Annotated in this window: 56 protein-coding genes and 6 tRNA genes (2 of these 62 cut by a window edge); 61 read left to right on the forward strand and 1 reads right to left on the reverse strand. The window is 55.1% G+C overall.

Going from position 1 to position 57,671, the window contains the following annotated elements; genetic code table 11:
- The 39 genes from thiT to ACTQY5_RS08730 all read left to right on the forward strand — a co-directional run.
- On the forward strand, positions 1-171 hold the 3' portion of the coding sequence (gene thiT, locus ACTQY5_RS08540) for an energy-coupled thiamine transporter ThiT (RefSeq protein WP_022488378.1). Its footprint begins 336 nt before the window's first position; only the last 171 of its 507 coding nucleotides appear in the window; its start codon lies off the left edge, out of view; the stop codon is at positions 169-171.
- Positions 172-333: 162 nt separating this feature from the next.
- Positions 334-867 carry a translation initiation factor IF-3 gene (infC, locus tag ACTQY5_RS08545; RefSeq protein WP_154487927.1) on the forward strand — a complete coding sequence of 178 codons (534 nt, stop codon included), beginning with the start codon at positions 334-336 and terminating at the stop codon, positions 865-867.
- An 18-nt stretch (positions 868-885) separates the two neighbouring features.
- Positions 886-1,083, forward strand: coding sequence for a 50S ribosomal protein L35 (gene rpmI, locus ACTQY5_RS08550; RefSeq protein ID WP_022488380.1), 198 nt, complete (start codon positions 886-888; stop codon positions 1,081-1,083).
- A gap of 46 nt (positions 1,084-1,129) precedes the next feature.
- Positions 1,130-1,483, forward strand: a complete 354-nt coding sequence (gene rplT / locus ACTQY5_RS08555; protein ID WP_022488381.1) for a 50S ribosomal protein L20 — start codon at positions 1,130-1,132, stop codon at positions 1,481-1,483.
- 183 nt (positions 1,484-1,666) lie between these two features.
- Positions 1,667-2,533, forward strand: coding sequence for a polysaccharide deacetylase family protein (locus ACTQY5_RS08560; RefSeq protein ID WP_288174959.1), 867 nt, complete (start codon positions 1,667-1,669; stop codon positions 2,531-2,533).
- Positions 2,530-3,366: a polysaccharide deacetylase family protein gene (locus ACTQY5_RS08565; protein ID WP_022488383.1), complete on the forward strand. Its 837-nt coding sequence runs from the start codon at positions 2,530-2,532 to the stop codon at positions 3,364-3,366. Before ACTQY5_RS08560 ends, ACTQY5_RS08565 begins: the two co-directional genes overlap by 4 nt.
- 19 nt (positions 3,367-3,385) lie before the next feature.
- The gene (locus ACTQY5_RS08570; RefSeq protein ID WP_022488384.1) at positions 3,386-4,231 is read left to right on the forward strand and encodes a substrate-binding periplasmic protein; all 846 of its coding nucleotides are present in this window, start codon (positions 3,386-3,388) and stop codon (positions 4,229-4,231) included.
- 27 nt (positions 4,232-4,258) lie between these two features.
- Positions 4,259-4,915, forward strand: a complete 657-nt coding sequence (locus ACTQY5_RS08575; RefSeq protein WP_022488385.1) for an amino acid ABC transporter permease — start codon at positions 4,259-4,261, stop codon at positions 4,913-4,915.
- A 4-nt stretch (positions 4,916-4,919) separates the two neighbouring features.
- On the forward strand, positions 4,920-5,645 hold the full coding sequence (locus ACTQY5_RS08580; RefSeq protein WP_369678691.1) for an amino acid ABC transporter ATP-binding protein: 726 nt from the start codon (positions 4,920-4,922) through the stop codon (positions 5,643-5,645).
- Positions 5,646-5,652: 7 nt separating this feature from the next.
- Positions 5,653-6,318: an aspartate/glutamate racemase family protein gene (locus ACTQY5_RS08585; RefSeq protein ID WP_022488387.1), complete on the forward strand. Its 666-nt coding sequence runs from the start codon at positions 5,653-5,655 to the stop codon at positions 6,316-6,318.
- A gap of 252 nt (positions 6,319-6,570) precedes the next feature.
- Entirely contained in the window at positions 6,571-6,822 is a 252-nt protein-coding gene (locus ACTQY5_RS08590; protein ID WP_303225773.1) for a type II toxin-antitoxin system HicA family toxin, read from the forward strand.
- Positions 6,809-7,156 (forward strand): toxin-antitoxin system HicB family antitoxin, encoded by a 348-nt coding sequence (locus tag ACTQY5_RS08595; RefSeq protein WP_022488389.1) that lies wholly within the window; start codon positions 6,809-6,811, stop codon positions 7,154-7,156. Before ACTQY5_RS08590 ends, ACTQY5_RS08595 begins: the two co-directional genes overlap by 14 nt.
- Positions 7,157-7,309: 153 nt before the next feature.
- A complete protein-coding gene (gene rpsO, locus ACTQY5_RS08600) occupies positions 7,310-7,576 on the forward strand; it encodes a 30S ribosomal protein S15 (protein WP_012938052.1) in 267 nt (88 codons plus the stop codon).
- 303 nt (positions 7,577-7,879) lie between these two features.
- Positions 7,880-7,956 (forward strand) — tRNA-Asp (locus ACTQY5_RS08605).
- Between the two features lie 4 nt (positions 7,957-7,960).
- Positions 7,961-8,036: transfer RNA gene (locus tag ACTQY5_RS08610), tRNA-Phe, on the forward strand.
- 8 nt (positions 8,037-8,044) lie between these two features.
- A tRNA-Gly gene (locus ACTQY5_RS08615) sits at positions 8,045-8,119 on the forward strand.
- Positions 8,120-8,128: 9 nt separating this feature from the next.
- Positions 8,129-8,202, forward strand: a tRNA-Cys gene (locus ACTQY5_RS08620).
- A 13-nt stretch (positions 8,203-8,215) separates the two neighbouring features.
- Positions 8,216-8,304: transfer RNA gene (locus tag ACTQY5_RS08625), tRNA-Leu, on the forward strand.
- Between the two features lie 187 nt (positions 8,305-8,491).
- On the forward strand, positions 8,492-9,760 hold the full coding sequence (gene uraA / locus ACTQY5_RS08630; protein WP_279128178.1) for a uracil permease: 1,269 nt from the start codon (positions 8,492-8,494) through the stop codon (positions 9,758-9,760).
- A gap of 78 nt (positions 9,761-9,838) precedes the next feature.
- Complete coding sequence (gene guaA, locus ACTQY5_RS08635; protein ID WP_022487072.1) at positions 9,839-11,383, forward strand: glutamine-hydrolyzing GMP synthase; 1,545 nt, start codon at positions 9,839-9,841, stop codon at positions 11,381-11,383.
- A 440-nt stretch (positions 11,384-11,823) separates the two neighbouring features.
- Positions 11,824-12,858, forward strand: coding sequence for a threonine aldolase family protein (locus tag ACTQY5_RS08640; protein ID WP_441369073.1), 1,035 nt, complete (start codon positions 11,824-11,826; stop codon positions 12,856-12,858).
- Positions 12,859-13,081: 223 nt separating this feature from the next.
- A complete protein-coding gene (locus ACTQY5_RS08645; protein ID WP_022487074.1) occupies positions 13,082-13,405 on the forward strand; it encodes an ArsR/SmtB family transcription factor in 324 nt (107 codons plus the stop codon).
- Positions 13,402-13,986 carry a chromate transporter gene (locus tag ACTQY5_RS08650; protein WP_441369074.1) on the forward strand — a complete coding sequence of 195 codons (585 nt, stop codon included), beginning with the start codon at positions 13,402-13,404 and terminating at the stop codon, positions 13,984-13,986. Before ACTQY5_RS08645 ends, ACTQY5_RS08650 begins: the two co-directional genes overlap by 4 nt.
- Positions 13,983-14,546: a chromate transporter gene (locus ACTQY5_RS08655; RefSeq protein WP_022487076.1), complete on the forward strand. Its 564-nt coding sequence runs from the start codon at positions 13,983-13,985 to the stop codon at positions 14,544-14,546. Before ACTQY5_RS08650 ends, ACTQY5_RS08655 begins: the two co-directional genes overlap by 4 nt.
- 417 nt (positions 14,547-14,963) lie before the next feature.
- Entirely contained in the window at positions 14,964-15,914 is a 951-nt protein-coding gene (locus ACTQY5_RS08660) for a DUF542 domain-containing protein (protein WP_441369075.1), read from the forward strand.
- 334 nt (positions 15,915-16,248) lie between these two features.
- A complete protein-coding gene (locus ACTQY5_RS08665; protein ID WP_022487078.1) occupies positions 16,249-18,762 on the forward strand; it encodes an excinuclease ABC subunit A in 2,514 nt (837 codons plus the stop codon).
- Positions 18,763-18,958: 196 nt separating this feature from the next.
- On the forward strand, positions 18,959-19,351 hold the full coding sequence (locus tag ACTQY5_RS08670) for a PAS domain S-box protein (RefSeq protein WP_154487914.1): 393 nt from the start codon (positions 18,959-18,961) through the stop codon (positions 19,349-19,351).
- A 5-nt stretch (positions 19,352-19,356) separates the two neighbouring features.
- A complete protein-coding gene (locus tag ACTQY5_RS08675; protein ID WP_441369076.1) occupies positions 19,357-21,801 on the forward strand; it encodes an EAL domain-containing protein in 2,445 nt (814 codons plus the stop codon).
- Positions 21,802-22,026: 225 nt separating this feature from the next.
- A complete protein-coding gene (locus ACTQY5_RS08680; RefSeq protein ID WP_441369077.1) occupies positions 22,027-24,471 on the forward strand; it encodes an EAL domain-containing protein in 2,445 nt (814 codons plus the stop codon).
- 141 nt (positions 24,472-24,612) lie between these two features.
- On the forward strand, positions 24,613-25,050 hold the full coding sequence (locus tag ACTQY5_RS08685) for an Rrf2 family transcriptional regulator (protein ID WP_154487911.1): 438 nt from the start codon (positions 24,613-24,615) through the stop codon (positions 25,048-25,050).
- A 63-nt stretch (positions 25,051-25,113) separates the two neighbouring features.
- Positions 25,114-25,188 (forward strand) — tRNA-Arg (locus ACTQY5_RS08690).
- 160 nt (positions 25,189-25,348) lie between these two features.
- Positions 25,349-25,771: an acyl-CoA thioesterase gene (locus ACTQY5_RS08695; RefSeq protein WP_022487082.1), complete on the forward strand. Its 423-nt coding sequence runs from the start codon at positions 25,349-25,351 to the stop codon at positions 25,769-25,771.
- The gene (locus ACTQY5_RS08700; protein ID WP_279128203.1) at positions 25,768-26,307 is read left to right on the forward strand and encodes a hypothetical protein; all 540 of its coding nucleotides are present in this window, start codon (positions 25,768-25,770) and stop codon (positions 26,305-26,307) included. Before ACTQY5_RS08695 ends, ACTQY5_RS08700 begins: the two co-directional genes overlap by 4 nt.
- Entirely contained in the window at positions 26,300-26,944 is a 645-nt protein-coding gene (locus tag ACTQY5_RS08705) for a coenzyme F420-0:L-glutamate ligase (protein ID WP_279128204.1), read from the forward strand. The genes ACTQY5_RS08700 and ACTQY5_RS08705 overlap by 8 nt, the downstream gene beginning before the upstream one ends.
- Positions 26,945-27,268: 324 nt before the next feature.
- Positions 27,269-27,862: an RdgB/HAM1 family non-canonical purine NTP pyrophosphatase gene (gene rdgB / locus ACTQY5_RS08710; RefSeq protein WP_022487085.1), complete on the forward strand. Its 594-nt coding sequence runs from the start codon at positions 27,269-27,271 to the stop codon at positions 27,860-27,862.
- The gene (locus ACTQY5_RS08715) at positions 27,841-28,341 is read left to right on the forward strand and encodes a metallophosphoesterase (protein WP_279128206.1); all 501 of its coding nucleotides are present in this window, start codon (positions 27,841-27,843) and stop codon (positions 28,339-28,341) included. The genes rdgB and ACTQY5_RS08715 overlap by 22 nt, the downstream gene beginning before the upstream one ends.
- Positions 28,342-28,358: 17 nt before the next feature.
- Positions 28,359-29,609, forward strand: a complete 1,251-nt coding sequence (locus ACTQY5_RS08720) for an NAD(P)-dependent malic enzyme (protein ID WP_279128207.1) — start codon at positions 28,359-28,361, stop codon at positions 29,607-29,609.
- 68 nt (positions 29,610-29,677) lie between these two features.
- Positions 29,678-30,499, forward strand: coding sequence for a MetQ/NlpA family ABC transporter substrate-binding protein (locus ACTQY5_RS08725; RefSeq protein WP_308664144.1), 822 nt, complete (start codon positions 29,678-29,680; stop codon positions 30,497-30,499).
- 74 nt (positions 30,500-30,573) lie between these two features.
- Positions 30,574-30,843, forward strand: coding sequence for a helix-turn-helix transcriptional regulator (locus ACTQY5_RS08730; RefSeq protein ID WP_022487089.1), 270 nt, complete (start codon positions 30,574-30,576; stop codon positions 30,841-30,843).
- A gap of 262 nt (positions 30,844-31,105) precedes the next feature.
- On the opposite strand, the gene ACTQY5_RS08735 is transcribed toward ACTQY5_RS08730, so the two are convergent.
- The gene (locus ACTQY5_RS08735; protein WP_308664105.1) at positions 31,106-31,966 is read right to left on the reverse strand and encodes a LysR family transcriptional regulator; all 861 of its coding nucleotides are present in this window, start codon (positions 31,964-31,966) and stop codon (positions 31,106-31,108) included.
- 165 nt (positions 31,967-32,131) lie between these two features.
- Between ACTQY5_RS08735 and ACTQY5_RS08740 the strand changes: the two genes are divergently transcribed.
- The 22 genes from ACTQY5_RS08740 to ACTQY5_RS08845 form a co-directional block, all read left to right on the forward strand.
- Positions 32,132-37,069, forward strand: a complete 4,938-nt coding sequence (locus ACTQY5_RS08740) for a phosphohydrolase (protein WP_441369078.1) — start codon at positions 32,132-32,134, stop codon at positions 37,067-37,069.
- Positions 37,070-37,097: 28 nt separating this feature from the next.
- Entirely contained in the window at positions 37,098-38,084 is a 987-nt protein-coding gene (locus tag ACTQY5_RS08745; protein WP_441369079.1) for a lactate dehydrogenase, read from the forward strand.
- A 27-nt stretch (positions 38,085-38,111) separates the two neighbouring features.
- Positions 38,112-39,197, forward strand: a complete 1,086-nt coding sequence (locus tag ACTQY5_RS08750) for a flavodoxin family protein (protein WP_022487531.1) — start codon at positions 38,112-38,114, stop codon at positions 39,195-39,197.
- Between the two features lie 124 nt (positions 39,198-39,321).
- Complete coding sequence (locus ACTQY5_RS08755) at positions 39,322-40,734, forward strand: anion permease (protein ID WP_441369080.1); 1,413 nt, start codon at positions 39,322-39,324, stop codon at positions 40,732-40,734.
- A 75-nt stretch (positions 40,735-40,809) separates the two neighbouring features.
- Positions 40,810-42,270, forward strand: coding sequence for a nicotinate phosphoribosyltransferase (locus ACTQY5_RS08760; protein WP_022487529.1), 1,461 nt, complete (start codon positions 40,810-40,812; stop codon positions 42,268-42,270).
- A 20-nt stretch (positions 42,271-42,290) separates the two neighbouring features.
- Entirely contained in the window at positions 42,291-43,424 is a 1,134-nt protein-coding gene (gene hemW / locus ACTQY5_RS08765; protein ID WP_022487528.1) for a radical SAM family heme chaperone HemW, read from the forward strand.
- A 109-nt stretch (positions 43,425-43,533) separates the two neighbouring features.
- The gene (hrcA, locus tag ACTQY5_RS08770; protein WP_012938084.1) at positions 43,534-44,574 is read left to right on the forward strand and encodes a heat-inducible transcriptional repressor HrcA; all 1,041 of its coding nucleotides are present in this window, start codon (positions 43,534-43,536) and stop codon (positions 44,572-44,574) included.
- A 10-nt stretch (positions 44,575-44,584) separates the two neighbouring features.
- Positions 44,585-45,202: a nucleotide exchange factor GrpE gene (grpE, locus tag ACTQY5_RS08775; protein ID WP_022487527.1), complete on the forward strand. Its 618-nt coding sequence runs from the start codon at positions 44,585-44,587 to the stop codon at positions 45,200-45,202.
- 52 nt (positions 45,203-45,254) lie between these two features.
- Positions 45,255-47,120 (forward strand): molecular chaperone DnaK, encoded by a 1,866-nt coding sequence (dnaK, locus tag ACTQY5_RS08780; RefSeq protein WP_441369081.1) that lies wholly within the window; start codon positions 45,255-45,257, stop codon positions 47,118-47,120.
- 22 nt (positions 47,121-47,142) lie between these two features.
- Positions 47,143-48,315 (forward strand): molecular chaperone DnaJ, encoded by a 1,173-nt coding sequence (dnaJ, locus tag ACTQY5_RS08785; protein ID WP_154487902.1) that lies wholly within the window; start codon positions 47,143-47,145, stop codon positions 48,313-48,315.
- A gap of 107 nt (positions 48,316-48,422) precedes the next feature.
- Entirely contained in the window at positions 48,423-48,893 is a 471-nt protein-coding gene (locus ACTQY5_RS08790; RefSeq protein WP_441369082.1) for a hypothetical protein, read from the forward strand.
- A gap of 425 nt (positions 48,894-49,318) precedes the next feature.
- Positions 49,319-50,260 carry a 50S ribosomal protein L11 methyltransferase gene (gene prmA / locus ACTQY5_RS08795; protein WP_441369083.1) on the forward strand — a complete coding sequence of 314 codons (942 nt, stop codon included), beginning with the start codon at positions 49,319-49,321 and terminating at the stop codon, positions 50,258-50,260.
- Position 50,261: 1 nt separating this feature from the next.
- A complete protein-coding gene (locus ACTQY5_RS08800) occupies positions 50,262-50,996 on the forward strand; it encodes a 16S rRNA (uracil(1498)-N(3))-methyltransferase (protein ID WP_022487447.1) in 735 nt (244 codons plus the stop codon).
- Between the two features lie 12 nt (positions 50,997-51,008).
- On the forward strand, positions 51,009-52,322 hold the full coding sequence (gene mtaB, locus ACTQY5_RS08805) for a tRNA (N(6)-L-threonylcarbamoyladenosine(37)-C(2))-methylthiotransferase MtaB (RefSeq protein ID WP_441369084.1): 1,314 nt from the start codon (positions 51,009-51,011) through the stop codon (positions 52,320-52,322).
- A 27-nt stretch (positions 52,323-52,349) separates the two neighbouring features.
- The gene (locus ACTQY5_RS08810) at positions 52,350-52,685 is read left to right on the forward strand and encodes a histidine triad nucleotide-binding protein (RefSeq protein WP_022487445.1); all 336 of its coding nucleotides are present in this window, start codon (positions 52,350-52,352) and stop codon (positions 52,683-52,685) included.
- 107 nt (positions 52,686-52,792) lie between these two features.
- Positions 52,793-52,969: a 30S ribosomal protein S21 gene (gene rpsU, locus ACTQY5_RS08815; RefSeq protein ID WP_012938095.1), complete on the forward strand. Its 177-nt coding sequence runs from the start codon at positions 52,793-52,795 to the stop codon at positions 52,967-52,969.
- 36 nt (positions 52,970-53,005) lie between these two features.
- On the forward strand, positions 53,006-53,455 hold the full coding sequence (locus ACTQY5_RS08820; protein ID WP_022487444.1) for a GatB/YqeY domain-containing protein: 450 nt from the start codon (positions 53,006-53,008) through the stop codon (positions 53,453-53,455).
- An 87-nt stretch (positions 53,456-53,542) separates the two neighbouring features.
- Entirely contained in the window at positions 53,543-54,727 is a 1,185-nt protein-coding gene (locus ACTQY5_RS08825) for a pyridoxal phosphate-dependent aminotransferase (protein ID WP_441369085.1), read from the forward strand.
- A gap of 156 nt (positions 54,728-54,883) precedes the next feature.
- Positions 54,884-55,753: a M48 family metalloprotease gene (locus ACTQY5_RS08830; RefSeq protein WP_441369086.1), complete on the forward strand. Its 870-nt coding sequence runs from the start codon at positions 54,884-54,886 to the stop codon at positions 55,751-55,753.
- Positions 55,754-55,771: 18 nt separating this feature from the next.
- Positions 55,772-55,954 (forward strand): hypothetical protein, encoded by a 183-nt coding sequence (locus ACTQY5_RS08835; RefSeq protein ID WP_441369087.1) that lies wholly within the window; start codon positions 55,772-55,774, stop codon positions 55,952-55,954.
- A gap of 408 nt (positions 55,955-56,362) precedes the next feature.
- Positions 56,363-56,842, forward strand: coding sequence for a CarD family transcriptional regulator (locus tag ACTQY5_RS08840; RefSeq protein ID WP_154487897.1), 480 nt, complete (start codon positions 56,363-56,365; stop codon positions 56,840-56,842).
- Positions 56,843-57,040: 198 nt separating this feature from the next.
- A protein-coding gene (locus tag ACTQY5_RS08845) for a PIN/TRAM domain-containing protein (protein ID WP_154487896.1) crosses the window boundary here: on the forward strand, positions 57,041-57,671 show its 5' portion. It continues 479 nt past the right edge of the window; 631 of the gene's 1,110 nt are visible here — the first part of the coding sequence; the start codon lies at positions 57,041-57,043; the stop codon falls past the right edge of the window.

Genomic DNA, 57,671 nt, shown 5'->3' on the forward strand with positions numbered 1-57,671 from the left:
CTGTTCCATTTCCTTTCCGGGGTGGTGTTCTTTGCCAGCTATGCGCCGGCCACCATGTCCCCGGCAGTTTATTCCCTGGTGGCCAACGGTTCCTATCTGCTGCCGGATCTGGTGATCTGCATGGTGCTCTACCGGCTGCTGCCCATTGAGAAATTCCGGCAGATGATGTAAAAAAGCTTGCAAAATAATATCCCTGTGGTATAATAATCAAGTAACCAAAGTAGAGGCCACCTGCTTCTCACCTTGCGGCAACGCTCGACAGGGTCAGTGATACGGATTTGCAACGGGTGGACTTTGGTTCGCCCGTTTTTATTTTATTGTCTGTCTAACCTATTGGAGGTGAACGTCATAGCAAAAGATGAACTGCGGATCAATGAAGCCATCCGCGCAAGAGAAGTTCGTGTAAATTCTGCGGACGGGGAACAGTTTGGAATCATGTCTCTCCATGATGCCCTGCACCTGGCCGAAGAAAAGCATCTGGACCTGGTGGAAATCGCTCCCAAGGCCAAACCCCCGGTCTGCCGGATCATGGATTACGGCAAGTATCTCTATGAACAGCAGAAGAGAGAAAAAGAGGCCCGGAAGCGCCAGAGAATCATCGATGTGAAGGAAGTCAAACTCCGGATCCGCATCGAAGACCACGATTTCGAAGTAAAGACCAAGAATGCCATCCGCTTCTTACAGGGCGGTGACAAGGTAAAAGTTACCATCATGTTCCGGGGCCGGGAAATGACCCATCCGGAACTGGGTGAACAATTACTGAATAGAATGGCTGACCAACTGCAGGAGATTGCCACTGTGGAAAGAAAGCCGAAGCTGGAAGGACGCAACATGATCATGATCGTTGCTCCCAAAAGTGCCAAATAACAAGGAGGATGTCCAATCATGCCGAAAATGAAAACCCGCAGATCTGCTGCTAAACGCTTCAAAGCCACCGCTACCGGTGAATTCAAACGTGGTAAAGCTTTCCGGAGCCACATCCTGGAACACAAATCTCCTACCCGTAAGAGAAACCTGCGTAAAGCGGGTCTGGTCCACAAGACCGACCACGAACGTGTAGCCAAGATGCTGCCGTACGCATAATTTCACTGTTTGAGAGATTTCAGAGATTCCAAGGAGGAAATAAACAATGGCAAGAATTAAAGTCGGCGTAACTGCCCATAGACGTCATAAACATATCCTGAAGCTGGCCAAAGGCTACAGAGGTTCCAAGAGCAAGCTGTTCAAAAAAGCCAATGAAACCGTCATGAAGGGCCTGATGTATGCCCGTCGTGACAGAAGAGCCAAGAAACGCGAATTCCGTCAGCTGTGGATCGCCCGGATCAACGCTGCTACCCGGGCCAACGGCCTGAGCTACAGCCGTTTCATCTGCGGCCTGACCAAAGCCGGCGTTGTGCTGGACCGGAAAGTCCTGGCCGACATGGCTGTAAACGATGCCGCTGCTTTCGCCAAACTGGTGGAAACTGCCAAGGCTGCTCTGTAAGAGAGAAATCAGGAAGCTGTCTGCGTAACAAGCAGGCAGCTTCTTTTTTTTTTGTAACAAATGATACATGAAATTATATGTATTCATAATCAGTGAAAAAATATGCACAACGTTATCTTATATGTGCTATAATAACCTTTATTCCAATCAGAATCCTATACTATGGCACGGAAGGTGAAATTATTGATTGCTTTGAAAAACGGGGATGGGATCCAGTGGCCGGGAGGCAAGCGGATCGCCGTCATGCTGACTTTTGATTTTGACGCGGAACTGTTGCGTCATTCCGTCATCGGGAAGAAAACCATCGGATTCTCTGACTTTTCCCGGGGCCAGTACGGCCCTCACGAAGGCCTGGACCGGTGCCTGGCTCTGCTGGACCGGCAGCATCTGCCTGCCACGTTCTTCATTCCCGGGAAGATCATCGAAGAATATCCGGATGCGGTGAAGAAAATTGCCGACAGAGGGTTGGAAATCGGATACCATGGGTATGAGCATGAGAGCACCCTTGGTCTGTCTGCTGATGAAGAACGGTCCAATATGGAAAAAAGTGAAGCCCTGATCGAAAAGCTGTGCGGTCACAAACCGGCAGGACACCGGGGGCCTTTGGATGTGCTTCAGGAATGCAGCATGGCACTTCTTCAGGAAAGAGGATATCTTTACGATTCCACATTAAAGGACTGCGACTGGCCTTACATTCCTCAGGAATGCGGCCCCCGGACTCCGGTCATCGAACTGCCTACAGAACCGGGAATTGACGACTTTTCTTATTATTACTTCTCCTATGCAGATGAGGCCACCATTACCTGCACTTATCCCAATGATTATGTTTACGGGATTTGGAAAGATTATTTTGATGAACTGGCCAGCGAGGGAGACAAAGTGATGGTCCTGAAACTCCATCCCCAGCTGATTGGCCGGAGCGGACGGATCCGGATGCTGGAACAGCTGGTCCTGTACATGGAGCAAAACGGAGCCTGGATTGCTTCCTGTCAGGAAGTGGCCCAATATGTAAGGGATTTTTATGAACAGAAAGAAGGTGCCTGCCAATGAAATGGCCTCATGGAAAACGGCTGGCCCTGTGCCTTTCCTTTGATATTGATGCGGAAACCCTCTGGCTGACCCGGAATCCTGTCAATGTGCATCACCCGGTTCATTTGTCCCGGGGACGCTATTCCGTCAAGCAGGGGATTCCCCGGATCCTCCGGCTGCTGGAAAGTGAAGGAGTGAAGGCCACTTTCTTCACTCCGGCCTGGACTGCCGAGCATCATCCTGATGTAATCCGTACTATTGCAGAACTGGGGCATGAAGTTTCCTATCATGGGTACCTTCATGAAGTTTGTGACACTTACGAAAAAGAAAATGCCCTGATGGAAAAAGCGGAAAACATCCTGAGGGAAATTACCGGCAGACGGCCTATGGGGAACCGGAGCCCGGATGGATACGTATATGACTTCCACCTGCAGCTGTGGCTGGACCGGGGGTATATCTATTCCTCCAACTGGCGGGACAATGACGGGCCTTTTCTTCACAAACTGAACGGAAAGACCATTCCCATTGTGGAACTGCCAAAAGATGGCATTGTGGATGATACCTCCTATGACATGTATACCCTTCAGCATCCGGAACATTATTTCCTGCGAAGCGGACGGGAAATGGTGGGAATCTGGATGGATGAACTGGACGGACTGGCGGAAGAAGGACGGATGATGAATTTTGTCATGCATCCTCAGTTCATTGGCCATCCCCAGTATGTCCGTGCGCTGCGGGAATTTATCCGGTATGCCAAAGATCATGGGGCCTGGATTGCTACCGATGAACAGGTGGCACGATACTATCTTTCCCAGAACGGATTTCCGGAATATGCCAAGGGAGAGAGTTTTTAAAAGAAAGGAAGTATGAATGATGATGACCAACAGACTGACCAAAAAGATTGCCTGTGTACTGGCGGGAGCCTTTTGCCTGCTGGCTCTTGCCGGATGCGGGGGAAATGATGCCAAGAAAGAGGCAGGAAAAACTGGGGGAGACGGCAAAAAGCTGGTGGTAGCCATTAATGCCACTTTTCCGCCTTTTGAAAGTGTTAAGGAAGGCACAAAGGACTATACCGGCATTGATATCGAAATTGCCCAGTATATCGGGAAAAAACTGGGGAAAACCGTGGAATTCCAGGATATGAAATTTGCTTCCCTGGTGCCTACTCTCCAAAGCGGCCGGGCGGACATGATCATTTCCGGGATTTCTCCCACGGCCCAACGGAAAGAAGTGGTTTCTTTCTCCAAACCTTATTATTTCCCCATGAAGGCACTGATTTTCAAGAAGGGGGCTGGCTACAAATCTCTGGCTGATCTGAAGGGAAAGAAAGCCGGGGCTTCCATGGGCACCACTTATGTAAAAGAACTGAAGGAAGCAGGGGGCATCGAAGTGACAGAACTGGACAATACTCCGCTGGTGGTCCAGGATATCAAGAACAGCCGTCTCGATGCCGGGCTCTTTGATTCTGCCCAGGCTTCTGTATTCGTCAAGGAAAATCCTGAACTGGAAATGGCCATCCTGGATCTGCCGGTAGTCAACGATGATACCTTTGCTATTGCTCTGCCCAAAGATTCCAAGGATATCGGCAAAATCAACGATATCCTGAAGGAAATGAAATCCAATGGAGAATTCCACAAAATCCTGGTGAAATACCTGGGTGAAGACGCTGCCAAACAATATGAAACGGCGGAAGCCAAACTGGATGTGGCTAAACAGTAATCTAATCTGAAAAGAGAAGCGAATCCTATGTTTAAATTTTCTGTTCTCATGCCCTACCTGCCACTACTGGAAAGCGCAGTGTGGGTTACGTTGAAATTCACGTTTTTCTCTACTTTCCTGGGATTTATCGGGGGCTTTATCCTGGCTCTCATTACCATCTCCCGGAACAGAGTATTTGCCCCTCTGGCACGGTTTTATATTTCAGTTTTTCGGGGAACACCGCTTCTGGTGCAGCTGATGTTGATTTATTTTGCCACGCCCCAGCTTACGGGATACAACATTACAGCACTTCAAGCCGGGGTGCTGTCCTTTGGGCTGAATTCCGCCGCATATATTTCTGAAGCCCTCCGGGGCGGGATCCTTTCGGTGGACAAGGGCCAGTGGGAAGCGGCCCTTTCCCTGGGGGTGCCCAAGCATCGGTTCATCCTGGATGTGATTTTACCCCAGGCCATCAAGAACACCTTCCCGGCGCTGATCAATGAGAGCATTGCGCTGTTGAAAGATTCCAGCCTGGTGTCCGTCATCGGGGTCGCTGATACCCTTCGTTGGGCGGATTTAATCCAGGCCAAGACGTTCCGGGCTTTTGAAGCCTTTATAGTAGCGGCTGCCGTATATTATGTGCTGGTCATGATCCTCACCTTTATCGGTGCCTATTTTGAAAAGAAGGTGCGTATCAGTGACTGACAACATTATCCAAGTAGAACATGTGGCCAAACATTTCGGCAGTCTGGAAGTCCTGAAGGACATCAGCCTGGAGGTGGAGCGGGGACAGGTGGTGACCATCATCGGTCCTTCCGGCAGTGGAAAATCCACCCTGCTCCGGTGTCTGAACCTGCTGGAAAAACCTGATGGGGGAAAGATCATCTTCGAAGGTCAGGACATTCTGGCACCGGGGATAAAGATTGCGGACATCCGGAAAAAAGAAGTGATGGTGTTCCAGCATTTCAACCTGTTCAAAAACATGACCGTACTCCGGAACGTGACCTATGCCCCCATGGTGGTCAATGGGAAAAGCCGGGAAGAAGCAGAAAAAGATGGCCGGGAACTCTTGGCCAAAGTTGGGCTGGCTGACAAGGCAGGAGAATATCCCAGCCGGCTTTCCGGGGGCCAGCAGCAGCGGGTGGCCATCGCCCGGGCCATGGCCATGCATCCGGATGTGCTGCTCCTGGATGAACCTACGTCCGCCCTGGATCCGGAAATGGTGAAAGAGGTGCTGGACGTGATCCGGGAACTGGCCCAGAGCGGCATTACCATGGTACTGGTGACCCACGAAATGGGCTTTGCCCGGGATGTATCCGACATGATCCATTTCATGGATGGGGGCTATCTGGTGGAAAGCGCCCCGCCGGCGGAATTCTTCGCTCATCCCAAATCGGAACGGGCCCAGAAATTCCTGTCCAAGATCCTGTCCTGAGGTGCCTATGAAAATCCGTATCATCAATCCGGATTATGGGGTGGGGGAAGAGGCCATGGCCCAGCGCTGCAGCATCCTCCAGCAGTTTGTGGGGCCCGATGTGGAACTGTCCATGGTCTGTCTCACCCAAACAAAAGTGGAAATCAACAGTGCGGCGGATGTGGTCCTGGCCGGTCCGGAAATCCTGGAACTGGCCAAACAGGCGGAACAGGATGGGTGTGACGCTGTGGTGCTGTACTGCTTTTCTGATCCGGCGGCTGAAGCCTGCCGGGAACGGCTCCGAATCCCAGTGGTGGGCGGAGCCCAGGCTTCGGTGCTCCAGGCGCCCCTGGTGGCCAGGCAGTCGGGAGTCATCCTCAGTGATCCCGCCCGGATCGGGGAAAAAGAACTGTTCCTGCCTACCTTGGGCATCGGTCCTGGACGGATCAAAGCCATCGGAGCCATCCATTTCCAGGGAAAATCCATCTGGGACAATCGGGAAGAAGCCTTTGCCCAGTTGGTGGAAGAGGGAAAAAGGCTGATCAGGGAACAAGGAGTCCAGTGTCTGATCCTGGGCTGCCTGTCCTTTTTGGGACTGGCCAGGCCCCTTAGTGAAAAACTGGGGGTCCCGGTAATCGACCCGGCCATTGCCGCCGTATGCACCGCAGAAAGCCTGGTGCGGCAGGGAATATAAGAAAAAGTCAAATGTGGCCTGAGGGCCTTGAGATGGCAGACGTCAGATTTGTTCGGTATGGAAAGCAGGGATCCTCTGCTGACTGCTAACAGGCTGACGTCTTTTTTAGCTTCACTATAAAAAGTTGAAATATTCTACAAATATAGTAAAATACATACTATGTAATATCAGGGAAAACGTTGGACAGTACACAACAGGAAACAAGATATTGACACCATATATGGTGTCAATTATACTAAAGGCAGGAACGATATGTCTAAATGGGAAAAATTGCTGAAAAAAATACTCACTTTATCAAAAGACATGAGGTTTGATGAACTAAGAAAAATATTGGAGAGTTATGGGTACGTAATGAGTGCACCCAGAGGCGGAAGCAGCCATTATACTTTCAGGAAACCTGGGAAAAACCCCATTACTATCCCCAAACATGAACCCATCAAAAAAGTATATGTCGAGATGGTCCGACAGGTGGTGGAGGAGGAAGCTGGAAATGAAAACGATTGAATATTATATGGCACTTCCTTATCGGCTGGAAATCGTTCCGGATCCGGATGAGGGGGGATATGTGGCCCGTTATCCGGATTTGCCGGGATGCATCACGGTCGGTGATTCCATGGAAGAGGCTGCCAAAAATGCTGAAGATGCGAAGAAGGAGTGGCTGGCCGCAGCCTTGGAAAGCGGAGTGGAGATTGCAGAACCGGTATCTGCCAATGGATATTCCGGACAGTTTAAGCTGCGGATCCCCAAAAGCCTGCACCGCCGTCTGGCCGAACACGCCAAAGAAGAAGGAGTCAGCATGAATCAGTACTGCGTGTATCTGCTGTCGCAAGGGTCCTGATGGCCCTTCCTTTTCCCTTGCACCAAACTGTAAAGTATGTTATAATGCCAACGTGCTGGAAGAGCACAATTCTTTGAACCTTGGCGCTGCTGCGCGACACTCCGACGCCAGCTGCAGCCACGGGCTTTTCTATGACTAAGGAGGAAAAGAACAATGTTAACGCCTGCAAGAAAGAAAGAACTCATCGAAACCTACCGCATCAACGAACAGGACACCGGGTCTCCTGAAGTACAGATCGCCATCCTGACCGAACGGATCAGCTATCTGACCGAACACCTGAAAGCCAACAAGAAGGACCATCATTCCCGTCGCGGCCTGCTGAAAATGGTTGGTCAGCGCCGTGGCCTGCTGAACTACCTGATGAAGAAAAACATCGAACGGTATAGAAGCATTGTAGAAAGACTGGGCCTGCGGAAATAATTCCAAAAGCGATGAAAAGACTGCTCCAGAAATGGGGCAGTCTTTTTTTGCATGTAATTGGTATCCCTAGTCTCAGCAAACAGCCTGATACCGTCGCTGTTTGTCCATGGGAGGATGCGTTCTCTATGGTTTTATCTGAATCGAAGGAATCCGCTGCCCGGGTTCCTTCCGAACGCCGTTGACTGATGACCGGCGACGGCAATGCGAAGTTTATTTCCCATTGCCTTAAATTATCCTTGACATTTTCCTTACTATACAGTATACTAATCAAGTCGGCAGCACCTGAGGGTGTTTCCTGACAACGGCCCAGTAGTTCAGTTGGTTAGAATGCCGCCCTGTCACGGCGGAGATCGTCGGTTCGAGTCCGTCCTGGGTCGCCAATTTGCCTCGGTAGCTCAGTTGGTAGAGCAAAGGACTGAAAATCCTTGTGTCCGCAGTTCGATTCTGCGCTGAGGCACCATTCTTTATGCGGAAGTAGCTCAGTGGTAGAGCATCACCTTGCCAAGGTGGGGGTCGCGAGTTCGAATCTCGTTTTCCGCTCCATTTTCATATGGCGACGTAGCCAAGCGGTAAGGCAGAGGTCTGCAAAACCTTTATCCCCAGTTCGATTCTGGGCGTCGCCTCCAATTTAACTTTTTCGCCGAGGTGGCGGAACTGGCAGACGCAAGGGACTTAAAATCCCTCGGAGAGTGATCTCCGTACCGGTTCGATTCCGGTCCCCGGCACCATTGAAATTTGAAGGACTGTTGCATAAGCAACAGTCCTTTTTTCAGCTTCCGGAGATTTCGGGAAACCCGTATGAACCCTGGAGGGCCGCAGGCCGGGCGGCCCCCAGAATGTACCAACATTCCTTCCTTCTTCCCTGCCGGATATGGTAAAATAAAAGAAATGAAAAGAAAAAAGGAGTCATGATCCATGGAAGAACGACGAATCATCCACGTGGAAGAAAAGCTTCCGGTCCTGGAAACCATCCCTCTGAGCCTGCAGCATCTGTTTGCCATGTTCGGTTCCACCGTACTGGTGCCTTTTCTCCTGCACGTGGACCCTGCCACCGCCCTGTTTATGAACGGGGTGGGCACCCTGCTGTATCTGACTATCTGCAAATGGAAGCTCCCGGCCTATCTGGGCTCCAGCTTCGCCTTCATTTCCCCTGTGCTGGCGGTGTGCGCCACCCCGGGGATGACCTATGGAGACGCCCAGGGAGGCTTCATTGCCTTCGGCCTCTGCTTCATCCTGATCGGCCTTATGGTGAAGAAAATCGGCACGGACTGGATCGATGTACTGTTCCCGCCCGCGGCCATGGGATCCATTGTGGCCATCATCGGTCTGGAACTGGCGCCCCTGGCTCTCAACATGAGCGGCTTCGTGGATCCGGTCCAGGGGATGACCAACGGTCAGGCCATGACCATTTCCATGTTCACCCTGATTGTGACCATCCTGGCCACCGTCCTGGGCCGGGGATTCATCGCCATCATCCCCATCCTTATCGGGGTGGTGTCCGGCTACGTCCTCAGCTGGTTCATGGGTGTGGTGAACTTCTCTGCGGTGGAAACCGCCGCCTGGTTCTCTTTCCCCACCTTCTACCAGCCCCGGTTCAATCTGTCCGCCATCATGATGATCCTGCCCGCCCTGTTTGTGGTGCTGGCGGAACATCTGGGGCATCTGTTCGTCACCAGCGACATTGTGGGACGTGACCTGATCAAGGATCCCGGGCTCCACCGGTCCCTTATGGCGGACGGTCTTTCCAACGTGCTCTCCGGGCTCCTGGGTTCCACTCCCAATACCACCTACGGGGAAAACATGGGGGTCATGGCCATTACCGGGGTGTACAGCACCTGGGTCATTGGCGGTGCAGCCATTTTCGCCATCCTGTTTTCCTTCATCGGGAAGATCGCTGCGGTGATCCACGGGATCCCCACCCCGGTGATGGGGGGCGTCTGCATCTTATTGTTCGGTTTTATTGCAGCGTCCGGCCTCCGGATGATGGTGGAACGGAAAGTGGACTTTACCCAGCCCAAGAACCTGATCCTCACAGCCGTGACCATGATCAGCGGTCTTTCCGGGGCAGCGGTCCACATCGGGCCCGTCCAGCTAAAAGGCATGGGCCTGGCAACGGTGGTGGCCATCCTGGCCAGCCTGGCCTTTCTGATTTTCGAAAAATTGGGCCTGTCCAACGAAAAATAATCGGATTTGGAATTGAAAGAAACGGCGATTTATAGTATACTGTTTTAAATATTACAAACTACCAAAGGGAGGCAGAGTATGGATAATTTACAGCATGAGGTTGTCCTGGTTGTTGACTTCGGCGCACAGTACAGCCAGCTGATTGCCAGACGAGTTCGTGAATGCGGTGTGTACTGCGAAATCATTCCTTACAATTATACCCTGGACAAGATCAAAGCCAAGAATCCCAAGGCCATCATCCTGTCCGGCGGTCCCAACAGTGTCTATGCAGAAAATACCCCCAGCGTGGATGAGGGCGTTTTCGAAATGGGCATCCCTGTCCTGGGCATCTGCTATGGGGATCAGTTCATGACCAAGGCGCTGGGCGGCAAAGTGGCCCATGCCGGCAGCGGGGAATACGGCAAGACCGCTGTATCCCTTGACAATGAAACCCGTCTCTTCTCCGGTCTGGAAAAGAACAATGTATGCTGGATGAGCCATCAGGACTATGCGGAAAAAGCCCCGGAAGGCTTTACGGTCATTGCTCAGACGGAAGAATGTCCCATCGCTGCCATGCAGAATGAGGACAAGAAACTCTACGGCGTCCAGTTCCATCCGGAAGTGATGCACACTCCCTTTGGGAAGCAGATGTTCTCCAACTTCCTGTTCAATATCTGCAACCTGTCCGGGGATTGGACCATGTCCTCCTTCGCCCAGAACAAGATCCGGGAAATCCGGGAAAAGGTAGGGGACAAGAACGTACTCTGCGCCATGAGCGGCGGTGTGGATTCCTCCGTGGCCGCCGTGCTGGTCCACAAGGCTGTGGGCAAGCAGCTCACCTGCGTGTTTGTGGATCACGGCCTCCTGCGGAAAGACGAAGGAGACCAGGTGGAACAGGTCTTCAAACGGGATTTTGATATGAACCTGATCCGGGTCAACGCCCAGGACCGTTTCCTCAGCAAACTGAAAGGTGTCAGCGACCCTGAAAAGAAACGGAAGATCATCGGGGAAGAATTCATCCGTGTCTTCGAAGAAGAATCCAAAAAGATCGGTCACGTGGACTTCCTGGTCCAGGGGACCATTTATCCTGACGTGGTGGAATCCGGAGGTACCGGCACCTCTGCCACCATCAAGAGCCACCACAATGTAGGCGGCCTGCCCAAAGACATGAAACTGGGCCTCATCGAACCCCTCCGGGAACTGTTCAAGGATGAAGTCCGTGCCGTAGGCGAAGAACTGGGCATTCCCTCTGAACTGGTATGGCGCCAACCCTTCCCGGGTCCTGGCCTGGCCATCCGTGTCCTGGGCGAAGTCACCGAAGAAAAGCTCCACATCGTCCGGGAAGCCGATGCTATTTTCCGGGAAGAAATCGCCAAAGCCGGTCTGGACCGGTCCATCTGGCAGTATTTCGCCTGTCTCCCCAACATTCGCAGTGTCGGTGTCATGGGTGACTTCCGGACCTACAGCAACACCATCGCCCTCCGTGCCGTCAACAGTACCGATGGCATGACCTCCGACTGGTCCCACATTCCCTACCACGTGCTGGACATCGTTTCCAGAAGAATCGTAAACGAAGTCCCCGGGGTAAACCGTGTGGTCTACGATATTACCAGCAAGCCGCCGGCGACTATCGAGTGGGAGTAAGCGGCTGACGCATAACCCAGGCGCGGGATATACACCCATCTACTTTGTCAGCGGGGAATTTGGTCCGCGGCATGTACGTCCATGTACTATGCCACGAACCAAATTCCCCGCTTTCGCGTATCTGGGTACATCTCTCGCACCTGGAAGAAAATCGGGCCCATCTGCTTTGTTGAATTCGCGCATCTGACCTACTCTGGTGCTCAGAGAAAAAATCGAGGGAGAAAAAAGACATCAGACACGGCCGGAGGCCTACAGAGTTCGGATGTCAGCTTGTTGGCTATGGACAGGCTGGAAACTTGCATCTGCATCGGACAAAGCTGACGTCTGCTTTCTGAGAGACCCGTGAGGGCCGGTTCCGACGTCTTTTAAGGGATTTAGGACAAAGGGCTGGATTTATGATAGAATCAAGGGGTAAATCATCTTTTCAGGGAGGACTTATCATGATCCGATTCAACAATGACTACAACCACGGGGCCCATCCCAACATCCTGGAAGCCCTGGTCCGTACCAACGATACCCAGTTCAGCGGTTATGGTACCGATGAATGGTGTGACAAGGCAGAAAAAATGATCCTGGACTTGTGCCAGTGTCCCCAGGGCAAAGTGTATTTCTTCCCAGGAGCCACCCAGGTGAACCTGGTGACCATCGCGGCCTTTCTGAGCTCCTGTGACAGTGTGGTCTGTGCTTCCACCGGTCACATCAATGGCCATGAATGTGCTTCTATCGAAAATACCGGCCACAAGATCCTGGCTTTGCCCCAGAAAGACGGGAAAATCACCGCCGCCCAGATTGAACAGGAAGTCCGGTCCTATTATGATGCCGGTGAACCGGAATGGCTCACTCGGCCTTCAATGGTCTATATTTCTTTCACCACTGAATACGGCACCCTGTATTCCAAAGCGGAACTTACCGCCATTTCAGAAGTCTGCCGGAAATATGGGATGGCTCTCTTTGTAGACGGAGCCCGGCTGGCCTATGGATTGGCTGCTCCGGACAATGACCTGACCCTGCCGGATATGGCCCAGCTTACGGACGCTTTTTACCTGGGCGGCACCAAATGCGGCGCCTTCTTTGGGGAAGCGCTGGTCCTTACTCATCCGGAAGCTGTCCGCCGGTTCAAGGCCCATATGAAACAGAGCGGAGCCGTCCTGGCTAAAGGCTGGCTTCTGGGCCTTCAGTTCTATACTCTGCTCCGGGATGGCCTGTATTTCAAACTGGCTGCCCGGGCGGATGCCTTTGCCCTTCGGATCCGGGAAGCCTTCCGGCAGAAGGGGATTGCTGAATACGTGGTCAGTCCCACTAACCAGCAGTTTGTGGTCCTCACTCCGGAACAGGCGGAAAAATTGGCCCAAAAATATGTTTTTGAAAAAGAAGGGAACCTGGAAGACGGCCGGTTGGTAGTCCGCTTCTGCACCTCCTGGAGTACGGAGGAGGGGGAGGTGGAGGCGCTTATCGCCGACATCGCCGACGCATAACCCAGGCACGGGATATGTACCCATCTACTTTGTCAGCAACGGATTTTGACTGTGGCATGTACGTCTTTGTACTATGCCACGAACCAAATCCCTGTTTTCGCGTATCTGGGCACATCTCCTGTACCTTACGGCCTTTCAGAGGGATTAAAAATTAATTCAGTATTTACTAAATTAAAATAATCTGTTATATTTAAGTAAATACTAAATCAAAGAAGGTGGAATTATGGAACTTGACCGTATATTGAAGGCACTGGGAGAACCCATGCGGCTGAAGATCTATCAGGCACTTTTGGAAAGGAAGCACTGCGTCCGGTCTCTTTCCAAAAAGTTCGGGATCTCGGAATCGGCCATTTCACAGCATTTGAAGATTATGAGGGAAGCAGGTTTGGTCTATGGAGAAAAGTACGGCTATCATATGCACTATCTGCCGGACCAAGAAGCCATCGACTTCCTGGCGGAGCAGGTGGAACAGATGCGGAGGGATTCTCTGCAGGTGGACCGTGAGCAAAAAGCCTGCCAATGTGAATATCGGGGGAAAAAAGCATGAACCAGAATCAGCTCAGGGATTTGTTTTTGACTTTTGCCCAAATCGGACTGTTTACCTTTGGGGGCGGGTATGCCATGATTTCCATGATCGAGCACAGCTGTGTGGAAGAAAAGAACTGGATCACCCATGAGGAACTGATGGATATTACCGTAATCGCAGAATCCACGCCCGGTCCCATCGCCATCAACTGTGCCACCTTTACCGGATATAAGCAGGCCGGATTGGCGGGAGCTTTTGCAGCTACTTTTGGCATCGTCGTCCCTCCTTTTCTGGTCATTTTGGCCGCTTCGCTGTTCCTGTATGATTTCTTTACGTGGAAACTGCTGGCTGCCGCATTCCAGGGAATCAAGATCGCTGTGGGGCTTTTGATTTTGGAGGCAGCCATGATGATGCTGAGAAAAGGCGCCAGGACGTGGCTGTCACGGGGCATCCTCCTGGGTTCCTGTTTGGCCATGCTCTGCAGCGATATCTATGGTCTACCAATTTCTTCCATCCGGCTGATGCTCCTGGCAGCAGGAATCAGTCTGGCATTTTCCAGGCTGCAGGCGCCATCCCATCAAGAAGGTGGTGGCGGAAAATGATCTATCTGGATTTATTTGCAGGATTTTTGAAAGTCGGATGTTTTGCCTTCGGAGGTGCATATGGTGCGATCCCTCTGATCCGGGACGTCGTCCTGTCCTACGGCTGGCTGAATGACGACATGCTGACCTATATGATTGCCGTCAGTGAAAGTACCCCGGGACCGATTATGGTCAATCTGGCGACTTATGTAGGAAGCAGCCAGGGAGGCTTTCTGGGAGCCATCACCGCGACAGCCGCCGTTGTCCTGCCTTCGTTCCTGATCATCATTCTGGTTACGGCAATACTCCATCACCTGCTGGACAACCGATATATCCAGAGTCTTTTGCGAGGGATGAAACCCTGCGTGACGGGTATCGTGCTGGCGACTGGCCTCTATATGACCTTCCAGCATTGCCTCGGCCAAGGGAAGCAGCCCCAACAGGCGTTCCAGGCACTTTTTGTGATTCTTGGCCTGATTTTGGGAAAAAGGGGTTACCAGCGGGCTATGAAAAAGAAGCTTTCACCCGTTGGGCTGATCTTGGCTTCCGCTGTTCTGGGCGTAATAGTCTATGGAGGGTAGAAAGGAGGCAAGACGCTGTCGGAACCGGACAGATCCCTTCCAGCTATTCATCTGATCGACGGATCCATTTTCTTTCCCTTCCACTTTCCTCGCCGATATTCCCAGCCAGAAAGCAGGAAATTGGCCAGCCAGCCCAGGGAGACGACGTACCAGACGAAGGGGAGGCCGAAGCGGGGGCCAGGGCCATGGCTAGGCTGACCCGAAGTCCTAAGTTGACCAAGTTGGCGATGGTGAACATCTGCATATCGCCGGCCCCTCGGAGGACCCCATCCACAGACATCTTCATGCCGATGAAGCAGAAGAAAAAGCACATGAATAAGTTACTCTATGCAGTTGTCATGGCAACGGAATTATTTCTACTAATCTACTATACTTAGACCATCAAACAAACACCAAACAAATTGGGAGGAATGTTCCATGATTACTGTGAAGAATACTTTGGCTGACGTTGTCCGGGATTATCCCCAGACCATTCCCTTTTTCAATGAACTCCACCTGGATTACTGCTGCGGCGGGGGAATCCCTCTGGAAGAAGCTGTGAAGAATACGGATCTGGATGCGGAAAAGGTGGTGGCGGACCTGAATGAATTCATTGCCGCCCACAGCGCTAAAACCGGCAGCCAGCAGGAATCCCTGGAACGGTTCAAGAACCTTTCCATCCCTGACATGCTCCAGGACCTGGAAGCCACTCACCATGTGGATGAACGGAAATACATGGCAGAAATCGAAACGGACCTGAACAAGATCCTCCTGGTCCATTTCGTCCACCACGGGGAACTGCTCACCCGCCTCCATCATCTCTACGGTACTCTGAAAACTGAACTGGAAGAACATTTTGCCCGGGAAGAACGGATGGTGTTCCCGCTGATGCGGTCCTATCCCCAGCCCAACCTGGAAGTCCTCACCCTGATCCAGAACCTGGAAAAAGATCATTCTGCCGCCGGGGACATCATCAAGGAAATCGAATCCCTCACCGATCATTTCACCGCTCCTGCTGATGCCTGTGCCACTTTCAAACGGACCTATCAGTTGCTGGAAGAATTCATCAATGACGTATTCGTCCACATCTTCAAGGAAAACTCCATTGTCTTCCCGGAATATGCGGAAAAAGCGCCCAGCCAGAAAGAACTGGACCGTCAGGTGGAAGTGACCCTGGAACAGGAAGCCGGCAGCAACAGCAACACCTGCGGGTACTGTGAAAGCGAAAATGGGGAAGAAAAGAGCCCGGTGCTCTTTGAATGCGGCAACTGCGGTGCTCTGTACTGCAATGACTGCGGAGAAACCGGCTGCCCCAGTTGCGGCGCTTCCTTCAGCCACGCCCATCCTTTGGAATACTCGGGGAGCAGTTGGAATCCGAACCAGGACTAGGCAATAAAAGGGCTAACGCATAACCCCGGGGCACAATGAGGGCCCATCTGCTTTGTCAGCGGGAGATTTGGATCGCGGCATGTACGCTTATGTACTATGCCACAATCCACATCTCCCGCTTTCGTGCATCTGGGCCCTTCTTGTGCCCCGGCCAAAATTCGTAGGATATGCACCCATCTGCTTTCGCGTATCTGGGTACATCTCCCGCGCCTGGAGAGAGCTGCAGGAACGGGAGGCTCCGGCGGCATTTTGCCAGAGGCCCTGTCTCAACGTTTTTTTAATGATCTGTATTATGATAGATGCAAAGGCTTTCAAGCAAAGGAGATAATGCTGCATGAGCACAAAACACATCCCTTCCATCCCTGACCACATTGAGGTCCGGGGCGCCAGGGTGCATAACCTGAAAAATATCGACGTGGACATCCCTCTCCACAAAATCGTGGGAATTGCCGGGGTGTCCGGGTCCGGGAAATCCTCCCTGGCCCTGGGGGTCCTGTATGCGGAAGGATCCCGGCGGTATCTGGAATCCCTTTCCACCTACACCCGGCGCCGGATGACCCAGGCGGAACGGGCGGACGTAGAGGAGATACGGTATGTACCAGCTGCCCTCGCCCTCCATCAGCGCCCGGGTGTCCCCGGCATCCGCAGTACTTTTGGGACCCTTTCTGAACTGTTGAACAGCCTGCGTCTCATGTTTTCCCGGCTGGGGAGCCACCGCTGTCCCAATGGCCATTACTGCCCGCCCTCTTTCGCTGTGGCGGCCATGCAGGAAATCACCTGTCCGGTATGCGGTGAGAAATTCTATGGTCCCGGAGCGGAGGAACTGGCCTTTAACAGTACAGGCGCCTGTCCTGCCTGCGGCGGAACAGGGATTGTCCAAAATGTAAACGAGGCGGCCCTGGTACCGGATGATTCCAAAACCATCGATGAAGGCGCAGTGGTGGTTTGGGGAACTCTTATGTGGTCACTGATGAAAGACATTGTTCGGACCATGGGGGTCCGGACAAATGTCCCTTTTCGTGATCTGACCCCGGAGGAGAAAGAAATCGTCTATCACGGCGAACTGAAGAAACATCATATCCATTATGTCAATCCCAATACTCTGGAGCCGGCAGAGATGGATTTCACCTACTACAGTGCAGTCAATTCCGTGAAAAATTCCCTGGCCAAGGTCAAAGACGAAAAGGGGATGAAACGGCTGGAAAAATATCTGGAAGAAGATGTCTGTCCGGACTGCCATGGCACCAGACTGTCAGAAGCCGCCCGTGCGCCGCGGCTCAGAGGAATCGGGCTGGATCAGGCAGCTGCCATGACCCTTTCGGAACTGATTCCCTGGGTCCAGGGGGTTCCGGCATCTTTGCCCGAAAAAATGCGCCCCATGGCTGAAAGCATCTGTGAGTCCTTCCTGGATGTTTCCAAGCGGCTGATGGACCTGGGTCTGGGATACCTTTCCCTTGACAGGGCGGGGTCCACGCTGTCCACAGGAGAACGGCAGCGGGTGCAGCTGGCCAGGGCAGTACGGAACCGTACCACAGGTGTACTCTATGTCCTTGATGAACCGTCTATCGGTCTCCATCCTTTTAACCTCAAGGGCCTTACAGGGGTCATGGACGACCTGCTGGCAGACGGAAACTCCATCGTAATTGTTGACCATGACACCCAGGTCCTGAAACACGCTGACTGGCTGATCGAGATGGGAAAAGGTGCGGGAGCAGAGGGCGGTACGGTGATTTCCCAGGGAAAGGTCGCCGATGTGGCAAAAAATCCGGAATCGGTCATAGGTCCTTTTCTTTCCGATCAATATACATCAAGAATCCGTCCAGTGACAGAAAAGGATTCTTTGTTCGCCAAAGGGACCATCCATCTGGAAACAGGAAAAATCCACACAGTACATCCTTTGCAGGTGAAGATCCCTATGGGACGGCTCACTGTTGTAACCGGTGTCTCAGGCTCCGGCAAAACCACTCTGATCCTGGAGAGCCTGATACCGGCGCTCCAGGCAAAAATCAACGGACAGAAACTGCCAGGACATATTGAAAGTATTGAGGCAGAAGGAATCACGCAGGTCAAGCTGATCGATGCGGCACCGATCGGGATCAATGTGCGTTCTACGGTGGCAACTTATGCCAATGTCCACGACGGGCTGAGAAAACTATATGCCAGGACAGCAGAGGCGAAGGAACAGTCCTGCAAAGCCGGTGATTTCTCCTATAATACAGGAAAACTCCGCTGCCCCACCTGTGATGGCACAGGGGAAATCTCGCTGGACGTCCAATTCCTGCCGGATGTAAAGATTCCCTGTCCGGACTGCAGAGGATCCCGCTACAGCCAGCAAGCTTTTCACATCCGCCGCAAAGCCCGGGACGGAAACCTCTACAGCCTGCCAGAACTCATGAATATGAGCGTGGATCAGGTGCTGCAGGCACTGGGGGGATTGAAGCTCCTCCAGCAGAGGCTTCAGGTCCTCCACGACCTGGGTCTGGGGTATCTGACACTGGGAGAAGAAACACCGGGACTTTCCGGTGGGGAAGCCCAGCGGCTGAAGCTTGCCAGTGAAATGGGAAAAGGACAGAGTGATTCCGTGTTCATTTTCGATGAACCGACCATCGGCCTTCATCCCCAGGATGTAAGGAAGCTTTTACATGTTTTCCAGACCCTGATCGACCATGGGGCCACGGTAGTGGTCATCGAACATGACCTTGATGTGATCAGGAATGCTGATTACATTATCGACATGGGGCCGGGCGGCGGCTGCCAGGGCGGCAGGATCGTGGCTGCCGGGACTCCGGAAGAGGTGGAGCGGTGTAAGGAGAGCCGAACCGGATTCTTTTTGCGGTCTGACGCCTGAATTCTGAAAAGGGGTGTGAAAAAATTCGCACGCCCAACCGCGGGGTGCGAGTCTCGGTGCTGATTTCTTTTCTCTGTTCGATTGTGGACTTTTATGTAAAATTCCCTTATAATATGGATAAAAGTCATCTGTTTTGTCAAATTACGGAAACAGTATGAACAATCAGGAGACAGCGGGTGATTCCATGGATATTCAAATGACAGAATTGCTTCAGAAGATGGTGGATGAAGCTCCTTTTGGCATGTATGTGCTGGATACGGAACGGAAAATCCTTTTCTGGAGTGGGGGTGCCGAGCGCATTACCGGATACAGCCGGGAGGAAATGGTGGGCCGTCACTGTTATGAAGGAGAACTGGACCACATCGACCAGGAGGGGACTCATCTGTGCCATGATTTCTGCCCCATGCTGGCCACCATCTATGATGGGCAGTCACGGCAGCAGCCCGTGTTCCTGAAAGACCGGACCGGCCGGCGGATTCCGGTGATGGTTCATACAGAGCCCCTGTTCAAAGGAGACGAAACCCTGGGCGCCATTGAATACTTCTGGGTTCTCCCGGAAGGCGAATATCCTGTGCCGGAAGAACGGTGATATCCATGACAACAGAACAGACTCTGGATCTTCTCCTCCAGCAGATGCCGGACCATCTGCCGGGAGGAGTTCTGATTTACCGGGACAACAAGCGGGAAGAAATCCTCTATGCCAATCCCTGGCTTCTGTCCATGTTTGGCTGTTCTTCTTTTGATGACTTCCTGGAACTGACAGGGGGGTCTTTTGTTACCCTGGTCCATCCGGAAGACAGGGAACAGGTGGAACGGGACATTCGGCAGCAGATTGCCGGCAGCCGGAGCAAGCTGGATTTCGTCAATTACCGGGTGATCCGGAAGGATGGATCCGTCCGTCGGGTGGAGGAGTTTGGCCATCGGGTGTTCATTCCCGGAGTGGGGGCGGTTTTTTACGTCTTTTTCCTGGACAACGATACCAAATACAAAATCTACGATACGGACTCCCTTACCGGGCTTCCCGGAAAGACCCGGTTCATAAGGCATGCCTCCATGGTACTGGCTTTGGCCGCCCATGATCCCAAGGCCCCGAAAATGGCCCTGGTCTACGTGAATATCCACAACTTCAACCAGTACAACCTGCGCAACGGCAGCGAAAAGGGCAATCAGTTCCTGGTCAGGATGACCGAAGTGCTCCGGGAGAACTTTCCCAACAAGTTGATTTCCCGGTTCATGGACGACCATTTCGTGGTGCTTACCACCCTGCCTTCCCTGGAAAAACAGATTTCTGTGATTTCCAGCCAGATCCACGGTTTGTACGATTCCAGCTGGCTGGATGTGAAATTCGGCATCTATCCTGTGGAAGACGATACCATCCCGGTGGAAAGCGCCTGCGGCATGGCCCAGATGGCCTGTGACAGCATCAAGGACATCCCGGACCGCCATGTATGCTTCTATACCAAAACCATGGGAGAAGCCCGGGATCTGCGGAATTATGTAATCGACCATTTCCGGGAAGCTTTGGAAAAACATTGGATCCAGGTGTATTTCCAGCCGGTGGTCCGGACCATTTCCGGGACCCTTGCCAGTGTGGAAGCCCTGTCCCGGTGGAGAGATCCGGAAAAAGGGATGATATCTCCCGGGATTTTCATCCCCATCCTGGAAGACAGCCGGCAGATCCGGAAACTGGATCTGTATGTGTTGGAAGAAATCTGCCGTCTCTATCAGCAGCAGCTGGCAGAGGGAAAAGTCGTGATCCCGGCTTCCTTCAATCTTTCCCGGATGGATTTCTTCCAGGGATCCATTTTCGAAGATGTGGAAGAGATCCGGAAACGGTATCAGGTGCCCCGGAACATGCTCTACGTGGAAATCACTGAGAGCGTCTTCGTCCATGAAGGAGACGTGCTCCATCAGGAAATCCAGCGGTTCCGGCAGGCTGGATACGAAGTGTGGATGGATGATTTCGGCAGCGGCTATTCTTCTTTGAATACCCTGAAAAACTACAGCTTCGATGAAATCAAGATCGACATGGCCTTTTTGTCCCAGTTTACGGAAAAATCCCAGAACATCATCAAGGCCATTATCCGGATGGCGAAAAAAATCGGCATCCACACCCTGATGGAAGGGGTGGAGACCCGGGAACAGGCGGAATTTGCCCGGTCCATTGGCTGCGAACTGATCCAGGGATATTATTACGGACGGCCCATGTCCTTTGAAGAACTGAAGCAGATGTACCGGGAGAAACGCTGGCAGGTGGAAACTCCTGAACTGCGTCAGTACTACGGGAAACTGGGGTCCATCGACTTTCTTACAGACAGGCCCATGGCGGTGGCGGAGGTGGCCGGGAATCGGTTCCGGTATCTTTTTGCCAATGAAGAATACCGGAATACCATCCAGGCTGCGGGCATGGAAAGCCTCCGGCAAACGGAAGTGTTCGTCAATGCCCTGGCAGGCCCCATCAGCAAAAACATCCACAGTTTCCTGCACGATGTGATCCATACCAGCAGCGAAAAGACGCTGACCTATACGGTGAACGGCCGGTATATGCGGCTGGAGGCCAGTTATCTGGCTTCTCATGACAAGCATCACCTGCTACTTCTGTACCTGACCAATTTCACCATCCAGGAAGATCAGAATGCCAGCGACAGCCTGGACTGGGTCAACCGGAACCTGCTGTACCTGTACCAGAATGTATCCCTGGTGGATATGGAAAACGATACGGCCGTTCCTCTGGTCATGAATTCTCCCTACCGGAAATATTTTTACCAGAAACGGACAGGTATCCAGGATATAGTCCAGCAGTATACACGGACCATGATCCATCCGGAAGATCAGGAGCGGTTCCTGACTTTCAATGAATTGGATTCCATGATGGGACGAATCCGGAAAAGCCCGGAAGGGATGATTTCCGGCGGTTTCCGGACCCTTGGCAACGATGGGGAGTACCACTGGGACATCCATTCCATTTTTCCGGCCATCCGGAAGGGGAAGGTGTATCTGTTGTATACGGCGAGACATTTTCCCAAGGCCAACGCATAACCCGTTATCTTGCCGTCCAACTGAGAGAAATCCATAGGGGGTGTTGCACAGAATGTGCAGCGCCCTTTTTTATCGTTCATCAATGGACAATCATATAAAAAACAATTATAATAAAAAAGTATGACTGTTATTTTTGTCAATTTTACATAATAAATTGAAAAATCCGGAAGACAAAAAGTGAAACTTGGACGGGAAGTTGACAGGACCGGAAGAAGGGTGATGCCTATGATACAGGAAGAGAATTTGGATTTGATCCTCCAGCAGATTCCTGACCATCTGCCTGGAGGTGTTTTGATTTACCGGGACAATAAGCGGGAAGAAATTCTCTATGCCAATCCCGAAATGATTTCCATGCTGGGATGTTCCTCTTTTGACGAATTCCTGGAACTGACAGAAGGATCCTTTGCCACCCTGGTCCATCCTGAGGACAGGGAACGTGTGGAACGGGACATCCGGCAGCAGATTGCCGGCAGCCGGAGCAAGTTGGATTTCGTCAATTATCGGGTGTACCGGAAAGACGGTTCCATCCAAAGAGTGGAGGAATTCGGCCATCGGGTATTCATTCCCGGGGTGGGAGCGGTCTTTTATGTGTTTTTCCTGGACAATGACACCAGATACAAAATCTATGATATGGATTCTCTCACCGGACTGCCGGGAAAGAACCGGTTCATGAAGCGGGCTTCCCGGCTCATGGAGCTGGCCAGGCTGGATCCCCGGGCCCAGAAACTGGCTCTGGTGTATGTGAATGTCCACAATTTCAACCGGTACAATATGCGCAACGGAAGCGAAAAAGGCAACCGGTTCCTGGTCCAGATGGCGGATGTGCTTCGGGAAAGCTTCCCCAACAAACTGATTTCCCGGTTCATGGATGATCATTTTGTGGTGCTCACCAGTCTTACTTCTCTGAAAAAACAGATTCCTGTGATTTCCAGCCGGGTCCGCCGATTCCATGATTCCCACCGGATGGACGTGAAATTCGGCGTTTATCCGGTGGAAGACCGCAGTGTTTCAGTGGAAAGCGCCTGTGGCATGGCCCAGCTGGCCTGCGACAGCATCAAGGAGATCCCGGACCGGCATGTGTGTTTTTACACCAAAGCCATGGGAGAAGAACGAAATCTGCGGAATTATGTGATTGACCATTTCCAGGAGGCTCTGGAAAAACGCTGGATCCAGGTATATTTCCAGCCGGTGGCCCGGACCATTTCCGGGACCATTGCCAGCGTGGAAGCCCTGTCCCGGTGGATGGATCCGGAAAAAGGGATGATATCTCCCGGGGTGTTCATTCCTCTCCTGGAAGAAAGCCGGCAGATCCGGAAACTGGACCTGTACGTACTGGAAGAAATCTGCCGCCTGTACCGGCTCCAGCTGGAAGCGGGGAGAACCGTGATCCCGGCTTCCTTCAACCTGTCCCGGATGGATTTCTTTCAGGGATCCATTTTTGAAGATGTGGAAGAAATCCGGAAGCGGTATCAGGTACCCCGGAATATGCTCTATGTGGAAATCAATGAGAGCGTCTTCGTCCATGAAGGAGACGTGCTCCATCAGGAAATCCAGCGGTTCCGGCAGGCTGGATACGAAGTGTGGATGGATGATTTCGGCAGCGGGTATTCTTCCCTGAATACCTTGAAAAATTATTGCTTTGATGAAATCAAAATCGACATGGCCTTTTTGTCCCAGTTTACGGAAAAATCCCAGAACATCATCAAGGCCATTATCCGGATGGCCAAAGAAATCGGCATCCACACCCTGATGGAAGGGGTGGAGACCCGGGAACACGCGGAATTTGCCCGGTCCATCGGCTGCGAACTGCTCCAGGGATATTATTATGGAAGACCCATGTCTTTTGGAGAATTGAGCCAGGCCTATCAGGAAAACCACTGGCAGGTGGAAACTCCTGAACTCCGCCGGTATTATGGAGCCCTGGGGCCTGTGGATTTCCAGACGGACAAGCCCATGGCCGTGGCGGAAGTGGGCCGGAACCGTTTCCGCTATCTGTTTGCCAATGAGGAATATGGGACCACCATCCAATCCGCCGGTATGGACAGCCTGCGGCAGAGTGCCGTGCTCGTCAATGCCCAGGCGGGGCCCATCAGCAAGAACATCCAGAACTTCCTGACGGATGTGGTCAGCAGCCGTACCGGAAAAGATCTGACCTATACGGTGAACGGACAGTACATGCAGCTGAAGGCCAACCACCTGGCTTCCCATGATCAGCATCACCTGGTCCTGCTCCATCTTACCAATTTCACCATCCAAAAAGAAAAAGGCCTTGCCGGCGACCTGGACTGGGTCATCCGGAATATGATGTATTTGTATCGGCATGTTTTCCTGGTGGATACGAAAGATGATATGGTCATCCCTCTGGTGATGAATTCACCGTTTCGGAAGTATTTGTTCCAAAAACGGTCCGGTGTCCGGGAGCTGGTCCAGGAGTACGTGGAGACCATGATCCATCCTTCAGACCGGGACCGGTTCCTGGCCTTCAACGATCCTCACTCTTTGATGGAACGGATCCGGAAAAGCCCGGAAGGGATGATTTCCGGCGGTTTCCGGACCCTTGGCAACGACGGGGAGTACCACTGGGACATCCATTCCATTTTTCCGGCCATCCGGAAGGGGAAGGTGTATCTGTTGTATACGGCGAGACATTTTCCCAAGGCTAACGCATAGTCCCTGGGCACAGGAGGCTAACGCATAACCCAGGCGGGGGATATGCACCTTTTGTTTTGTCAGCAGCGGATTTTGCCTGTGGCATGTACGTCCCCGGCTTGCTATAATAGGGACAGAATCACAGGAAAGGAACGGACCCATATGCAGGTATCGACCAAATTCACCATTGCCATCCATATCCTGGCAGCGGCGTCCTATTTTGGAAAGGATTACAAGATCACCAGCGAGTTCCTGGCCGGCAGCATCGGCTGCAACCCGGTGATCGTCCGGAACCTTATGAAGCAGCTGAAGGAAGCCGGGCTGATCTCTGTCCGCCGGGGGCCCGGGGGTGTGGAGGTGACCCGTCCTCTGGACCAGATCACCTTCTGGGATGTATATGACGCAGTGGAAACCAGCAAAGACCAGCTGTTCAATTTCCACGACAGTCCCAATCCCCGGTGCCCGGTGGGACGGAACATCCACAAAGCCCTGGATGGGAAACTCCAGGACATCCAGAAACAGTTCGAACAGGACCTCCGCCGGCACAATCTGGCGGAAGTGGTAGGGGACCTGGCCAGTGCCATTCAAAAAGAATCATAAAAAAATAAAAAAAGCCTTGCATCTTTCCGGACACTCTGCTATAATTACATTCGTTCGGTAAACACGCCCGTAGCTCAGTGGATAGAGCAACGGCCTCCGGAGCCGTGTGCGGTGGTTCGATTCCACTCGGGCGTACCATTAAAATCTACCTCATAGTTCGCGTCAGCGGGGTATGAGGTTTTTTGTTGCCCAGGTGATTTTTTCAGAAAGCCGGGCCGGACAAAACGTGGTATAATGAAAAAGCTGTCAATCCATGGCTGGTTTGTGAACAGCCGTGAGGGAGAAAAGAGGTTTTGCCGTGGTTAGTATTACAGATCGAGTGCGTTTTTCAGAAACGGATCTGATGGCGGTAGTCCATCACACCAATTATCTCCGCTGGTTCGAAATGGGCCGTGTGGCCTGGTTCCGCCAGGCGGGCATCGACCTGAACGGACTCCATGAGGCCGGTTTTATGGTCCCCATTGTGGAAGTCCAGTGCAAATACCGGCAGTCAGCCCGGTTCGACGATGTGTATGAGATCCAGACTACTCTCAAAGCCTGCAGCCGGGTCATGATCCAGTTCAGCTACCGGATCCTCCGGAAAGCGGACGGGGTCCTGCTGGCGGAAGGCACCTCCAAGAATGCCTTTGTGAACCTGGAGGGGAAGGTAACAAGGCTGACACCTGATTACTATGAAAAACTGCAGCAGCTGGCTGCACAAGAAAGGGAGATCCAACCATGATCAATGTGATTTTGCTGATTCTGGGGCTGTGCGTACTGGGCCTTCTGGTAATGATTGTCTACGCTGCCCTGAAACCCACGGATGACACCCGTGTGGTAATGGAGGAAAAGACGCCGCTGAAGCTGGAAAGCCTGGACCACGACAAAGCCGTCCTGTCCTTTGAAGTGCCTCTGCGGAACAAGAGCGCTGAAAGCGCCGCCATCACTGACTGTTTCGTACGGCCGTACCTGCCCCAGGAACAGTTCCCTGATGCCTGGTGCGAAGGCAATGTGGAAAAAAGCGATCGGCGCCGCAGCGACCATTATTTTGAAGCCCTGGTGCTGAAGGAATGGTCTGAATGGAAACTGATCGTCACCCTGACTCTCCGGGCCCGGAACGGCAAGGACATGCGGGAAATCATCACCCGGATGGTGGATATGGATGGAGCCGTCTTCGTGTGCGGCGTGGGCCGGAAAGCCCATTACGTACGGAAATTCTTCTTCACCGTATTTGCCGATGAACTGAAAAAACTGGCAGGGGGTGCCTACAATGGCTGAGAAATACGAAATCATTCCAATTCCTACCCGGATACTCACTGTCCATGACAACATTGTGGATGCTGTCCGGGAATTCGGCGGGGACAAGATCGGTCCCCGGGACGTGGTCTGTGTGGCCGAAAGTGTGGTGGCCATTACCCAGAACCGGGCCATCCGTCCGGAAACCCTGAAGATTTCCTTTGCGGCCAAGGTGCTGAGCCAGCTGTTCCCGGGCATCGGGAGCATCGGCAACTGGTCCGCCATGCAGAGCCTGCTCAATGAATCCGGCACCCTGAAGGTGCTGTTCGCTGTGGTGGTGGGCTTCTTCGCCAAATGCCTGGGCAAGAACGGGGTGTTCTACCAGCTGGGCGGGGAACAGGCCCGGCTCATCGACGACATCACCGGCACCATGCCTCCCTATGACAAGCACATTGTCCTGGGGCCCAAAAACCCGGTGCGGGTGTCTGAAAGCATCAAGGAAGGTCTGGGGTGCTTCGGCGCCGCCGTGGCCGATGTCAACGACCTGAAACGGTCCTGCTGCCTGGGCTGCACCAAAGGGGTGGATCCCCGTCTGGTGGAAAAAATCCTGATCAACAATCCCTTCGGCAATGACAGCCAGAAGACGCCGATTTGTGTGATCAAGAACTATATCGACTAGGGGCTAACGCATAACCCCTGAGCGCCATAGCAGGCCATCTGCTTTGTCAGGAGGGATTTGGAAGCCGGGCATATACCGCCGTGTATTATGCCCAACTTCCAAATCCCTCCTTTCGCGCATCTGACCTACTCTGACGCTCAGGGAAGCAATCGGGGATTTTTAGAAATATAATGTTCAAGGCCGGCGTATGCCGGCTTCCATCGGCCAGTGACCAGTGACAATTTGGCCAGTGACAGGAAAAAGTTCCGTCACGAAACTTTTTTCCTCTGGATTTATCCTCCCGCAACAGGTACAATAACAGTTGTAGAAAAGGTAGGTGAAACGATGTTGGAAGTTGTAATCGCAACCCATAATCTGGGCAAAGTAGAGGAATTCAAGTCGTTGATGGACGAACTCGGCATCACCTTTACCTGCCTCAGCGATTATGCCCCTGTGCCCGAACCGGAAGAAACCGGTCGGACTTTTGCGGCCAATGCCCGGCTGAAAGCCCGGTACTATGCCAAGGCCCTGGGCAAGGTCTGTCTGGCCGATGATTCCGGCCTGGAAGTCCTGAGCCTGAAGGGGGCTCCCGGTGTCCGTTCCGCCCGTTATGCCGGCGAAGACGCCACCGATGAAGAAAACAATGAACTGCTCCTGGCCAATATGAAAATGCAGGTCCGGCGGAACTGCCGGTTCTTCTGCGCCCTGGCCATGGCCAACCCGGAAGGGAAGATCCTGGTGGAAAGCGCCGGGATCTGTGACGGGATCCTGCTCCACGAACCTCACGGGACCAACGGCTTCGGCTATGATCCCCTGTTCTGGTCCACGGAGCTCCACAAGCCTCTGGGAGAGGCCACCATGGAAGAAAAGAATGGCATCAGCCATCGGGCCAAGGCCATTCGGAAGCTGGTAAACCAATGGAAAAAAATGAACCGATGAGGATCGGCGTAGTCAGCGATACCCACGGAGACCTCCAGGCCCTGGCACAGGTACTGGACCAGGCCGGGGAAGTAGACCTGTGGCTCCATGCCGGTGACTACAGCCAGGATGCTCCCTATATCGAGGAAATCACCGGCATTCCGGTGTATGCGGTGTGCGGCAACTGCGACAGTTATGAAGACCGGGCCCCGGCGGAACTGGTGACCCGACAGCTGGGGTTCACCCTGGCCATGACCCATGGCCACCGGTATGTCCGGTACAATGACTGGAGCCGTCTGCTGTACTGGGGAGAAGAAAAAAAGGCGGATGTGGTGATTTTCGGCCATATCCATGTACCGGTGAACCGGGAAGAAGACGGAATCTTGCTGATCAACCCCGGCAGTCCCAGCCGTCCCCGGAACGGAGTGCCCAGTTTCGGCATCCTGACCCTGGAAAAGGGAAAAAAACCGGTATTTGAAGTGCAGGAAATGAAAGAGTAGGGAAAGGAGCCAACCAAATGGCAAATACGGAAGATCTGAACAAAGAGGCACTGGAACTCCATGCCAAAAATCACGGGAAACTGGAGGTCCGCTGCAAGGTACCCCTGGAAAACGGACATGACCTGTCCCTGGCCTATACTCCCGGGGTGGCAGAACCCTGCCGGAAAATCAAGGAAAACCCGGACCTGTCCTTTGAATACACCTGCCGGGGCAATATGGTGGCCGTAATCAGCGACGGCACCCGGGTCCTGGGCCTGGGGGACATCGGTCCTGAAGCCGCCATGCCCGTTATGGAAGGGAAGGCCGTCCTGTACAAGAAATTCGGGGACGTGGATTCTGTGCCCATCTGCATCGACACCAAGGATCCGGAAGAATTCGTGAACATCGTGGAAAAACTCCAGCCTTCTTTTGGAGGCATCAACCTGGAAGACATCTCTTCCCCCAAATGCTACGCCATCGAAGCGGAACTGATCAAACGGTGCAAGATCCCTGTGTTCCATGATGACCAGCACGGCACTGCCATCATTGCCTGCGCCGCCATCCTGGGGGCTCTCCGGTTCGTGAAAAAGGACATCGATAAGGTGAAAGTAGTGGTCAACGGCTGCGGGGCTGCCGGTTCCGCCATCGGCAAACTGCTGGTGCGCCTGGGTGTGAAGAACCTGACCATGATCGACGTCCATGGGGCCGTGTACGAAGGCCGTCCGGGAGAAATGGACATGGCCACTGCCTATCTGGCCAGCGTCACCAACCAGGACCACTACAAAGGGGACCTGAAAGGGGCCGTAAAGGGAGCCGATGTGCTCCTAGGGGTTTCCGCTCCCCGGCTGTTCACCAAAGAAGTGATCCAGAGCATGAATGACAACGCGGTGGTATTCGCCCTGGCCAACCCGGTGCCTGAAACCACCTACGAAGAAGCCAAGGCTGCCGGCGCTGCCGTAGCCGGTACCGGCCGCAGCGATGCCCCCAACCAAGTGAACAACGTGTGTGTGTTCCCGGGGATCTTCCGGGGTGCCCTGGCCGTCCGGGCTTCCGCCATTACGGAAGAAATGAAAGTGGCTGCCGTTAAAGCCATCACCGGGCTGATTGCTGATGATGAACTGCGGGAAGACTATGTGGTTCCCGGCGCCTTCGATCGGCGGATCGTCCCGGCCATTGCCGCCGCCGTGGCCAAAACCGCCATGGAACAGGGCATCGCCCGGGTAAAGCGGGATCCGGAAGATATCCGGAAAGAAGCCGCTGAACGGGTGGAACGGAACTGGAATGCCTGATTTTTCCAAAGAACGGAAAATCGGCTGACTGCTGCTAAAACAACAAAACAAAAAGGGAGGAAAAAATGATGAAAAAACTGGCACTGGTACTGGCCGGACTGCTGGCTCTGGCCGGCATCGCCGGGGGCTGCGGAAGCTCCACCGGCAGCAAACCCGCAGGGGGAGACAAAAAAGTAGTCCTGAAAGTGGGAGCTTCTCCGGTTCCCCATGCAGAGATCCTGGAACAGGTGAAACCCCTGCTGGCCAAAGAAGGGGTGGACCTGCAGGTGGTGGAATTCACCGATTACGTGAAACCCAACCTGAGCCTTAGCGACAAGGAAATCGACGCCAACTTCTTCCAGCATCTGCCGTACCTGGAAAAATTCTGCAAAGACCGGAACCTGTCCCTGGTTTCCGTGGGCAAAGTCCACATCGAACCCATGGGCGTGTACTCCAAGAAGATCAAAGACATCAAATCCGTGCCTGACGGCGCCAAAATCGCCATCCCCAACGATCCCACCAACGGGGGCCGTGCCCTGGCCATCCTGGAAAAGGCCGGCCTGCTGAAACTGAAGGACGGGGTAGGGGTCATGGCTACCGCCAATGACATTGTGGACAACCCCAAGAACCTCCAGATCACCGAAGCCGAAGCCGCCATGCTGCCCCGGACCCTGGATGATGTGGATCTGGCGGTGATCAACTCCAACTTCGCCATGGAAGCCAAACTGAATCCCTCCAAGGATGCCCTGTTCATCGAAGCCAAGGATTCTCCTTATGCCAACATCGTGGCCGTACGGAAAGGCGACGAAAACCGGCCGGAAATCCAGAAGCTGATGAAAGCCCTGAACAGCCCGGAAGTGAAGAAATTCATCGAAGAAAAATACAAAGGCGCCATTATCCCGGCGTTCTGATGCCAAAAGAGGTGTTGCACCAGCAACACCTCTTTTGCTATACTGGAAGAAAAACTTCGGAGGCCTTATCCATCATGTCCAATACCATTGTTTATGAAGACGGCACAGCATTCCATCCCGGTTCCTATCTGGAAGACCTTCTGGATGACTGGCAGATGACCCCGGCCCAGTTCGCCCACAAACTGGGGAAACCCCTGGAAACCGTGGACCAGCTCCTGGCCGGAGAAATCCCGGTGGACCTGGAACTGGCCAGCAAACTGGAAGAAGCCACAGAAATCAGCGCTGCCGCCTGGCTGAATCTCCAGTTCATGTTCGACGAAAAAGTGGAAGCGCACAAGAAGTAAAGGAGGGGCTGTTGCATAAGCAACAGCCCCTTTGGCCGCGAGTCTCGAGTCGTGAGTCGCGGGCCACTGGATAGAACTTGTCCTTCGACCAGGTTCTTCTTATTGTGTATAACCGTAGGGGGCGCAGGCCCGGCGCCCCGCAAAATGCGCAGATCATCGATGATTTGGCGGGCTGCCCGGCGTGCAGCCCCTACGGTACCGATTTACACGTTCAAAAGTTTGCCTGCAAATTTTTCATTTGGCTCGCGACCGGGGTGTGAATTTATTCACACTCCCTCACAAACTCTCCGATCCCCGGATGGGTCCGGGTATCCTGGAGCCATACCAGGTTGATGCTGGCTGCCGGCACCCCTTCCAGGGGGACGGCGGCCAGTTCTTTTTCTGTCCGGGCGAATTCTTCCGGCAGGAAGCCGGCGGCGGCTCCGGACCGGATGTAGGACAGGATGGTGAATACCTGGCTGGTCTGGTGGAGGACCTGGGGTTCTGTCTGGGCCTGGGCGAACAGCCGGCGGATGTACCGGGTCTGGCCGAAGGTGTCCGGGAACAGTACCAGGGGCACCCCGGCCAGGTTCTGGAAGGAGAGAAATTTCTTCCGGGCCAGGGGATGGGTCCGGGCCACAAACAGTTCCAGCCGGCTTTTCTTGATGATCTTGCAGTGGTAGGGGGACAGGGGCAGATGGTTGGTGACACACAGGATCAGGTCCAGTTCCTGCCGGTCCAGGAGCCCGTACAGCACGCTGGCGGTGTCCTCTACCGTGCGGATCTGATAATGGGGATGCCGGGCCAGGAACTGCTGGTGGAGCTGGGGGAAAATGGTGTTCCCGCACATGGGCACCACCCCGATCCGCAGGATCTGCCGGCCGGTTTTCAGGGAAGTCCCCAGTTTTTCCAGCTCCTCGCTTTCTTTCAGCCAGCGCTGGCAGCCTTCCCACAGCTTCCGGCCCTCCGGGGTGAGAGAAATGGTGCTGTGCTGCCGTTCAAAAAGGGCTACGCCGCAGTCCTGTTCCAGTTCCTTGATGGCCTTGGAAACTGCCGGCTGGGAAATATGGAGCTTTTCCGCCGCCCGGGAAAAGGTGCCCCACCGGCACACGGCGGCAAAGGTGGGAATATAGGACAAACGCATGGGAATACTCCTTATCCATAACTGATGGTTGGGTGAACCAACGAATTAGTATTTTACAAAGTTATCTTAAAAGAGTATAACAGAAGCATCAGGGAAAGGAAAGGGAACGTGGTATAATGGAACTGTCGCTAATGGAATTTTTTGACTTATTTTGGGAGATCCATTATGAACCATACCATAGATCCTGCTGCTTTGTGGGACACCCTCCAGGGAGCTTTGCTCATGCCGGACTTCTGCCGGGCCCTGGGGCTGACCGCCGACCAGATGGAACGGCAGCTCCGGTCCTGGGGGCTCCAGGAGGCCTGTCCGCTTCTTTCCGGGGCGGCTGAGGAAAAGGGCCGCTTTTCCGCCGGCTCCGTGCTGGAAATCCTCCGGGGATTCCTGCCCCCTCTGGCGGACGAGCCGTCCCAGGGCTGGCTTACCGACTGCTACCAGTACCTGCTTCGGCAGATTTTCCCGGAAACCACCCAGCCGGAACCGGCTGCTGACGCCGTCCGCTATGAAGCCGGCCGGCGGCTGTTCCTTCAGGTGCTCCGGGAACTGTACCATTATGAATACATCCACTGCCCCTTCGACCCCTGCCGGAACCTGGTGCTGCTCCCGGCCGGAGAAGTCCGGAAGGAACAGTACACCCGGGAATATCCCCGGTTCCGCACCCTGGTCCGGGTTCGGTATCTCTACGAATTCATGCGCCTGGGCACGGAAGTGACCCCTTTCAACACCCTGGGGCACATTGGTGGGGTCACCTATGTGGCCCTGTTCATGGCCCGGCAGCTCCACCGCCGGCAGGTGCCTGTGGACGTGGCTCTTATCGCCGGAGCTGCCGCCCTTCACGACATAGGCAAATACGGCTGCAAAAAAGGGGAGGAGCGGCGGGTTCCCTACCTCCATTACTACTATACGGACCTGTTCTGCGAACGGGAAGGGCTGCCCCAGATGGGCCACATTGCCGCCAACCATTCCGTATGGGACCTGGAACTGGAAAACCTGTCCGTGGAATCCCTGCTGCTGATCTATGCGGATTTCCGGGTGAAAAGCTACCGGGACAAGGAAGGGAAGGAAATCATCCATTTCTACACCCTCCAGGAAGCCTTTGACGTAATCCTCAGCAAACTGGACGATGTGGACGGGGCCAAGCGTCGGCGGTACCAGAAGGTCTACCGGAAACTGGCGGATTTCGAAGCCTACATGGCCGAACTGGGGGTCACCCTGGACCTGCCGGAGGACTTCGCCCAGGAGCCTCTCCGGGAACAGGTCCGGCCCCACCGGGAAATGGTGCTTATGGAAGGAGAGGAAGTGGTCCGGCAGCTGAAATACACCGCCATTGCCCACAACATCCGGCTCATGAGCATTTTCCGCAGTGAACGGGACTTCGGCAACCTCATCGAAGCCGCCCGCAGCGAACCCAACTGGAAGAACCTCCGGGCCTATATCAGCATCTTCGAGGAATATTCCACCTACATGACGGAACGGCAGAAGCTGATGACCCTCCAGTTTCTCTACGAACTCCTGAGTCACCGGGAAGAGGACATCCGGGTCCAGGCGGCGGAACTGATGGGCCGGATCGTGGCCAATTTCAACGAGCGCTACACCAAGGAACTGCCCAAAGGGGTGCTGCTGCCCCGGAAAAAGGTCACCAACCGGACACTGTTCCGCCAGTACGTGGAGCAGATCATCGATCCGGGGCTCCGGTACACCCAGCAGCACAAAAACCGGATCGGGGCCTGTCTGGGGCCCTTCCTCCGGTCGGTGCTGGCCACCCGGTACCAGCGGCTGGGCACGGCCCTGGCCAATATTGCGGAAGAAGAGCACCCAACGGCCCTGTATCTGGAAATCCTCCAGCCCTGGTACGAAAGGCCCGCCGCCACTCCGGAACAGCAGATGATCCTCCTCCAGGCCCTGCTGTTCCTCCGTCCGGAAGATCTGACCGATTCCTTCCGCCAGGCGGTGGAAAAAGCCCTCCGGACCGCGGGACGGGACCCCAGTTCCATTGTGCGGATCGGGGCCCTGTACGGGCACCATCACCTGTTCGGGGGCCAGGACGGGGAAGACATATTCATACCCCGGCTGCTCCGGACCATGGACCTGCCGGAAGAACCGGCGGCCTTTGGGGAAAAGGAAAGCAGCCTGTTCCTGGAAGACCTGAAAAGCGGCATCCACTGGCTGATCAAAATCGCCAACATCCATCTCATGTGCCACGACCTGCTCCGGCAGAAGGAACGGGGGAATGTGATGCACCTGGGGATGCACCTGTGCAACCTGGTGAAGGTCAGCGAGCACCTGGCAGTGCGCCAGGCAGCCGGGGAGGCCCTGCTGAAGATCGCCGACACCATGACCTGGGCCCAGCGGAACGAAATGGCGGTGGAACTGTTCAACGGTCTGGAAATCGGAGACCTCCAGATCACCAAATATGTGCCGGAATACCTGGGAAAGCTGATCCTGAAGCTACTGCCGGAGGAACTGGACGAATTCCTCAGTTCCCTCCGGGCGGAAATCGATTCCACCAACTTCCAGCTGGCCGGGGCGGCGGTGAACACCATGGGGGTGGTGCTGGAAAACTTTCAGGACTTTGCGGACCGGTTCCCCCAGGAAACGAAACGGAACCAGGGGCGGCAGCTCCAGCTGCTTTACGCCATCCTCCGGGCCTATGCCCACTACAACCGGGAACTGAGCCGGGACGCCTTCCGGGCCCTGGCCGCCTATGTGTTCGGCAGCGGGAAGATGCCGGAAAACCGGAAGGACTTCCTGTTCCTCCACAGCGCCAAGAAAATCTGGGTGCTGCTCAACGAAAACTCCGAAGCCATGCTGGATTTCTACACCAACGCGGCGGTACTGAACCACCTGTACCGGTATGTGGGCCGGGCGGAAACGGACCGGGGCGGGTTCGCCTTCCCGCCGGAGCAGAAGGTGTGCTTCTATCCCGGCACCTTCGACCCTTTCAGCAGCGGCCACAAGGCAGTGGCCCGGCGGATCCGGGACATGGGCTTTACGGTGTACCTGGCCCTGGACGAATTTTCCTGGTCCAAGCACACCCAGCCCCGGCTCATGCGCAGGAAGATCATGAACATGTCCGTGGCGGATATGGAAAACATCTATCCTTTTTCCGAAAATCTGTCGGTGAACATTGCCAATCCGGAAGACATCCGGAAACTGAAGGCCATTTTCGCCCACAAGGACCTGTATCTGGCGGTGGGCTCCGATGTGGTGGAAAATGCCTCCGCCTACCGGCTGGAGCCCACGGAAGATTCCATACATGCGGTGAACCACATTATCTTTGAACGGGAGACCCGGGAAAACGCCAACTGGTACACCGACGCCCCCGGGGGAAAAGTGAAGGAAAAAATCGCCGAACAGAAGATCCGGGGAAAGATCCTCCATCTCCGGCTGGACAAATTCTTCGAGGACGTGAGTTCCACCCGGATCCGGGAGAACATCGACCAGAACCGGGACATTTCCGCCCTCATCGACCCGGTGGCCCAGAACTTCATCTACGCCAACAATCTGTATCTCCGGGAACCGGCCTACAAACACGTGCTGGAAGCCCGGGAAATCGGCATCGGGGATTTCCGGCCCCGGACCTGGAACCAGCTGCCCCATCTCCCGGCTCTGGCCCGGCAGGTGGGGGCCAATCCCGTCCTGCTCCAGAAGTACCTGGCCTGGGAGGCGGAGGACGGCCGGCCCAGAGTCTTCACCCAGTATGTGGATACCGGGGAAGGAGGGGAACGGCTGGCGGCTTTCGGAGCCGTGCACCAGGTGCCCATGCAGAGCCTGCTCCTGGAATTCCAGGATCCCCGGGTGGCGGAACACATCCGGGAGGAAGCCTCCGGGCGCATCGCCTCTCTGGGCTGGTTCTCCGTCAGTGAGGAAAGCCCCATTTCCCATCCGGGACAGATCCTTTTGACGGAAATCATGACGGAACTGCTGAACCGGGACTTCACCTACGTGGTCTACCATCCGGTGGATCCTTCCGGCTACAGCGAAAAGGCCGTGGGAGTCCTGGTCCGCCAGGGGTTCGTGGATATCGCCCCGGAAGGGTCACCCCATCCTCTCTATGCAGCCCACATCAAATCCCCGGTGGTGCTGTTCCGGGACGTGGAAACCACCATCAAGAATCCCTTCAACAAGAACCTCCGGGTCCAGAAGGCCCTGGACAAGGCCCACAACAACCTGCTGTCCGTACTCCGGCGGCTGTATCCCGGCCGGCTGATCCTGTCCTTCAACACCAGCGCCATGCACTACCGGATCATCCAGAAGGTGGCCCGGCTCAACGGGGTATCCACCCTGGAAGACCCCAAGAAGCGCCGGGGACCCTACATGTCCGTGCCTTTCGGCAAGGCCCTCAGCGATGTGCTGGTGCCCAACACGGTGACCAAGGCCCTCCACATCGAAAAGTACTTCAACCGGTCCGTCAAGGGGTTCACTCTGGCGGAAGCCCATCACTACGCCACTGTGGACAACCAGGTGAAGACCATCCGGTCCTTCCGCCGGCCGGTGATCCTTATTGACGACCTTCTGGAAAAAGGCCACCGGATGCGGATGCTCACCCCCTACCTGAAAAAGAACAATGTGGAAGTCCAGGAGGTGCTGGTGGGGGTCATGACCGGCTACGCCATGGATCTTATGGCCCAGCAGGGATACCGGTGCCAGTGCGCCTATTTCCTGCCCTCCCTGGAGCTGTGGCTCAACGAGCGGGACTGCTACCCCTTCATCGGCGGGGACAGCATCGACAATGCCAACAACTACAGCGGCTATGACAGGAATCCTTCGGTGAACCTGATCCTGCCCTATGTGAAGCCGGAATTCATCCGCCAGGGAGATGCGGACGCGGCCTATCTGTATTCCCTTACCTGTCTCCAGAACGCCAAGCTGATCATGGAGACCCTCCAGGACGAATACCAGGCCCTGTACGAAAAACGGCTGACCCTGAAACGGCTGGGAGAAGTGATCTCCGTCCTCCGGATCCCGGATATGGACATCGGGGTGAAGTTCGACCCCAACATGGATCCCACCCGGTTCATCGAAAACGACATCGAACGGCTGGTCCGGCTGCGCTGGGGTGAATCCGGCACCGGACTGTATGACAGGAACCGGGGCGGCGAATGAGCTGCCTTTGGTGAAAGGAGTGCTGCAAATGGAAAACAACTGGCTTCACATCAGCGATCTGCCCAAAGAGGCGGGAATCACCCAGCCCCTGTCCCTGCTGGGGCGTCCGGCTCTCAGGGAAAAGAACCGGGTCCACATCCTGGCCCTGGGGGACGTGGGACGGACCATGCTCATCGGGCTCCGGCTCCTGGGGTCCGACAAGATCGCCTCCATAGGCCTCTGCGACCTGAACGAAAAGAACCTCCAGCGGCTGGAAATCGAAATCAATCAGATCCGGTATCCTTTCCCGGAAGGGGACCAGGTGCTGCCGGCCGTGGATATCATCACTGAAGACAGGCTCTTTGACTGCGACGTGTTCATTTTCTGCGCCACCAAAGGGACTCCTCCCCTCGGGGCCAAAGGGGATATGCGGATGATCCAGCTGGCGGCCAACAGCGAACTGGTCCGGCACTTCGGGGACCTGGCCCGGAAGGCAGGGTACCAGGGCCTGGCCTGCATCGTTTCCGACCCGGTGGACAACCTGTGCCGGGCCTTCCTGGAAAGTTCCGGCCTGGCGCCCTGGCAGGTCCAGGGATACGGGTTGGGAGTCATGAACGCCCGGGCCTGTTACTATGCGGAAAAAGATCCCCGGCTCACCCATTATCTGAAAGAAGGACGGGCCTTTGGTCCTCACGGCCAGGATCTGGTGATCGCCGACAGCCTGGAACACTACAATGATGAGCTTTCCCGGGAACTGACCCGGAAAACCGTCACCTGCAACCTGGCAGTCCGGGAACTGGGGTACAAGCCCTACATTGCTCCGGCCCTGTCCAGTGCGGCCATTTCCATCCTGCTGACCCTCCGGGGTGCCTGGCACTACGGATCCCTGTACCTGGGGGACGGGAAAGAGGGGGCCTTCCTGGGCATGAAGAACCGGCTGACGGAACAGGGATTTGAATATGAAGACGCGGCTCTGTGCCCGGAACTGTACGCCCGGATCCGCCACGCCTATCTGAATCTGTGCCGGATGAAATAACCGGCGGGGAAACAGGAAGGGATTTCTATGTTCTATGTGATCAAAATGGGATGGCACGAAGAGGAAACCACCTGCCGGGTGGACGGGGCCCTGAAAAGGGCTCTGGCAGGCCATCCCCATGTGGTTGTGGACCGGCTGTCGGATTTTGCCAGGATGTTTCCGGAAACCGGCCCACGGGAACCCGGTCCGCACAAGCTGCTCTTTGCGGTGAACCTGGGAGTGGGAGGCATGAGCCTGGGATTTGCCCGGATCATCGCCTACATTTCCCTCCATCCCCGCTGCCTGGAAAACTGCACCGGCAGCGTGGTGGTGGACGGGGAGGACGAACTGTTCACCAAAAAGGCCGGAAGGGAAATGATCTTCATGGCCAACCGGTCCGGCTGCGCCTTTCCCGGGGCGCCCCTGGTGGAAGCCACCGGGTCCCTGTACAACTTCAATATCCGGGCCAGGATCCAGGGCATCGGCAACCAGGAGGCCTACGAAAACGCCGTGGCCCAGCTGGTGGACAAGCTCCTGGTCTTTGACGGGGTTCCGGCGCCGGAAGGGGGACGGCACAAAATCGCTCTGTTCCACGCCAGCAGCCGGAAGACCTCCAATACCCTGCTGCTCTGGAGCCTTGTCCGGAAGCAGCTGGAACCAGCGGCCCAGATCCGGGAAGTGAGCCTCCGGAACGGCACCGTGGTGGACTGCCGGGGCTGCAGCTACGAAGCCTGTCTCCATTTCGGGGAGCAGGGGGACTGTTTCTACGGAGGGGTCATGGTGGAAGAAGGGTACCCGGCCATCCGGGAAAGCGACACCCTGGTCTTTGCCTGTCCCAATTACAACGATGCAGTAAGCGCCAACATCATGGCCTTCTTCAACCGGATGACCGCCCTGTTCCGGACGGACTACCGGGAATTTGCCAAAAAGCGGATCTTCGCCCTGGTGGTCAGCGGCTACAGCGGGGGAGACATTGTGGCGGAACAGGTGATCGACGCCCTGAACTGCAACAAGCACTTCATCCTGCCTCCGCATTTTGCCCTGATGGAAACCGCCAATGACCCGGGGAGCATCCTGCAGAACCAGGGGCTGGAGCAAAGAGTGAAGGAGATGGCCCGGCGGATTGCCGGGTAGAGAGTTTCCCTCTTTTTAAAACAATTTAAATGATGTACAATAAGAAGCTGTAACCGGCTGTTGCGGAACGGCTTCTTTTTGTCTATCTGGCAACGGCCCCTATCCAAGAAAGAAGGCTGACAATGTGACCCTGTTCAAAAAATGGCAACAACTGATTTTCTGCGGGTTCCTGGGCGCCCTGTCCTTCCTGGTGCCTCCTCCGGGAGACCTGGCCCCGGCCGGCTGGCATGTGTTCGGCGTCTTTGCCGCCACCATTGTGGGGCTGATCCTGAAACCTCTGCCCATGGGCGTCATGGCTCTTTTGGGCATGGTGAGCCTTTGTCTCACCCGGGCCCTTACCCTGAAAGAAGCTCTCAGTGGATTCAGCATCCCTACCATCTGGCTGGTGGTAGTGGCCTTCTTTATTTCCCGGGGCATCGTAAAGACCGGGCTGGGGGAACGGATTGCCTATCTGTTTGTGGAACGGTTCGGCAAAAAGCCCCTGTTCCTGGCCTATTCCCTGGTGGCCAGCGACCTGGTGATTGCCCCGGCCATGCCCAGCAACACCGCCCGGGCCGGAGGCATCCTGGCTCCCATTGTCCAGTCCCTGAACGTGACCTTTGGTTCCGACCCCAAAGAAGGGACCCAGAACAAACTGGGGAATTTCCTGGTGCCGGTGGTGTTCCAGTGCGACGTGGTGATTTCCGCCGTGTTCCTTACCTCCATGGCCGCCAACCCCATGGCCGTCAGTTTCGCCAGCGATCTGTTGGGGGTGAACATGACCTGGGGCGGCTGGCTGGCGGCTTCCTGTGTGCCGGCAGTGATTTCCCTGGTGCTGTTCCCGCTGGTGATCTATAAAATGAACCCGCCGGAACTGAAGGAGACTCCGGAGGCTCCGGCTCTGGCCCGGCAGAAGCTGGATGCCATGGGTCCCCTGAAACGGGAAGAAAAAGCCATGGCCGTGATCTTTCTTCTGCTCATCGGTCTCTGGGCCGGGGGCCGGTACATCGGTCTCAGTGAAACTCTCACCGCCCTTTTTGGCCTGTGCCTGCTGCTGTTAGCCAACGTGCTTACCTGGGATGACATCAAAAGTGAAAAAGCCGCCTGGGATACTCTGGTCTGGTTCGCCATCCTGGTGATGATGGCCGGATTTTTGAACACCAAAGGGATGATCCCCTGGTTCAGCAAAGAAATGAGCGCCCTGGTGGCCGGGGACAACGGACTGGTGGCCATGGCCATCCTGGCAGTGGTGTACTTTTATTCCCATTACCTGTTCGCCAGCAGCACCGCCCATGTAAGCGCCATGTACGCCGCCTTCCTCAGCGTCATGGCCAGCGCCGGGGTACCGTCCACCATGGCCGCCTATGTGCTGGCCTGGTTCAGCAGCCTGTTCGGATGTCTCACCCATTACGGCTCCGGCCCGGCTCCCATCTTTTTTGGCGCCGGATATGTGACCCAGAACCGGTGGTGGCAGATCGGCTTCGTCCTGAGCCTGCTGTCCATCCTGATCTGGGGCGGCATCGGCTGTCTGTGGGGGAAGGTCCTGGGAATGTGGTAAAAATTTAATTTTCCGAAAACGGCCAAACTGTGGTACAATGGGTAACAAATACTGTACCTGGAAAGGCGGAGACCCATGAAACAATTTGATGCAAGAAATCTGTCCATGATGTTTGACCTCTATGAAATGACCATGGCCAACGGGTATTTTGAAGACAAGAAACGGGACAGGGACGACTACGTGTCCTTTGATGTATTTTATCGGAACAATCCGGACGGAGGCGGTTTCGCCATTTTTGCCGGTCTGGAACAGGTGCTGGATTACCTGGAAAACATGCACTTTTCCACCGAAGACATTTCCTATCTCCGAAGCCTCCATGTATTCAGCGAACCCTTCCTCCAGTGGCTGGAAACCTACCAGTTCCGGGGAAATGTATATGCCATGCCCGAAGGCAGTGTGATTTATCCTGATGAACCCCTGCTGACGGTGTACGCTCCTCTGGTGGATGCCCAGCTGGTGGAAACCGCTATCCTGTGCGAGATCAACCACCAGTCCCTGATCGCCACCAAGGCCCAGCGGATCGTGAAAGCCGCCCAGGGCCGGGGGGTGTCCGACTTTGGCGCCCGCCGGGCCCACAACATGGACGCCGCCGTATACGGGGCCCGGGCCGCCTATATCGGCGGAGCTGACAGCACGGCCACCGTCCTGGCCGGCCAGATGTTCAACATCCCGGTAAGCGGCACCATGGCCCACAGCTGGGTCATGTACTACGACGACGAATACACCGCTTTCAAGCGGTTCGCGGAAATCTACCCGGACAACGCCATCCTGCTGGTGGATACCTACGATGTACTGGATTCCGGGGTGCCCAACGCCATCCGGGTGGCCAAGGAAGTACTGGAACCCATGGGCAAACGGCTGAAAGGGATCCGGATCGACTCCGGGGACCTGGCCTACCTGTCCAAAAAGGCCCGGAAGATGCTGGACGATGCCGGGCTCACCGATGCCATCATCGTCATGAGCAACTCCCTGGATGAATACACCATCAGCTCCATCCTGGAACAGGGCGGCTGTGTGGATTCCTTCGGGGTGGGGGAACGGCTGATTACCGCCAAGAGCGACCCGGTCTTCGGGGCCGTGTACAAGCTGGTGGCTGTACACAAGGACAAAGCCATCATCCCCAAGATCAAGATCTCCGAAACCTTTGAAAAGATCACCAACCCGGGCCGGAAACGGGCCTGGAGAGTGTATGACAAAACCGGTCATGCCATTGCGGATCTCCTGACCCTCCATGACGAAGATCCCCGGGAAAGTGCCGAATTCCCCTTTGTGGATACCCAGCGGCCCTGGAAGAAGATGGCCTTCAAAGACTGTACCTTCCGGGAACTCCAGGAACTGGTGCTGGAAAAAGGCAAGCGCCTCCACCCGTCCCCGTCCCTGGAAGAAATCCGCCGGTACGTGCGGAAGCAGCTGGACCACGAAATCTGGCCCGAAGAACAGCGCTTCAGCAACCCCCACATGCATTTCCTGGACATGAGTCCCCGGTACTACGCCATGAAGATGGCCCTGCTGGAAGATGTGAAGAAGGGGAAATAAGACGGTCAAAGGAGAATACCATGTCCCATCCCTGGGAATCGTACCAGGCGGTTTATGTGCACATCCCTTTTTGTGTCCATAAATGTGCCTACTGTGATTTTGCTTCGTATCAGATTTACAATGACCATATCATGAACGACTGCGCCCGGCGTCTGGTGGAGGAAATCTCCGCCTGTACGCCGGCTTTGCCGGTTTCGCCCAGGGCTACGGTGTATTTCGGCGGGGGCACCCCCAGTGTGCTGCCTTTGGATGATCTGGCTGCCATTGTTTCCGCCCTGAAGGAACGGGGCTTCTGGCAGCAGCCGGCGGAAGCCACCCTGGAGGCCAATCCGGGGACGGTGGACCTGGAACGGCTCCGGTTTTACCGGTTTTTGGGGTTCGACCGGCTGAGCCTGGGAATCCAGTCCTTCCAGCAGTCTGAACTGGTGTCCATGGGCCGGATCCATACGGCGGAGCAGGCGGAAGAAGCCATTGCCCTGGCCCGGCAGGCCGGGTTCCGGCGGATCAGCGGGGATTTGATCTACGGTTACCCTGGCCAGACAGTGGAATCTGTCCGGGATTCCCTGGAACGGCTGCTGCAAACCGGGGTGGACCATGTGTCCGTCTACGGTCTTACGGTGGAAGAGGGGACCCTTCTGGCCAAACAGATCCGGGAAGGGCAGCTGGCCCTGCCTTCGGAAGAGGAAACCGGTACCATGTACGACCTGCTCATGGAAGAACTGCCCAAAGCCGGGTACCAAAGGTACGAAATCTCCAATTTTGCCCGGCCCGGCCAGGAATCCCGGCACAACCAGGTGTACTGGCACTACGATCCCTATCTGGCCTTCGGCCCTGCTGCCTGCGGGTTCGACGGAAAGAAACGGGAGACCAATCCCTGGAATCTGATGGCCTATCTCCGGGGAGAAGCCCCGGAACAGGAAGAACTGACTCCCACGGAACGGCGGGAAGAGCTGGTGTTCATGAACCTGCGCACCGCCAAGGGACTGTCCCTGGAAGAATTCCGACTGCGGACGGGAGAAGATTTCTTCCATATATATAAAGAAGGGTTCGCCCATTGCCAGAACCGGGGCTGGATCACCCGGGAAGGGGACCGTATCCGCCTTACGGAACAGGGGATGCGGTACGGAAATCTGGCCTTTGAAGAATTTTTGTAAAAAGGCAAATATTTTTAGAGAAAGTATTGACAATTTGACTAAAGAGGTGTATCTTTACACTTAGATGTTAGCACTCCAATTATTAGAGTGCTAACAATCCAGAAGAGAGATGATTACAGTGCTGAGTGACCGCAAGAAAAAAATTCTTCAACTGATCATTGAAGACTATATCGAAACGGCGGAGCCTGTAGGATCTCGCAGCATCGCCAGGAAGTACAATCTGGGGATCAGCCCGGCAACCATCCGGAACGAAATGTCCGACCTGGAACTGCTGGGTTATCTGGAGCAGCCCCATACTTCGGCGGGCCGTGTCCCGTCGGCGGCTGCCTATCGGTACTATGTGGATTCCATTGCCAAACCCGATGCCCTGGCGCCCAACGATGTGGCGCTGATCAACAGCTGGTTCCGGGAACGGGTCCACAGCATCGACGATATCTTCCAGTCCACCGCCAAGATCCTGTCACGGATGAGCAAGAACGTGTCCGTGGTGCTGGCCAACAAGGACAGCGAAAGCGTATTTTCCTATCTCCGCTTCCTGCCCCTGAACGAGCACCAGGCCATCCTGTGCATTGTGGCCAACGACGGGCGGATGGACAACAGTGTGATCCAGATCCCGGCGGGCATGAGCCGCCTGGAAATGGACACCCTGGCCCAGAGAGTCACCAACAAGCTCCATGGGATGAAGCTGAACGATATCACAGACCAGATTCTGAAAGACGTCCGGGATGCCCTGGCTGGGGACAAAGCCCTGTATGCTTCTCTGATCCAGGTGGTCAGACAGATGCGGAGCGGCCAGTCGGAGAACAAGATGTACCTGGGCGGCACCAAACAGCTGCTCAGCCAGCCGGAATTCAAGGATCCGGAACGGATCCGGGAGCTGCTGAGCGTGCTGGAGGAAGAGCAGATGCTGAAAGACATGCTGATGGCCGACAAGGACTCCGGTCTCAAGGTGACCATCGGCAGCGAGAACAAATTTTCCGGCATCCAGGACTGCAGCATGATCCAGGCCACCTACCGTCTCAACGGACAGGTGGTGGGGACCCTGGCGGTCCTGGGACCGACCCGTATGGAATACCGGAAGGTGATTTCCGTCATGGATTACCTTCACAACTACCTGCGGGTGGTCATGAATAAAATGGATGAAAAGTAGGGGAGGACCAATGGAAAAGGACCAGCAGAAGAACCCGGAAACCGTGAAGGCAGAGGGTGCGGAAGCGGCCCAGGCCCAGACTGCGGCGGAAGAAACCGCAGAACAGGCCAAGGCAGCGGAAGCAGCTCAGGCTGACACCAAAGACGAAAAAGCAGCAGAACCCGATCCCAGGGACGAAAAGATCGCCCAGCAGGAACAGCAGATCGCTGACCTGCAGAACCGGCTCCTGCGGCTCCAGGCAGATTTTGACAACTTCCGGAAACGGAACAACGAAGAACGGGAACGTCTGGGCCGGTATGTAACCGGACAGGTGGCCCGGGAATTTTTGAAGGTGCTGGACAATTTCGAACGGGCGGAAGCCAGTCTGGAAACCAGCAAAGACGGAGCGGCCATCCAAAAAGGCATGGAAATGATCCACAAGCAGTTTGAAAAGGCACTCCAGACCCTGCACATCGAAGAAATCCCGGCGGAAGGCAAGCCTTTCGATCCTCAGATCCATGAAGCCGTGATGCAGGGCAGCAACCCGGATCTGCCGGATGAAAGCATCGACCTGGTCCTGGAAAAGGGCTACAAGATCGGTGACGACGTAATCCGTCATTCCAAGGTACGGGTTGTCCGCAACGATTGAAAACAACGTTTTGAACGATTGATAATTCCAGAGTGTACAGGAGGAATTCATTATGTCTAAGATTATTGGTATTGACTTAGGGACCACCAACTCCGTAGTCGCTGTCATGGAAGGCGGCGAACCTACGGTTATTACCACCCAGGAAGGCGGCCGGCTGACTCCTTCCGTGGTTGGCTTTACGAAAAACGGGGAAAGACTGGTAGGCCAGCTGGCCAAACGCCAGGCTGTATCCAACCCGGAACGGACCATCAGCTCCATCAAACGGCACATGGGCACCAAATACACGGTGACCATTGACGGCAAGGATTATACTCCGGAACAGATTTCCGCCATGATCCTGGAAAAGATGAAGGGCGATGCAGAACGGTATCTGGGTGAAAAAGTCACCGAAGCCGTCATCACCGTACCGGCTTACTTCAACGACAGCCAGCGTCAGGCCACCAAGGATGCAGGCCGGATCGCCGGGCTGGATGTAAAACGGATCATCAACGAACCCACGGCTGCAGCTCTGGCTTACGGCATCGATAAATCCGACGACCACACCATCCTGGTTTACGACCTGGGCGGCGGCACCTTCGATGTGTCCATCCTGGAACTGGGCGACGGGGTGTTCGAAGTGAAATCCACCAACGGGGATACCCATCTGGGCGGCGATGACTTCGATAAACGGATCATGGACTGGATGTGCGATGAATTCAAGAAACAGAACGGCATCGACCTGACCGGGGACAAGATGGCCATGCAGCGGATCCGTGAAGCTGCTGAAAAAGCCAAGATCGAACTGTCCAACATGCTGACCACCAATATCAACCTGCCGTTCATTTCCGCAGGCCCCAACGGCCCTGTGCATATGGACCTGGATCTGACCCGGGCCAAATTCGATGAAATGACCAGCGACCTGGTTGACCGGACCCTCGTGTGCGTCAACAAGGCCCTCAGCGATGCCAACATGACCCCGAAAGACATCAACAAGGTCCTGCTGGTAGGCGGCTCTTCCCGTATCCCTGCGGTGCAGGAAGCCATTAAACGGACCATGGGCCAGGAACCGGCTCACGGGGTGAACCCGGATGAATGTGTGGCCATGGGTGCTGCCATCCAGGCCGGTGTACTGGCTGGGGATGTGAAAGACGTCCTGCTGCTGGATGTAACGCCTCTGTCCCTGGGTATTGAAACCATGGGCGGCGTAATGACCAAGATCATTGACCGGAACACCACCATTCCTACTTCCAAGAAACAGATCTTCTCCACGGCCACCGACAACCAGCCCTCTGTGGATATCCACGTACTCCAGGGCGAACGGGAAATGGCTGCGGACAACAAGACCCTGGGCCGTTTTGAACTGTCCGGCATTCCGGCAGCTCCCCGGGGAGTGCCTCAGATCGAAGTGGCCTTCGATATCGATGCCAACGGTATCGTAAACGTAAGCGCCAAGGATCTGGGTACCGGCAAGGAACAGAAGATCACCATTACCTCTTCCGGCAGCCTGAGCAAGGAAGAAGTGGACAAGATGGTGAAGGAAGCCCAGGCCAACGAAGCCGCCGACAAGAAGCGGAAGGAAGCCGTAGAAGCCAAGAACCAGGCAGATACCCTGATCTACCAGGCTGAAAAGACCGTGAAGGACATGAACGGCAAAGGCCATGACGACCTGATCAAGAAGGTCCAGGACGCCATCGCCGCCCTGAAAGAAACCATGAAAGGCGACGATACCGACAAGATCAAAGCCGATACCGAAGCCCTGCAGAAACCTCTGTATGAACTGAGCGCTGAACTGTACAAGCAGAACCAGGGCGCTGCCCAGGGTGCTGCCGGTGCCAATGCCAACACCAACGCCGGTGCAGGCGCCAACGGAGGGACCGAAAGCAAGAAAGCCGACGACGATGTAGTGGATGCGGAAGTCGTTGACGACGACAAGAAATAAGCTTTCCTAGAGGGAGATACGGATGGCAGAGAAGAGAGACTACTATGAAGTGCTGGGCGTTTCCAAAAACGCCACAGCTGATGAGCTGAAAAAGGCCTACCACAAACTGGCCCGGAAGTATCACCCCGACCTGAACAAAGACAATCCGGAAGCAGCGGACAAATTCAAAGAGGCCAACGAAGCCTACAGTGTCCTCAGCGACCCCCAGAAGAGAGCGGCCTATGACCAGTACGGCCATGCTGCTTTCCAGAACGGAGGAGGACCCGGCGCTGGTGCCGGCAACCCCTTCGGCGGCGGGTTCCAGGGCTTTGGGGGTTTCGGCGGCGGAGAAGGCATGGACGACATCTTCAACATGTTCTTTGGAGGTGCCGGACGGGGCGGTTCCAGCCGGCGGGCCGACAATGGTCCCCGGCAGGGGTCCGACCTGCGGATGGACCTGCAGATCACCTTTGAAGAGGCCGCTTTTGGCACGGAAAAGAAGATCCGCCTGAACCGGGAAGAGGAATGTGAAACCTGTCACGGTTCCGGGGCGGCTCCCGGCAGCACGCCGGAAACCTGTCCGGACTGCCATGGTACAGGGGAGATCCGGGTTACCCAGAATTCTCTCTTTGGCCAGGTGGTCAACGTCCGGACCTGTCCCAAATGTCATGGTACCGGGAAGATTGTCACCAATCCCTGCAAGGACTGCCATGGCACAGGCCGGGTGAAGAAGAAACGGATGCTGACGGTGAAGATCCCTGCCGGCGTGGACAATGGTTCCCGCCTGCGGGTGGCCGGCGAAGGGGAAGCCGGGCTCCGGGGCGGACGTCCCGGGGACCTGTACGTATACCTGTACGTGAAGCCCCACAAGTTCTTTGAACGGGACGGCACCACCGTAACCTGCGAAGTGCCCATCAACATCGTCCAGGCTACCCTGGGGGCGGAGATCGAGGTACCCACCCTGTACGGCCAGGTGAAGGTGAAGATCCCGGAAGGGACCCAGCCCAACAAGATCCTGCGTCTCAAAGGGAAAGGGATCGTATCCCTGCGGTCGGGTCAGAAGGGCGATCAGATGGTCCGGATCAAAGTGGTGATCCCTACCGGGCTCAGCGAGGCTCAGAAAGAGGCCCTGCGGAAGTTCGGCGATGCCAGCGGAAGCACCATCAATCCGGAAGAAAAAAGTTTCCTGAACAAAATCAAAGATCTGTTCAAGTAAAGAAAAAAATGGCTGCTGTACGTGTCAATACATGTACAGCAGCCATTTTTTTCATGTATGGACTCTTCTCTGGAATGATAAACCAAATAAAAAACTTAATAAAGACTATGGATATACAAAATATCACGCCGGACAGACCCATCCCCATTCCGGAAGGGAAGGGGACGGTGGACGAACCTTCTATCCGGGAATTCAGAGGGGCGGAAGACCATGACAACGGCGGCCGGAACTGGTACCGGGAAAAGAAATCCATCCCCTTCTTTAAAGTGCTGGACGGTAAGGTGACCAACTACGGCACCTTTGACGTGGAAAGCATGCCGGAGAAGGTAGAAATCACTCCCAGCGGCATGCGGTTGCCGGAACCGGATCAAGAAATGACCCAGCACCGGGAATACACCACCACCCTGACCCTGCCGGGTGGGGAAGGGACCTACCGGCTGGTGTATAACGGAGTTTCCTTCAACATCCACGCTGTGGATGCAGCGGCCTGTCAGCGGTCAATGGTCAATGGTCAGCGGCCGAAGGAAAAAATTTGCAGGCAAATTTTTTTGAAGGAGGACGCAGCCGGAGGCTGCTAACCCACCACCATTGCGCAAGCGCAACGGTCCCCCGCCCTTGCAAAGGGCGGATAAAAACGCGGGGCGCAAGGCCCCTTGTTTTGAAACATAGAACCCGTACAGAAACTTTCTGTTCTGATGTAAAAACGCAATGGGCGTCAGCCCGAGCGTATATCCGCCCTTTGCAAGGGCGGGGGTATCCATGCGCAGCATGGGTGGTGGGTTAGCAGCCCCATGGGCTGCGTTTCCCTTCAGAGGAACCTGCTGCAGCGGGTTCCTTCCACAACGATGAACGATGAACGATGAACAATGCTCCGGAGAGGCGGCCCCGTGATCACCTACCTCCCTAATCACTTACCCACCTAACCACCTAACCACTTACCCACTTTTTCTCCCCCTCACAATATGGTATAATAATACGATATCTGTACAAAGGAGCGTTACATATGGAATCTTGGCTGCAAGTTAGCATAAAAGTCACCCATGAGGCTGTGGAGGCTGTGGCGGATCTGCTCCGGGAGGTGGGGGCCCGGAACGGGGTGGAAATCGAAGACCCTCTGCTGCTGAACCAGCTGCGGGAAAGTGCCACCTGGGAACTGTGCGACATCCCCCATCAGGAAAATACGGAAGTGGTCACTGTTTCCGCCTACTACCCGGAAAACGACCAGCTCCAGCAGAAACTGGATGCCATTGAACAGGGCCTCCAGGCCATCGAAGGCCGGATCGGGAAGTTCCGGTTCGGGCCCACCCTGTTCCGGCAGATCAGCGAAAAGGACTGGGCCAACACTTGGAAGCAGTATTTCCACACCACCAAAGTGGGGAAGAAAATCGTGATCAAACCGTCCTGGGAAACCTACGCCCCCCAGGGGGACGAGAAGGTCATCGCCCTGGATCCGGGAATGGCCTTCGGCACCGGCACCCACGCCACCACCAGCATGTGCATCCAACGGCTGGAAGACCTGGTGACTCCGGACTGTGAAGTCTTCGATGTGGGCACCGGCAGCGGCATCCTGGCCATGGCAGCGGCTTTGTTGGGAGCCAAGACCATCCACGCGGTGGACATCGACGAAAAGGCCGTGGAAGTGGCCAAAGAGAACATTGCCCAGAACGGCCTCAGCAGCCGGATCACCGTAAACCAGGGGAACCTGCTGGACGGCACCCCGGGTCAGGCGGATCTGATCATTGCCAACATCATTGCGGACATCATCATCCTGGTACTGCCGGAAGTGGCGGTGAAGCTGCGGCAGAACGGCCGGTTCCTGGCCAGCGGCATCATCGAGGAACGGCTGCCGGATGTGGAGAAAGCGGCCAGGGAAAACGGCTTCACCTTCCTGGATGTGAAACGGAAGGCGGGCTGGTGTGCCGTGACCATGGGAAAGGAAGGCTGACGTGTACCGGTTCTTTGTACCCCGGGATTTCGGGGAAACCATGTTCATCGACGGCCAGGACGCCCACCACATCACCCATGTGCTGCGGATGAAGCTGGGGGAACAGCTCCAGATCGTAAGCCTGGACCAGGTGGCGGCGGTGATGAAGATCACCGGCTTCGGGGAAAACCGGGTAGACCTGGCTCTGGTGGAAACCCTGGAAAAAAGCCACGAACCTTCGGTGAAAGTGACCCTGATCCAGGGGCTGCCCAAACAGGACAAACTGGAATGGGTGATCCAGAAGGCCATCGAACTGGGGGTCACGGAGATCCGCCCGGCCATCATGGACCATTCGGTGGTGAAGGTGGACCCGGCCAAGGCGGCCAAAAAGCAGGAACGGTGGCAGAAAATCGCCGAAGCGGCGGCCAAGCAGAGCAAACGGGACATCATTCCCCAGGTGGCCCTGCCGGCCAGGTTCCGGGACATTGTGACCCAGTGTCCGGCGGAACTGAAGATCGTGGCCTATGAAGTGGAAGACACCCGGGGGATCCGGGAGGTGCTGGCGGCCCATAAGGAAGCAGCCTCCATCGCCTTTCTGATCGGTCCGGAAGGGGGCATCTCCAAGGACGAATTCGCCCTGACCCAGGAACTGGGCTGGCATTCGGTAAGCCTGGGGCCCCGGATCATGCGGACGGAAACGGCGGCTCTGGCCACCCTTACGGCCATTATGTACGAAACAGGGAATTTGGGAGGATAAGAAAAACACAGCATGAAGAAAATCGCTTTTTATACACTGGGATGCAAGGTGAACCAGTCGGATACCGCATCCATGGAGAAACTGTTCCGGGATGCGGGCTATGAGATCGTGGATTTCGAGGAGCCGGCGGACATCTGTCTCATCAACACCTGCGTGGTGACCAACATGGGCCAGAGCAAGAGCCGGAAGATCATCCACCGGGCGGCCCGGCGGGATCCCAAGCCTCTGATCGTGGTCACCGGCTGCTATCCCCAGACTTCTCCTGACGAAGTGGTCCACATCGACGGGGTGGACCTGATCATTGGGAACCAGGACCGGAGCAAGGTGGTGGAACTGGTCCGGGAACGGCTGGGAGAAAGCCCGGAAGAAGCCCCCATCAACGCGGTCCACGACCTGCCGGTGGGACGGGAATTCGAAGAACTGGATGCGGCAGTGGATGCCAGCCGGAACCGGGCCTTCCTGAAGATCCAGGAAGGGTGCGACCAGTACTGCGCCTACTGCATCATCCCCTACGCCCGGGGCCATCTCCGCTCCCGGTCCCTGGAAAACATCCGGGAAGAAGTGGCCAAGCTGACGGCGGAACAGTACAAGGAAATCGTCCTGATCGGCATCCATCTGGGCTGCTATGGGAAGGAAATCCCCGGGGGACCCCATCTGTCCGACGCGGTGAAGGCGGCTCTTTCTGCACAGCCCCGGGTGCCCCGGCTGCGGCTGGGGAGCCTGGAAAGCGTGGAAGTGGAAGATGCCCTGCTGGAACTGATGGCCCAAGAGCCCCGGCTGTGCGCCCATCTCCATCTGCCCCTCCAGGCAGGCTGCGACAGCACCCTGAAACGGATGCACCGGCCTTATGACACGGCCAAATTCGCCCAGCTGCTGGAGAAGATCCGGAACCTGGTACCCAATGTGGCCATTACCACCGACGTGATCGTGGGCTTCCCCGGCGAAACGGAAGAGGATTTCCAGGCCTCCCTGGACTTTATCCGCCAGTGCCGGTTCAGCAAGATCCATATTTTCCCCTATTCCCAGCGGAAGGGGACCCCGGCGGCGGTGATGCCGGACCAGATCTCCAACCAGGAAAAACAGGACCGGGTCCACCGGCTGGAAGAAGTGGACCGGGAAGGGAACCTGGCTTACCGGCAGGCACAGATCGGCCGGGAAAGCACCGTGCTCTGGGAGCGCCGGAATAAAAAGAACGGCCTGTGGGAAGGGCTCACTCCAGGGTATGTACGGGTGTATGCGGACAGCCCGGAAAACATGAAGGGAAAAATTTCTCCCGTTCGCCTGGAAAAGCTCTTTGAGGACGGGCTGAAGGGTGATATAATATAAGATATTCCATGAACAGGGGGTGAGACTGTGACTGACTGCGTATTCTGCAAAATCGTTTCCGGGGAGATCCCCAGCAAACGGGTTTACGAAGATGACCAGGTGATCGTAATCAACGATCTGAATCCCGGGGCGCCGGTCCATGTGCTGGTGATTCCCAAGGAACATACGGAGAATATCCTCACCGCATCCCCTGAGATCCTGGTCCATGTGAAGAAGGTACTGCCTGAGATCGTAAAGAAACTGGGCATTGCCGAAAAAGGCTTCCGGATTGTGGTGAACACCGGCGTGGAAGGGGGACAGACTGTCCCACACCTCCATTTCCACATTCTGGGCGGCAAGGAACTGGGATGGCCTCCCTGCTGAGAAAAGGCAGATTTTCTGTTGACAGAGACTGCATTTTTACGGTATAATGGCTAGGTGTTAATGTTAAATTACACTTCCCGAAAGAGATCGTGGAGGGAGGGATATAGATGACTGAGATCAGAGTTGGCAAAACCGAATCTTTGGACAGCGCTCTGCGCCGTTTCAAACGGGCTACGCAGAAAGCGGGCGTCCTGTCCGAAGTAAGAAAACGCGAACACTATGAAAAACCCAGCGTAAGACGGAAAAAGAAGTCTGAAGCTGCTAGAAAACGCAAATCCAGATAATCTTCATTGACTTGATTTGATTTGGGGGCGTGGAAGATGTCTTTACGAGAGATTCTGCAAACCGATATGAAACAGGCCATGAAAGACCGGGAAAACGGCAAGCTTCGGCTGGCCGTTTTGCGTATGGTATGGGCTGCCATTCGGAACAAGGAAATTGACGAAAAGACAGAACTGAAGGATGACGCTGTACTGGCTGTCATCATGAAGGAAGTCAAACAGAGAGAAGATACCATCAAAGAGGTCAAGGACGCCAACCGTCCTGATGTGGTGGAGAAAAATCAGCAGGAAATCGAAGTGCTGAAGAAGTATCTGCCCCAGCAGCTGAGCGATGACGAACTGAAGGCCATTGTGGCGGAAGCCATTGAAAAGACCGGAGCCAAATCCATGAAGGATATGGGCAAGGTCATGGGCACCGTCATGGCACGGACCAAAGGCCAGGCAACCGGCCAGCGGGTGAATGCCATGGTAAAGGCTTTGTTGGGCTGAGAAGAGGAGAGGGACTGTTGCTTGCGCAACGGTCCCTTTTTTTATGCTATAATAGTACCAACTCTACACAGAAACACAGGTGATCTTATGGTAAACGAGAAAATGTATGAACTGGGTTCGAAAAAATCCACCATTCGGACTATTTTTGAATACGGCCAGAAACGGGCCAAAGAAGTGGGAGCGGAGAACATCTGCGACTTCAGCCTGGGGAATCCCAATGTGCCGGCCCCTGACTACATCAAGGATGCGGTCATCGACATCATGAACGAACTGCCGCCCCAGGCCATCCACAGCTACACCGTGGCTCCCGGGAAACCGGAAGTCCGGGAAACCCTGGCCCAGGACATCAACCGCCGGTTCGGCACCCATTTCACCGGGGCCAACCTGTTCATGGTAGGGGGCGCTGCTGCGGCCATTACCATCTGCTTCAAGGCACTGGCGGAAGAGGGGGATGAATTCATCGCTTTTGCCCCGTTCTTCCCGGAATACCGGTGCTTTGTGGAATCCACCGGGGCCAGTCTGAAAGTGGTGCCCGCCCGGACGGAAGATTTCCAGATCGACTTCGCTGCCTTTGAAAAACTGGTGACGCCCCACACCAAAGGGGTCATCGTCAACTCTCCCAACAACCCCAGCGGGGTGGTGTATTCGGAAGAGACCATTAGGAACCTGGCAGCGGTGCTGGAAAAGAAGGAGAAGGAATATGGCCATCCCATTTTCATCATCGCCGACGAACCCTACCGGGAAATCGTCTACGGGGATATCCAGGTGCCTTACATCCCTCTGTACTACAAGAATACCCTGGTGTGCTATTCCTACAGCAAATCCTTCTCCCTGCCCGGGGAACGGATCGGGTATATTGTGGTGCCCGGTGAAGTGGCGGATTTTGCCAAAATGTTCGGAGCCATTGCCGGGGCAGCCCGGGTGGAATGCCATGTGAACGCCCCTTCCCTGTGGCAGCTGGTGGTGGCCCGGTGCGCCGGGAAGCCGTCCAATATCGCTCCCTATGAACGGAACGGACAGCTGCTGTACCAGGGGCTGAAAGAAGCCGGGTTCACGGTGCAAAAGCCCCAGGGGGCCTTCTACCTGTTCCCCAAATGCCTGGAAGAGGACGATTACGCCTTCTGCGAACGGGCCAAAAAGTACGACCTGCTCCTGGTGCCGGGTACGGATTTCGGTTGCCCGGGCTATTTCCGGGCCAGCTACTGCATCAGCTATGATACCATTAAAAAGTCCCTGCCTCTGTTCAAGAAACTGGCGGAGGAATATAAATAAAATCGGTTACGCATAACGGACCGGTTTCAGGCGGGTTCCCCGGCGTGGAACCCCTACGGAGCCGATGAACGCAGTCAGGAGCCTGACGGCTTCCACGAACCCGTAGGGGCCGCACGCCGGGCGGCCCGCTTCTGTATGTGAAGAGGAGGGAGCACGGTGAGCGCCCTTTTGATGATCGTTTCTTTCTTTGTGAACTACCTGCTCCTGTCTTTGTGGAGCCCGTTTTTCCTGCTTCTGGCGGCTTTCTTCCTGCCGCCGGAGACCCTCCGGACCCTGGATGCCAGCCCCGGCTGGCAGCAGTGGCTGATGACGGTACTGATTCTGGTGCCGGGGCTTTTGATGCAGCTGCCCTTTTTTCAGCGGGTGATGATTTTCACCAGCGGGTGGAAATCTGCCCAGGACCCTTACCGGCAGGTGCTGGAACAGGCTCTGGAGCCGGTGATCCGCCGGGGCGGACTGGAAGGGGAGACCTTCCATCTGTACGTGAATCCGGAAAAATCCTTCAACGCCTGTGCCCTGGGTGACAACAACATCATCGTCAATGAGCCCATGTTCCAGTATTTCACCGTGGAGGAGCTGTCCGGGATCCTGGCCCACGAAATGGGCCACCTGCAGAAGGGACACACCTGGAAACTGCTGCTGCTCTGGGGCATGTCCACGGCCAACCGGGCCTGTTTCCGGATTTACAGCCTGTTCCTGGCTCTTTTGACGGTGCTCCAGTTCATCCCTGTGCTGGGGTTCATCCTGGTGTTCTTCTGCATCGTGATGAACTTCATCCTCCGGCTGGGGAACTGGCTGCTGGGGTGGCCTCTCACCCTGTTCAACCGGTACTGTTCCCGGCAGGATGAATATGCCGCCGACGCCTACGCCTGTCAGCTGGGCCTGGGGCCGGAACTGTACAGCGGCCTGGCCAAGCTGGACACCATGTACCACAATCCCCAACTGGGATTCTTTGGCAGGATGCTCTCTGATCACCCGGCCACCGATGACCGGTTGGAGCGGATCCGGGAGGAGAGCGGGATGTGAGAGGCAGAAGGGGAAATTTTGCAGGCAAAATTTTTTGAAGGAAAACGCAGCCTTCGGCTGCTAACCCACCACCAGCCGGGCGGCTGGTCCCCCGCCCTTGAAAAGGGCGGATATATGATTGAGCGCCGGGCTGACGCGCTGGTGCTGTGGTGCCTGCTGAACACTGAAGCAGGCACGCTATATGATTGTACGCCGGGCTGACGCGCTGGTGCTGTGGTGTCTGCTGCACACCGAAGCAGTCACGATATATGATTGAGCGCCGGGCTGATGCGCTGGTGCATAAGCAATCGGCCGAAGCTCCGGGCGGCTATCCGCCCTTTGCAAGGGCGGGGGTATCCATGCGCAGCATGGGTGGTGGGTTAGCAGCGTCAGCTGCGTCCTCCTTCATGGCCAGATGGGGCGCATCTGGCTTCCTTCGGCCATTGACAATTGACAATTGACCATTGGCAGCAGGTGCCGTGAAAACGGCACCTGCTTTTTCACAAAAAACCGTTGACATCACCATAAGATAAGTGTTATAATCTAAAAATTTGACTTCTTGCAACATCCGTGCTACAATAAATACAGTTGTTGGTATTGTATCTACTCTGTACGTAAGGAGGTAGCAGAATGTTTGCAGTGGGCGATAAAGTGCTGTACCCCATGCATGGGGCGGCTGTGATAAAGAATGTGGAGCAGAAACAGATTGACGGTCATCCGGTCAACTATTTTGTGCTGAAGATGCTGCTCAGCGATATGAAGGTGCTGATCCCGGAAGTCAATGTGGATAAAATCGGGCTCCGTCCCATTGTGAACAAGGCCATCCTTCCCAAGGTGGAAGACGTGCTGAAGGCTCGGCCGGAAAACAAGATGAAGCGGATCACCTGGAACCGCCGGTACAACATGTACGTGGATAAAATGAAGACCGGGGACATCTTCGAAGTGGCGGACGTGGTCCGGACCCTGGCAGTACAGGAAACGGAAAAGAAGCTGTCCGCCGGGGAACGCAGGCTCCTGACCACCGCCAAGCAGATCCTCCTCAGTGAGTTCATGCTGGTGGAAAGCGTGGATGAAGAAAAAAGTGAAAAATGGCTGGATCAGTTTGTGTGATTTTCTGGCTTGGAAATTTGCCTGCAAATTTCATCATGAGGCCATTGACCATTAACAATTGACCATTGACGGGAGGTGTGAAATAATTTTTCACACCTCCTTTTTTACACTTTATTCCAATTTCTGTTGCAATCTCTTTTCTTTATTTTCGTATTATTGTACAATAAACTTTGAAATGTTGCGCAAGGAGGTGAAACTATGGTTGAGAAAATCATCAAATTTGTCGTTATCCTGGTCTTTGCTGCCCTGGGGGTTTTCCTGATGGAAATCGCCACGCCTCTTCTCAGTGAATTCGTTTCTTCGGATTACCTGAAACTGGGGTTTCTGGGGGTGACGCCTCTGAACCTGATTCTGGGGGTGGTCGGGGCCCTGATCTTTGGGTACATCGGCAAGGCTGCCGCCACGCCCCTGATCCATTCCACCCTCCATTATTCGGAGATCTTGGCATCCTATCTGGCGGATCTGCCCACCGGGGACATTTTTGTCCTGTCCATCGGGGTGATCACCGGACTGGTGGTAGCCACCCTTTTGGGGACGGCCTTTTCCCGTCTGCCCATTGTGGGGCCGTACATCTCCCTGATCTTCAGCATCATGGGGGCCATCATCGGGGCCAAGGTGGCGTTGAACAAACGTGAGGATATCCTTTTATTCTTTAACCGAGTCTGGTTTGCCCGGAACAAGGACAATGCCCGGAAAGCCAGTGCCCGTAATGCTTCCCGCACTTATAAACTGTTGGATACCAGCGTTCTGATCGACGGCCGCATCCTGGATGTGATCCGGCTGGGGTTCCTGGAAGGGATCATCGTGATCCCCAAATTCGTCCTGGAAG

It is taken from the genome of Acidaminococcus sp. HCP3S3_H5 (genome assembly GCF_052122235.1).
GTDB lineage: Bacteria > Bacillota > Negativicutes > Acidaminococcales > Acidaminococcaceae > Acidaminococcus.

What these genes read in the sequence shown, in the direction of transcription:
- rpmI (WP_022488380.1), top strand. Translation starts at nt 886, where the DNA reads ATGCCGAAAATGAAAACCCGCAGATCTGCTGCTAAACGCTTCAAAGCC.
- rplT (WP_022488381.1), top strand. Translation starts at nt 1,130, where the DNA reads ATGGCAAGAATTAAAGTCGGCGTAACTGCCCATAGACGTCATAAACAT.
- ACTQY5_RS08565 (WP_022488383.1), top strand. Translation starts at nt 2,530, where the DNA reads ATGAAATGGCCTCATGGAAAACGGCTGGCCCTGTGCCTTTCCTTTGAT.
- ACTQY5_RS08570 (WP_022488384.1), top strand. Translation starts at nt 3,386, where the DNA reads ATGATGACCAACAGACTGACCAAAAAGATTGCCTGTGTACTGGCGGGA.
- ACTQY5_RS08575 (WP_022488385.1), top strand. Translation starts at nt 4,259, where the DNA reads ATGTTTAAATTTTCTGTTCTCATGCCCTACCTGCCACTACTGGAAAGC.
- ACTQY5_RS08585 (WP_022488387.1), top strand. Translation starts at nt 5,653, where the DNA reads ATGAAAATCCGTATCATCAATCCGGATTATGGGGTGGGGGAAGAGGCC.
- ACTQY5_RS08590 (WP_303225773.1), top strand. Translation starts at nt 6,571, where the DNA reads ATGTCTAAATGGGAAAAATTGCTGAAAAAAATACTCACTTTATCAAAA.
- ACTQY5_RS08595 (WP_022488389.1), top strand. Translation starts at nt 6,809, where the DNA reads ATGAAAACGATTGAATATTATATGGCACTTCCTTATCGGCTGGAAATC.
- rpsO (WP_012938052.1), top strand. Translation starts at nt 7,310, where the DNA reads ATGTTAACGCCTGCAAGAAAGAAAGAACTCATCGAAACCTACCGCATC.
- uraA (WP_279128178.1), top strand. Translation starts at nt 8,492, where the DNA reads ATGGAAGAACGACGAATCATCCACGTGGAAGAAAAGCTTCCGGTCCTG.
- guaA (WP_022487072.1), top strand. Translation starts at nt 9,839, where the DNA reads ATGGATAATTTACAGCATGAGGTTGTCCTGGTTGTTGACTTCGGCGCA.
- ACTQY5_RS08640 (WP_441369073.1), top strand. Translation starts at nt 11,824, where the DNA reads ATGATCCGATTCAACAATGACTACAACCACGGGGCCCATCCCAACATC.
- ACTQY5_RS08645 (WP_022487074.1), top strand. Translation starts at nt 13,082, where the DNA reads ATGGAACTTGACCGTATATTGAAGGCACTGGGAGAACCCATGCGGCTG.
- ACTQY5_RS08650 (WP_441369074.1), top strand. Translation starts at nt 13,402, where the DNA reads ATGAACCAGAATCAGCTCAGGGATTTGTTTTTGACTTTTGCCCAAATC.
- ACTQY5_RS08655 (WP_022487076.1), top strand. Translation starts at nt 13,983, where the DNA reads ATGATCTATCTGGATTTATTTGCAGGATTTTTGAAAGTCGGATGTTTT.
- ACTQY5_RS08660 (WP_441369075.1), top strand. Translation starts at nt 14,964, where the DNA reads ATGATTACTGTGAAGAATACTTTGGCTGACGTTGTCCGGGATTATCCC.
- ACTQY5_RS08665 (WP_022487078.1), top strand. Translation starts at nt 16,249, where the DNA reads ATGAGCACAAAACACATCCCTTCCATCCCTGACCACATTGAGGTCCGG.
- ACTQY5_RS08670 (WP_154487914.1), top strand. Translation starts at nt 18,959, where the DNA reads ATGACAGAATTGCTTCAGAAGATGGTGGATGAAGCTCCTTTTGGCATG.
- ACTQY5_RS08675 (WP_441369076.1), top strand. Translation starts at nt 19,357, where the DNA reads ATGACAACAGAACAGACTCTGGATCTTCTCCTCCAGCAGATGCCGGAC.
- ACTQY5_RS08680 (WP_441369077.1), top strand. Translation starts at nt 22,027, where the DNA reads ATGATACAGGAAGAGAATTTGGATTTGATCCTCCAGCAGATTCCTGAC.
- ACTQY5_RS08685 (WP_154487911.1), top strand. Translation starts at nt 24,613, where the DNA reads ATGCAGGTATCGACCAAATTCACCATTGCCATCCATATCCTGGCAGCG.
- ACTQY5_RS08700 (WP_279128203.1), top strand. Translation starts at nt 25,768, where the DNA reads ATGATCAATGTGATTTTGCTGATTCTGGGGCTGTGCGTACTGGGCCTT.
- ACTQY5_RS08705 (WP_279128204.1), top strand. Translation starts at nt 26,300, where the DNA reads ATGGCTGAGAAATACGAAATCATTCCAATTCCTACCCGGATACTCACT.
- rdgB (WP_022487085.1), top strand. Translation starts at nt 27,269, where the DNA reads ATGTTGGAAGTTGTAATCGCAACCCATAATCTGGGCAAAGTAGAGGAA.
- ACTQY5_RS08715 (WP_279128206.1), top strand. Translation starts at nt 27,841, where the DNA reads ATGGAAAAAAATGAACCGATGAGGATCGGCGTAGTCAGCGATACCCAC.
- ACTQY5_RS08720 (WP_279128207.1), top strand. Translation starts at nt 28,359, where the DNA reads ATGGCAAATACGGAAGATCTGAACAAAGAGGCACTGGAACTCCATGCC.
- ACTQY5_RS08725 (WP_308664144.1), top strand. Translation starts at nt 29,678, where the DNA reads ATGAAAAAACTGGCACTGGTACTGGCCGGACTGCTGGCTCTGGCCGGC.
- ACTQY5_RS08730 (WP_022487089.1), top strand. Translation starts at nt 30,574, where the DNA reads ATGTCCAATACCATTGTTTATGAAGACGGCACAGCATTCCATCCCGGT.
- ACTQY5_RS08735 (WP_308664105.1), bottom strand. Translation starts at nt 31,966, where the DNA reads ATGCGTTTGTCCTATATTCCCACCTTTGCCGCCGTGTGCCGGTGGGGC.
- ACTQY5_RS08740 (WP_441369078.1), top strand. Translation starts at nt 32,132, where the DNA reads ATGAACCATACCATAGATCCTGCTGCTTTGTGGGACACCCTCCAGGGA.
- ACTQY5_RS08745 (WP_441369079.1), top strand. Translation starts at nt 37,098, where the DNA reads ATGGAAAACAACTGGCTTCACATCAGCGATCTGCCCAAAGAGGCGGGA.
- ACTQY5_RS08750 (WP_022487531.1), top strand. Translation starts at nt 38,112, where the DNA reads ATGTTCTATGTGATCAAAATGGGATGGCACGAAGAGGAAACCACCTGC.
- ACTQY5_RS08760 (WP_022487529.1), top strand. Translation starts at nt 40,810, where the DNA reads ATGAAACAATTTGATGCAAGAAATCTGTCCATGATGTTTGACCTCTAT.
- hemW (WP_022487528.1), top strand. Translation starts at nt 42,291, where the DNA reads ATGTCCCATCCCTGGGAATCGTACCAGGCGGTTTATGTGCACATCCCT.
- hrcA (WP_012938084.1), top strand. Translation starts at nt 43,534, where the DNA reads ATGATTACAGTGCTGAGTGACCGCAAGAAAAAAATTCTTCAACTGATC.
- grpE (WP_022487527.1), top strand. Translation starts at nt 44,585, where the DNA reads ATGGAAAAGGACCAGCAGAAGAACCCGGAAACCGTGAAGGCAGAGGGT.
- dnaK (WP_441369081.1), top strand. Translation starts at nt 45,255, where the DNA reads ATGTCTAAGATTATTGGTATTGACTTAGGGACCACCAACTCCGTAGTC.
- dnaJ (WP_154487902.1), top strand. Translation starts at nt 47,143, where the DNA reads ATGGCAGAGAAGAGAGACTACTATGAAGTGCTGGGCGTTTCCAAAAAC.
- ACTQY5_RS08790 (WP_441369082.1), top strand. Translation starts at nt 48,423, where the DNA reads ATGGATATACAAAATATCACGCCGGACAGACCCATCCCCATTCCGGAA.
- prmA (WP_441369083.1), top strand. Translation starts at nt 49,319, where the DNA reads ATGGAATCTTGGCTGCAAGTTAGCATAAAAGTCACCCATGAGGCTGTG.
- mtaB (WP_441369084.1), top strand. Translation starts at nt 51,009, where the DNA reads ATGAAGAAAATCGCTTTTTATACACTGGGATGCAAGGTGAACCAGTCG.
- rpsU (WP_012938095.1), top strand. Translation starts at nt 52,793, where the DNA reads ATGACTGAGATCAGAGTTGGCAAAACCGAATCTTTGGACAGCGCTCTG.
- ACTQY5_RS08820 (WP_022487444.1), top strand. Translation starts at nt 53,006, where the DNA reads ATGTCTTTACGAGAGATTCTGCAAACCGATATGAAACAGGCCATGAAA.
- ACTQY5_RS08825 (WP_441369085.1), top strand. Translation starts at nt 53,543, where the DNA reads ATGGTAAACGAGAAAATGTATGAACTGGGTTCGAAAAAATCCACCATT.
- ACTQY5_RS08840 (WP_154487897.1), top strand. Translation starts at nt 56,363, where the DNA reads ATGTTTGCAGTGGGCGATAAAGTGCTGTACCCCATGCATGGGGCGGCT.